Source organism: Ruegeria sp. CDSC025, assembly GCF_059610805.1.
In genome coordinates this window covers 170,479-218,836 of record NZ_JBXWOJ010000006.1, presented here as the reverse complement: position 1 = coordinate 218,836, position 48,358 = coordinate 170,479, and the positions used below count along the sequence as shown (strand labels likewise).

At 54.7% G+C, this 48,358-nt stretch carries 45 protein-coding genes, 1 tRNA gene and 3 pseudogenes (1 of these 49 cut by a window edge); 27 read left to right on the top strand and 22 right to left on the bottom strand.

Annotated features, from left to right (window positions below; genetic code table 11):
- Positions 1-2 precede the first annotated feature (2 nt).
- Positions 3-77: transfer RNA gene (locus AC2FH8_RS11435), tRNA-Glu, on the top strand.
- 5 nt (positions 78-82) lie between these two features.
- On the opposite strand, the gene AC2FH8_RS11430 is transcribed toward AC2FH8_RS11435, so the two are convergent.
- The 7 genes from AC2FH8_RS11430 to AC2FH8_RS11400 are packed head-to-tail and all read right to left on the bottom strand — an operon-like array spanning position 83 to position 7,469.
- A complete protein-coding gene (locus AC2FH8_RS11430) occupies positions 83-1,924 on the bottom strand; it encodes a V-type ATP synthase subunit A (RefSeq protein ID WP_496689808.1) in 1,842 nt (613 codons plus the stop codon).
- Positions 1,921-2,613: a hypothetical protein gene (locus AC2FH8_RS11425; RefSeq protein WP_496689807.1), complete on the bottom strand. Its 693-nt coding sequence runs from the start codon at positions 2,611-2,613 to the stop codon at positions 1,921-1,923. Before AC2FH8_RS11425 ends, AC2FH8_RS11430 begins: the two co-directional genes overlap by 4 nt.
- A 1-nt stretch (position 2,614) precedes the next feature.
- Positions 2,615-3,292: a hypothetical protein gene (locus AC2FH8_RS11420; RefSeq protein WP_496689806.1), complete on the bottom strand. Its 678-nt coding sequence runs from the start codon at positions 3,290-3,292 to the stop codon at positions 2,615-2,617.
- Positions 3,292-3,735, bottom strand: coding sequence for an ATP synthase subunit C (locus AC2FH8_RS11415; protein ID WP_496689805.1), 444 nt, complete (start codon positions 3,733-3,735; stop codon positions 3,292-3,294). Before AC2FH8_RS11415 ends, AC2FH8_RS11420 begins: the two co-directional genes overlap by 1 nt.
- Positions 3,732-5,528, bottom strand: a complete 1,797-nt coding sequence (locus AC2FH8_RS11410) for a V-type ATP synthase subunit I (protein ID WP_496689804.1) — start codon at positions 5,526-5,528, stop codon at positions 3,732-3,734. Before AC2FH8_RS11410 ends, AC2FH8_RS11415 begins: the two co-directional genes overlap by 4 nt.
- Positions 5,525-6,130, bottom strand: coding sequence for a V-type ATP synthase subunit D (locus AC2FH8_RS11405; protein ID WP_496689803.1), 606 nt, complete (start codon positions 6,128-6,130; stop codon positions 5,525-5,527). Before AC2FH8_RS11405 ends, AC2FH8_RS11410 begins: the two co-directional genes overlap by 4 nt.
- On the bottom strand, positions 6,108-7,469 hold the full coding sequence (locus AC2FH8_RS11400; protein WP_496689802.1) for a V-type ATP synthase subunit B: 1,362 nt from the start codon (positions 7,467-7,469) through the stop codon (positions 6,108-6,110). Before AC2FH8_RS11400 ends, AC2FH8_RS11405 begins: the two co-directional genes overlap by 23 nt.
- Positions 7,470-7,788: 319 nt before the next feature.
- On the opposite strand from AC2FH8_RS11400, the gene AC2FH8_RS11395 reads away from it, so the two are divergent.
- The 8 genes from AC2FH8_RS11395 to AC2FH8_RS11360 all read left to right on the top strand — a co-directional run bounded on the left by AC2FH8_RS11395 (position 7,789) and on the right by AC2FH8_RS11360 (position 15,330).
- Entirely contained in the window at positions 7,789-9,528 is a 1,740-nt protein-coding gene (locus AC2FH8_RS11395) for an ABC transporter substrate-binding protein (RefSeq protein ID WP_271946219.1), read from the top strand.
- 62 nt (positions 9,529-9,590) lie between these two features.
- A complete protein-coding gene (locus AC2FH8_RS11390; protein ID WP_142634705.1) occupies positions 9,591-10,640 on the top strand; it encodes an ABC transporter ATP-binding protein in 1,050 nt (349 codons plus the stop codon).
- A gap of 1 nt (position 10,641) precedes the next feature.
- Entirely contained in the window at positions 10,642-11,718 is a 1,077-nt protein-coding gene (locus tag AC2FH8_RS11385; protein WP_271946215.1) for an ABC transporter ATP-binding protein, read from the top strand.
- Positions 11,715-12,578 carry a carbohydrate ABC transporter permease gene (locus AC2FH8_RS11380; protein ID WP_142634709.1) on the top strand — a complete coding sequence of 288 codons (864 nt, stop codon included), beginning with the start codon at positions 11,715-11,717 and terminating at the stop codon, positions 12,576-12,578. Before AC2FH8_RS11385 ends, AC2FH8_RS11380 begins: the two co-directional genes overlap by 4 nt.
- The gene (locus AC2FH8_RS11375) at positions 12,575-13,372 is read left to right on the top strand and encodes a carbohydrate ABC transporter permease (protein WP_142634711.1); all 798 of its coding nucleotides are present in this window, start codon (positions 12,575-12,577) and stop codon (positions 13,370-13,372) included. Before AC2FH8_RS11380 ends, AC2FH8_RS11375 begins: the two co-directional genes overlap by 4 nt.
- An 8-nt stretch (positions 13,373-13,380) precedes the next feature.
- Positions 13,381-13,785, top strand: coding sequence for a DUF2160 domain-containing protein (locus AC2FH8_RS11370; RefSeq protein WP_281994827.1), 405 nt, complete (start codon positions 13,381-13,383; stop codon positions 13,783-13,785).
- 65 nt (positions 13,786-13,850) lie between these two features.
- Positions 13,851-14,246 carry a BlaI/MecI/CopY family transcriptional regulator gene (locus AC2FH8_RS11365; RefSeq protein ID WP_142634715.1) on the top strand — a complete coding sequence of 132 codons (396 nt, stop codon included), beginning with the start codon at positions 13,851-13,853 and terminating at the stop codon, positions 14,244-14,246.
- Positions 14,233-15,330, top strand: coding sequence for a M56 family metallopeptidase (locus AC2FH8_RS11360; protein ID WP_281994828.1), 1,098 nt, complete (start codon positions 14,233-14,235; stop codon positions 15,328-15,330). The genes AC2FH8_RS11365 and AC2FH8_RS11360 overlap by 14 nt, the downstream gene beginning before the upstream one ends.
- Before the next feature lie 217 nt (positions 15,331-15,547).
- Here AC2FH8_RS11360 and AC2FH8_RS11355 read toward each other — a convergent pair.
- From AC2FH8_RS11355 to AC2FH8_RS11335, 5 genes and pseudogenes are all read right to left on the bottom strand, one after another.
- A pseudogene (locus AC2FH8_RS11355) lies at positions 15,548-16,093 on the bottom strand (DDE-type integrase/transposase/recombinase).
- A 105-nt stretch (positions 16,094-16,198) separates the two neighbouring features.
- Positions 16,199-17,248: a hypothetical protein gene (locus AC2FH8_RS11350; protein WP_496689801.1), complete on the bottom strand. Its 1,050-nt coding sequence runs from the start codon at positions 17,246-17,248 to the stop codon at positions 16,199-16,201.
- Between the two features lie 22 nt (positions 17,249-17,270).
- On the bottom strand, positions 17,271-17,582 hold the full coding sequence (locus AC2FH8_RS11345; protein ID WP_496689800.1) for a MocE family 2Fe-2S type ferredoxin: 312 nt from the start codon (positions 17,580-17,582) through the stop codon (positions 17,271-17,273).
- On the bottom strand, positions 17,582-18,742 hold the full coding sequence (locus tag AC2FH8_RS11340) for a fatty acid desaturase family protein (protein WP_496689799.1): 1,161 nt from the start codon (positions 18,740-18,742) through the stop codon (positions 17,582-17,584). Before AC2FH8_RS11340 ends, AC2FH8_RS11345 begins: the two co-directional genes overlap by 1 nt.
- A gap of 78 nt (positions 18,743-18,820) precedes the next feature.
- Positions 18,821-19,849: a LacI family DNA-binding transcriptional regulator gene (locus tag AC2FH8_RS11335; RefSeq protein WP_496689798.1), complete on the bottom strand. Its 1,029-nt coding sequence runs from the start codon at positions 19,847-19,849 to the stop codon at positions 18,821-18,823.
- Positions 19,850-20,026: 177 nt separating this feature from the next.
- On the opposite strand from AC2FH8_RS11335, the gene AC2FH8_RS11330 reads away from it, so the two are divergent.
- From AC2FH8_RS11330 to AC2FH8_RS11290, 9 genes are all read left to right on the top strand, one after another.
- Positions 20,027-20,755, top strand: a complete 729-nt coding sequence (locus AC2FH8_RS11330) for an SDR family NAD(P)-dependent oxidoreductase (protein WP_496689797.1) — start codon at positions 20,027-20,029, stop codon at positions 20,753-20,755.
- Positions 20,756-20,767: 12 nt separating this feature from the next.
- Complete coding sequence (locus tag AC2FH8_RS11325; RefSeq protein ID WP_496689796.1) at positions 20,768-21,922, top strand: Gfo/Idh/MocA family protein; 1,155 nt, start codon at positions 20,768-20,770, stop codon at positions 21,920-21,922.
- Positions 21,923-21,932: 10 nt separating this feature from the next.
- A complete protein-coding gene (locus tag AC2FH8_RS11320; protein WP_496689795.1) occupies positions 21,933-22,847 on the top strand; it encodes a sugar phosphate isomerase/epimerase family protein in 915 nt (304 codons plus the stop codon).
- 45 nt (positions 22,848-22,892) lie between these two features.
- Positions 22,893-23,930: an ABC transporter substrate-binding protein gene (locus tag AC2FH8_RS11315; protein ID WP_142634734.1), complete on the top strand. Its 1,038-nt coding sequence runs from the start codon at positions 22,893-22,895 to the stop codon at positions 23,928-23,930.
- Between the two features lie 73 nt (positions 23,931-24,003).
- Entirely contained in the window at positions 24,004-25,488 is a 1,485-nt protein-coding gene (locus AC2FH8_RS11310; RefSeq protein ID WP_496689794.1) for a sugar ABC transporter ATP-binding protein, read from the top strand.
- Entirely contained in the window at positions 25,485-26,423 is a 939-nt protein-coding gene (locus tag AC2FH8_RS11305; protein ID WP_496689793.1) for an ABC transporter permease, read from the top strand. Before AC2FH8_RS11310 ends, AC2FH8_RS11305 begins: the two co-directional genes overlap by 4 nt.
- Positions 26,423-27,430, top strand: coding sequence for an ABC transporter permease (locus AC2FH8_RS11300; RefSeq protein WP_496689792.1), 1,008 nt, complete (start codon positions 26,423-26,425; stop codon positions 27,428-27,430). Before AC2FH8_RS11305 ends, AC2FH8_RS11300 begins: the two co-directional genes overlap by 1 nt.
- 12 nt (positions 27,431-27,442) lie before the next feature.
- Positions 27,443-28,519 (top strand): Gfo/Idh/MocA family protein, encoded by a 1,077-nt coding sequence (locus AC2FH8_RS11295; protein WP_496689791.1) that lies wholly within the window; start codon positions 27,443-27,445, stop codon positions 28,517-28,519.
- On the top strand, positions 28,516-29,637 hold the full coding sequence (locus AC2FH8_RS11290) for a Gfo/Idh/MocA family protein (protein WP_496689790.1): 1,122 nt from the start codon (positions 28,516-28,518) through the stop codon (positions 29,635-29,637). The genes AC2FH8_RS11295 and AC2FH8_RS11290 overlap by 4 nt, the downstream gene beginning before the upstream one ends.
- Here the strand turns inward: AC2FH8_RS11290 and AC2FH8_RS11285 are convergent.
- From AC2FH8_RS11285 to AC2FH8_RS11270, 4 genes and pseudogenes are all read right to left on the bottom strand, one after another.
- Positions 29,628-29,932, bottom strand: a pseudogene (locus AC2FH8_RS11285) (transposase); the annotation flags it as partial. The gene AC2FH8_RS11290 and the pseudogene AC2FH8_RS11285 sit on opposite strands and share 10 nt — an antisense overlap.
- A 1,067-nt stretch (positions 29,933-30,999) precedes the next feature.
- A pseudogene (locus AC2FH8_RS11280) lies at positions 31,000-31,707 on the bottom strand (IS6 family transposase).
- Positions 31,708-31,775: 68 nt separating this feature from the next.
- Positions 31,776-32,585, bottom strand: coding sequence for a phytanoyl-CoA dioxygenase family protein (locus AC2FH8_RS11275; protein ID WP_246097144.1), 810 nt, complete (start codon positions 32,583-32,585; stop codon positions 31,776-31,778).
- A 4-nt stretch (positions 32,586-32,589) separates the two neighbouring features.
- Positions 32,590-33,648: an L-idonate 5-dehydrogenase gene (locus AC2FH8_RS11270; protein ID WP_496689789.1), complete on the bottom strand. Its 1,059-nt coding sequence runs from the start codon at positions 33,646-33,648 to the stop codon at positions 32,590-32,592.
- A 69-nt stretch (positions 33,649-33,717) separates the two neighbouring features.
- Here AC2FH8_RS11270 and AC2FH8_RS11265 point away from each other — a divergent pair, with 69 nt between their 5' ends.
- Positions 33,718-34,485 (top strand): SDR family oxidoreductase, encoded by a 768-nt coding sequence (locus AC2FH8_RS11265; RefSeq protein WP_496689788.1) that lies wholly within the window; start codon positions 33,718-33,720, stop codon positions 34,483-34,485.
- 47 nt (positions 34,486-34,532) lie between these two features.
- Here the strand turns inward: AC2FH8_RS11265 and AC2FH8_RS11260 are convergent, their stop codons facing one another.
- The 5 genes from AC2FH8_RS11260 to AC2FH8_RS11240 are packed head-to-tail and all read right to left on the bottom strand — an operon-like array spanning position 34,533 to position 39,467.
- A complete protein-coding gene (locus tag AC2FH8_RS11260) occupies positions 34,533-35,123 on the bottom strand; it encodes a LysE family translocator (RefSeq protein ID WP_271946164.1) in 591 nt (196 codons plus the stop codon).
- A gap of 16 nt (positions 35,124-35,139) precedes the next feature.
- Positions 35,140-36,063, bottom strand: coding sequence for a 2-hydroxyacid dehydrogenase (locus AC2FH8_RS11255; protein WP_281994834.1), 924 nt, complete (start codon positions 36,061-36,063; stop codon positions 35,140-35,142).
- On the bottom strand, positions 36,056-36,904 hold the full coding sequence (locus AC2FH8_RS11250; protein WP_496689787.1) for a fumarylacetoacetate hydrolase family protein: 849 nt from the start codon (positions 36,902-36,904) through the stop codon (positions 36,056-36,058). Before AC2FH8_RS11250 ends, AC2FH8_RS11255 begins: the two co-directional genes overlap by 8 nt.
- 11 nt (positions 36,905-36,915) lie before the next feature.
- Positions 36,916-38,712, bottom strand: a complete 1,797-nt coding sequence (locus AC2FH8_RS11245) for an IlvD/Edd family dehydratase (RefSeq protein WP_496689786.1) — start codon at positions 38,710-38,712, stop codon at positions 36,916-36,918.
- Positions 38,709-39,467, bottom strand: coding sequence for an SDR family oxidoreductase (locus AC2FH8_RS11240; protein ID WP_142634760.1), 759 nt, complete (start codon positions 39,465-39,467; stop codon positions 38,709-38,711). Before AC2FH8_RS11240 ends, AC2FH8_RS11245 begins: the two co-directional genes overlap by 4 nt.
- Positions 39,468-39,657: 190 nt before the next feature.
- Here AC2FH8_RS11240 and AC2FH8_RS11235 point away from each other — a divergent pair, with 190 nt between their 5' ends.
- Complete coding sequence (locus tag AC2FH8_RS11235; RefSeq protein WP_496689785.1) at positions 39,658-40,542, top strand: NAD(P)-dependent oxidoreductase; 885 nt, start codon at positions 39,658-39,660, stop codon at positions 40,540-40,542.
- A gap of 29 nt (positions 40,543-40,571) precedes the next feature.
- On the top strand, positions 40,572-41,507 hold the full coding sequence (denD, locus tag AC2FH8_RS11230) for a D-erythronate dehydrogenase (protein WP_496689784.1): 936 nt from the start codon (positions 40,572-40,574) through the stop codon (positions 41,505-41,507).
- Here denD and AC2FH8_RS11225 read toward each other — a convergent pair.
- Positions 41,504-42,154, bottom strand: a complete 651-nt coding sequence (locus AC2FH8_RS11225) for a GntR family transcriptional regulator (protein ID WP_142634766.1) — start codon at positions 42,152-42,154, stop codon at positions 41,504-41,506. The two genes, denD and AC2FH8_RS11225, sit on opposite strands and share 4 nt — an antisense overlap.
- Before the next feature lie 198 nt (positions 42,155-42,352).
- Between AC2FH8_RS11225 and AC2FH8_RS11220 the strand changes: the two genes are divergently transcribed.
- The 6 genes from AC2FH8_RS11220 to AC2FH8_RS11195 form a co-directional block, all read left to right on the top strand.
- Positions 42,353-43,366 carry a TRAP transporter substrate-binding protein gene (locus tag AC2FH8_RS11220; protein WP_142635164.1) on the top strand — a complete coding sequence of 338 codons (1,014 nt, stop codon included), beginning with the start codon at positions 42,353-42,355 and terminating at the stop codon, positions 43,364-43,366.
- 79 nt (positions 43,367-43,445) lie between these two features.
- Positions 43,446-44,615: a mandelate racemase/muconate lactonizing enzyme family protein gene (locus tag AC2FH8_RS11215; RefSeq protein WP_142634768.1), complete on the top strand. Its 1,170-nt coding sequence runs from the start codon at positions 43,446-43,448 to the stop codon at positions 44,613-44,615.
- 16 nt (positions 44,616-44,631) lie between these two features.
- Positions 44,632-45,474, top strand: coding sequence for a TRAP transporter small permease subunit (locus AC2FH8_RS11210; RefSeq protein WP_246097147.1), 843 nt, complete (start codon positions 44,632-44,634; stop codon positions 45,472-45,474).
- Positions 45,474-47,096 carry a TRAP transporter large permease gene (locus AC2FH8_RS11205; protein WP_142634770.1) on the top strand — a complete coding sequence of 541 codons (1,623 nt, stop codon included), beginning with the start codon at positions 45,474-45,476 and terminating at the stop codon, positions 47,094-47,096. Before AC2FH8_RS11210 ends, AC2FH8_RS11205 begins: the two co-directional genes overlap by 1 nt.
- A gap of 10 nt (positions 47,097-47,106) precedes the next feature.
- Positions 47,107-48,057 carry a phytanoyl-CoA dioxygenase family protein gene (locus tag AC2FH8_RS11200; RefSeq protein WP_282021400.1) on the top strand — a complete coding sequence of 317 codons (951 nt, stop codon included), beginning with the start codon at positions 47,107-47,109 and terminating at the stop codon, positions 48,055-48,057.
- A gap of 24 nt (positions 48,058-48,081) precedes the next feature.
- Positions 48,082-48,358 carry the 5' end (the start) of a UxaA family hydrolase gene (locus tag AC2FH8_RS11195; RefSeq protein WP_496689783.1) on the top strand. It continues 1,226 nt past the right edge of the window, so the window shows 277 of its 1,503 coding nt (coding positions 1-277); it begins with the start codon at positions 48,082-48,084; its stop codon lies off the right edge, out of view.

The window sequence follows — 48,358 nt, the reverse complement described above, 5'->3', positions numbered from 1 at the left end:
GTGGCCCGTTCGTCTATCGGTTAGGACGCCAGGTTTTCAACCTGGAAAGAGGGGTTCGATTCCCCTACGGGCTACCATTTCTTCACACACCGAACTTTTCCTGACACAGGGCCTGCACCTGTCCCCAGACAGATTTGAATTCCGGCGTGTTTTCGGCGGCATAGTGGAAGTTCTTCATCAATCCCGTAAGCTGAGTGAAGACCTGGCGTACCTCGGCCTTGTCGGCGAACTGCGCGGTGGATTGAGTGACGCCATAGACCAGTTTGAACGTCATCTTCTGACGCTCTAGCGGAACCGACGCATCCACCGGGTCAAAGGCATCCTGCTGCAGATAGACCATGTCGACAAACAGCGCCTTTTGCTGAGTCACAAAATCCTCGATCGTGACCCCTTCCTCGCCGGTCACCTGCATCATCTGGTCAACCTGTTCGCCCCTTTCGATCAATGCCAGCAAGTCGCGCACTTTGGCCGTCCATCCGGCTTCGGCGTTGGTGTCGTACCAGTCCGAGAGCTGTTCCAGATAACGCGACCAGCTGAGCATCGGATCGACTGCGGGATAGAACCGCTTGTAGGCGCGTTCGGACGACAGGCCGAGGAAACACTTCACCGTGGACAGCGTCGATTGCGTGACCGGTTCATCAAAGTTCCCACCTGCCGGTGACACGGTCCCGATCAGGGTCAGGCTGCCGGTGTCCCCATCATTGGTCTTCATCGCTCCGGCGCGTTCGTACAACCCCTTGATCGAGCTTTCGAGATAGGCGGGAAAGCCCTCTTCCCCCGGAATTTCTTCGAGCTTGCCGGAGGTCTCGCGCATGGCCTGAGCCCAGCGGCTGGTACTGTCCGCAATCAGCAGCACGTCGTACCCCATCTGGCGGTAATATTCGCCCAGGGTGATCCCGGTGAATATAGACGCCTCGCGCGCGGCTACGGGCATCGAGGAGGTGTTGCAGATGATGATCGTCCGGTCCATCAGACTGCCGCCAGTGGTCGGGTCGGTCATCTTCGGGAATTCCGCAATCGTCTCGACAACCTCACCCGCGCGTTCACCACAGGCCACCACGATCACGATGTCCACCTTGGCGTTGCGTGCAATCAGGTTCTGCAGCACCGTCTTGCCTGCGCCGAACGGACCGGGAATACAGGCCGTCCCACCGCGGGCTATCGGAAAGAACGTGTCGATCAGGCGCTGAGAGGTCAGGACAGGTTCGGTTGGATAGAGCCGCTCGGACAAGGTGCGTTTCAGAACGTTTTCCGGCAAAGCCCGCCGTACCGGCCATTTCTGCGACAGGGTCAGCGTGTGCTCACCCCCCTGTGCATCTTCAAGCCGCGCCACGATATCATGGATCATGGCCGCACCCTTCTGAACCCAAATGACTTTGTAGTCCCCAACCCAATTAAAGGGCAGCATGATCTTATGGGTGAAATGCCCCTCGGGCACCGCCCCGATGCTGTCGCCTGCTGTGACCGTGTCGCCCACCTTGACCGATGGGGTAAACGACCACTTTGCCTGAGTGTCCAGGGGCGCAACGTCCGCCCCACGCGGCAGAAAGGTTCCGAATTCTGCCGCCACCTTGGCCAAAGGCGACTGCAAGCCGTCAAACACCTGCCCCAACAGCCCAGGACCAAGTTCGACCGAGAGCAGCTGCCCCGATTGTTCGACCGGGTCGCCCACGGCGACGCCATCAGTGCTTTCGTAAACCTGCACATCGGCAGTGTCGCCCCGCACCCGTAACACTTCGGCTTTCAGACGTTCCTGACGTCCACCGGGGCCGGGCCGCGTGGGCAGAATGAAAACGACCTCATTCTTGACCAGCTGTCCGGGATGGCCTGTGGCATCAGGGTTCGCCTGAATTTGTACCAGCCCTTCCTGTACCGAGACGACGCGGGCAGTAGAGGTCTGCGTGGCGGAGGTTGGGGCTGTCATGCGCTTACTCCCTCAAAATCCAAGTCGATCGCACTTGCCATGGCGTGTTGCGCCAGTTTCTCAAAGCGCGTTGCCGCGTCACGCGCATTGCTTTGCGCCCAGCGATCAAAAATATTCCAGATCAGAACATAAATCGCCACGGCTTCGAAATCGAACAGATGGCGCGCGGCGTAGCGTTTCAGTTGCATATGGCTGACCGACAAAAGCAACCGTTCAAGCCCCAGGGGGTCATCGACATCCAGCAAGTGTTTGGCTTCTTTGATCCAGGGCATTGGGGTTTCCAGCCGAAAGGCAGGGTCGCCCCAGTTGGCTGGAATGTGTCGGCTCCAGCGTCCAATGCCATAGACGCCACTAGGTGCAGCACCCCCCTGTTTGCGCAGGCGCAGCGCGGCAACCGCAGTCCTCAAATCCATCCGTTCCATGAACAGCTTGCGCAAGGTCGGTTGTGGAATGTGCCGGAGCGCTTCTTTGCATCGCTCAATGGTCTGTGCATCCGAGACGTTCATATCATAGTTGTTCCAGTTCAGAGCGTGTTCCATTACCTCCAGAACCCGCGCATCCGCTGGTGTCAGCACCCGCAATCGCCGGTCCAGCCTGAGCCGCGACAGCGGAGGTTGTTTGGCAATGAACAACCGTTCCGAGCCCGGCAGGCTGCTGATCAGCGCGATATAGGCGTCAGGGTCCGACATGTTACCGGATCACACCTTCCAAAACGGCACGAAAGCGCGGCTGCAAATGTTCCATCAACAACGAGGCGACGGCCTTATCGGTCAGATCCAGAACAACCCCCTGTTCATCAGCCCGGATGCGGATGCCATTCTGGGTGTCATCCGCGCTGTGCAGCTCAACCTGTTCCTTCAGCATTTCAGCCGTCAGTCCCAGAACGTAACGCGTCAGCTTTCCCGACTGAATATCATCGGCGTTCTGTTTGATGTCATCCTGAGTGGCGACCCTGGGAGGCAGTATGACCTGCGCGGACCCTTCCAGTCTGGCGTCTGACGCGGCGCGACCGACGACTTCAAGGATCATTTGTTTCAGCAGTTCAGGATCAGTCATTTCTTGGGTGACCAGCCGTTCAACATCCTTGCGGAATCGATCTGTCAGACCGGCCTTCATTGTAAGCACCGCATCACGCATCGCTGTGTTCAGCGCCTCTTCTCCGGCTGTGCGATAATTATCCGCTTCGGCACGGGCCTTTTTCCGATACTCATCTACGTCGCGCTTGGCATCGGCAAGAATTTTGGCCGCCTCGGCTTTGGCTTCAGCGCGCAGATTGTCTGCATCGGCCTGACCGGCAGCCACACCATCGCTGCGCAGCTTGTCGATCAGCGCATCCACCCCATGCGAAATCATCCCGTCCTGTGCCATCAGCTAATCCCCGCGCTGATGACCAAAGCAAAGACAAAGGCAAATACGCCAAAGCCCTCGATGATTGCAGCCGGCGCAAGTGCCAGGCCAAAAATCTCGGGCTTTTCCTTGGTTGCGTTGATCGCTGCAGCACAGGCCCTTCCCTGCCAGATGCCGCAATACATCAGGGCGACGCCTGACAGGATACCGATCCCGAACAGCCCGCCTGCATTTTCAGGCGTCACATCGCGGTTCAGCGTGAACATGATGACGATGCCGTAGATCACCATCGTCGATGGAAAGGCCGACACGCCGATAAACCGGCCATACCCGCCTTCGGTTTCCGTCATCGCTCCGATACTGGCCTGTCCAGCAATGGAACAGCCAATCGCGCTTGCTGCGGCGCCCAGCGCCATGGGGGCATAGATTCCCAACCAGCCCAATGTAAGTACAAGCTCATTCATTCCTGAACCTCCTTGCGGGCGAACGGGCGAAAGACGATGCCTTCATCCGGCAGACCCCATTTAAAGAATTCGATGTAATTGAGACGTAATCCGTGAACGACGCCGCTCATCATGGCGAGCGCGAAATTGAGGATGTGCCCGGCGATCAGGATCAACACTCCGAACAGAAGGCCCAGCCCTTTCAGGGACTGCATCACCGAGACCGCCAGATCGTTGAACGTGATCGCCAGCGAAGCCGAGGCCAGCCCCAGCGCAAACAGGCGCATATAGCTAAGCACATCGCCAAAGGCCCCCATCGCCCCGGCCAACCCCTGCACGCCCTCTATCAGGCGCCACAGCCAGTCAGAGGGTTTGGCAATCTCGCGCTCGCTAGTGAACAGAAGGATCGCCAAGGCCCCAGCGATCATGATCGCGGCCCCCGGTGCAGTTGGTCCGCCTTTCATATAGCTCAGCCACAGTATAAACCCGCCGATCAACACCGCGATCCAGCCAAGATTGGCAACGGAACTGCGCCGCCCCCAAGACGCGCGTGCTGCAAGCGCATTCGCCATTATCAGGTGCAGAACGCCGACCACGATTGAAATCATCATCATCGAGTCGAAATTGTTCAGGTCCAACAGCTTGAGTTTCCCCCAGATCGTGCCCGAGGTCGGGGAAGCGCCAAAATAGCTTCCAACCAAAATCCCGTACAGGACCGTCGCGCCCGAGATGATCAGACCATAAAGCCGCCACGATCTTTTCGCCGGTGTATTGTCGAGACGTTTCCAGAAGGCCAACAGCCCCAGCAGGATAACCAGGCCATAGCCGGCATCCGCAACGATCATCGCAAAGAAGATCGCGAACGAGACGGACACGATTATGCTGGGGTCCCATTCTCGGTACCCAGGAACCTGATAGAACAGGGCAAGGTCTACCGCTGCACTGCGATTTTCCGGCTGCTCAAGCAGCGTCGGAGGCATCTCGTTCGGGGCCGGGTCTTCGATCAAAACAGCGGCGTTCTGCGAATTGGCCATGTCCAGGACAGCCTCGACCTGATCGCTGGGTACCCAACCCTGCAAGGCAAACACTTTGCCTTCGTCGCGGACCTTTTGCGTGGCATGGGCCAGTTCGGCTGCGCTTTCGGCGGCGGCAAGATTACGCCGCATCAACGTCAGAAAACGGGTCTGCCCGATACGCTCGGCTTCCAGCGCCTCAATGGCGATTTCGGCCTCTTCCAGCTGAGCTTCAAGCTCGTGAATGGGCAACGAACCCGTATGGGTGCGCGGCACTGGAAGGATGTCGTCTTCGGGATCTTCCGGGGCGATCAGAACGGCGTATAGAAACCGGTGATCCTCTTGCAGGATGGCCCAGGGCAACTGAAGCTCCGCCAGTGCCTCACGGTGCTTTAGCGGCAGTTGATAGAACCAAAGCCGGTTGCCTGCCAACACATCACTCGGCGGAAAATCCAGATCTCCCCACGGGCGCACCTGAGCGATCCGGTGGGCCAAAAAATCCCGGTGGTCGGTCATATCCCGTATGCGCTGCATCAAGTCCAGGACTTCACCGACGAACTGGTCCATATCAAAACCAGAATCGCGCCGAACCTGACGGCGCGTTTCCGACGATTCTTTCAAGAACCGCAATGCTTTATACGCATCTCGGGCTCCACGCTCGTTGATCCGCTCTGGCTCTGCCGGCGGCGGTGCCAAAGGTAAAACATGCATGCATCCCAATGTCTGCAGCGCGCCCAGAGTGTCCCCCTTGTTCGCGGCGCGGCCGACCAAAGACAGTTTTTTCAGCCTTGCAACACTCATGCCGCTACCTCCTTCGCATGTTTGCGTTTGGAGATTTTCGAGCGCACAACGGATTGCATCTGTTCATCGCTCAGATAGATGCGGATTTTCTTGATGTTGGCCCTGGCGCGCGGGATCAACACCTTCTCGAACAGATTGACGCGCTGGGTGATCGTGGCGACTGATTTGTCAAAAATCCTGACCCTTTCTTCGGCCACTTTCACGCGCAATCGGGCTTCGATCATGTCATGCAACAAACGCGCCACTGCATCCACCCAATGTGGCTTGGCCAAAAGGGAATACGGACGTACCGCGACCTCGATTCGGTCCAGATCGGGCATGGTAACGCCAACCACGTTGACCTTCTTCAGTCGGTAATCCTTTAGTTCGACCAACCCTTCCAGGTCGACACCTTGTTGCGCCAGCATGGGCAGCTTTTCCCCGACCTGCTGTGCCAAGCGCGTCACCTCCTCCTGCAGGTGCTGCACATTTTTACGTGCCTTGGCCCGTTCAGCCATCAGTTGCTGACGCTTCAGGTCCAGAGACGGCAAGAACCGCTCATAGCTTTTCAGCTGCGTCTGCTCGCGTGCAAGCGACGATTTATTCAGCTGCAACCGCGCCATGTGCATCCTTTGGGAAGTATTTGTCGATCAGATCCTGCTTCATCAGCAACTGCTCGGGGGCAAAGCATTCAGCTAGTGTCTTCCATGCCAGATCTAACGCATCCTCCAGCGGAATCGAGACGTTGATGTCCATAAAGCGTTTTCGGAACAAAGCGCCGAATTTCAGCAACTGGTTGTCATAATCCGATAGGTCAAACGCCATGGCCTGTTTCTGCGCGGCATCTCGGCTTTCGGAATAGAACCGGATCATCGTGTTCATGATCTGGCCGTGGTCTTCGCGCGTGGTCTTGCCGATTACATTCTGCTTGAGGCGCGACAAACTGCCGAACGGGTCGATCACCCCGGAATGCAGGTAAAACTGGCCTTCAGTGATATATCCGGTGTTGTCCGGCACCGGATGCGTCACGTCATTCCCGGGCATGGTTGTGACAGTCAGCACAGTAACCGATCCACCTTTGGCATAGTCGCAAGCTTTCTCATACCGTCGTGCCAGTTGCGAGTAGAGATCGCCCATATATCCACGCTGCGATGGGACGCGTTCCTGGCTGATCCCAACCTCTTTCATCGCATCGGCATAGGCGGTCATATCCGTCAGCAGGACCAGAACACGCTTGCCCTCTTCCACAGCGAATTTCTCGGCAACGGCCAGCGCCATATCCGGCACCAACAGGCGTTCTACCAACGGGTCCATGGCCTGATTGACGAACATCACGGTCCGCGAGAACACGCCCGCATCCTCGAACGAGGTTCTGAACGTGTGGAAGTCGTCAAAAATCAGCCCTAGCCCGCCAAACACAACAATATCCGCATCCGCCTGAATGCCGATGCGGCTGAGAAACGCGTTGAACGGCTCGCCGGATACCGAAAATATTGGGATCTTCTGGCTTTCGACCAGCGTATTGAACACGTCGATCATCGGCACATCCGTGCGAATCATCTTGTTGGGAACCGACCGCTCAACCGGATTCACCGTCGGTCCCCCAATGTCGATGCGCGGTTCGGCAGACAAGTCCGGACCGCCGTCAATCGCCTCGCCTGCGCCGTCAAACACCCGGCCCAGAATATTGGCCGAATACGGGGTTTGCATCGGATGACCAAGGAACGTTGCTGTCGCCTCGGTCGAAATCCCCTTGGTACCCGAGAACACTTGCAAGGTTATCACATCGCGGTCGATGAAGATGACTTGCGCCAGCGTTCTGTGCCCATCGACCGTTTCGATCACGGCCAGATCGTTGAAACGCACCGTCGCGTCAGCGGACCCGTCACTCGGAACTTTTATCTTTAGCGTATCCCCCACGATCTCGAGAACGCGGGTAAATTTCAGAAGACTTCGGGACATTGCTGATCCTCTTAGCCTGAAAACTTGATTGAACTCAAATCGTGCAGCAAACGGTCACAAAGGTCTGCTTTTCAAATGGACCCACATCACAGCGTCTGCCGAAAAACCACGCGCGCGACCCTGCATTCAAGGGGTCTGCGAACTGAAATTAATGGGCAAATGGTGCTTTAAAACATGATATAAATCAATTCATTTTCAGAAATTTATCCCTGCCATCACCTCAATTACTAAAAATTTAGTTTGACACGCAGGAGGCAAATCGCTGATGCTGATCGTCATCCGGTCTGCGCCGGATCACATTATCTTTGGGAGGAAACAGATGCGGAGACATCTACTTTCCGCAGTGGCGGCGGCTGCCGTCATTGCGGGGCACGGTCCCGTTTGGGCCGACGAAGCCGCAGCACAACGCTGGATCGACGACGAATTCCAGCCATCAACCCTGTCGAAAGACGAACAGATGGCTGAGATGCAATGGTTCATCGAAGCTGCACAGCCTTACAATGGCATGGAAATCAACGTCCTGTCCGAAGGCATCCCTACGCACTCTTACGAATCTGAGGTTCTGACCAAGGCGTTCGAAGAAATTACCGGCATCAAGGTCAATCACCAGATTCTGGGTGAAGGCGAAGTAGTTCAAGCCGTTCAAACCCAGCTGCAAACAGGTCGGAACCTGTATGACGGCTACGTGAACGACAGTGACCTGATCGGCACCCACTCGCGTCTGCAGTTGGCGTATCCGCTGACCGACATGATGGGTGGCGACTGGGCGGGCACGACCTCTCCGACGCTGGATCTGGATGACTTCATGGGCATTCAGTTCACCACCGGTCCGGATGGCAAGCTGTATCAGCTGCCTGATCAGCAGTTTGCGAACCTCTACTGGTTCCGCAAGGACTGGTTCGACGATGAGGCAAACAAAGCCGCGTTCAAAGAGAAGTACGGCTATGATCTGGGCGTTCCGGTCAACTGGTCCGCTTACGAAGACATCGCCGATTTCTTTACCAACGATGTGAAAGAAGTCGACGGTACCGCGATCTATGGCCACATGGATTACGGCAAGCGCGCACCTGACCTGGGTTGGCGTATGACCGACGCGTGGCTGTCGATGGCTGGTGCTGGCGACAAGGGTGAGCCGAACGGTATCCCCGTTGACGAATGGGGCATCCGTATGGAAGCGGGCACCTGTAACCCTGTTGGCGCTTCTGTGTCGCGCGGCGGTGCTGCGAACGGTCCAGCTGCGGTCTATGCGATCCGCAAATGGGACGAATGGCTGCGCAACTATGCACCTCCAGGTGCCGCGTCTTATGACTTCTACCAGTCGCTGCCGGCGCTTAGTCAAGGCAACGTGGCCCAGCAAATCTTCTGGTACACCGCCTTTACCGCCGACATGGTGAAGCCGAAGTCCGAAGGCAACAACACCGTCGACGACGAAGGCACACCGCTTTGGCGGATGGCGCCGAGCCCGCATGGCCCCTATTGGGAAGATGGTCAGAAGGTTGGGTATCAGGACGTGGGATCCTGGACCTTCCTGAAGTCGACCCCTGCGGATCGTGCTCAGGCGGCTTGGCTGTATGCCCAGTTCGTGACATCCAAGACGGTCGACGTGAAGAAGTCCCATGTGGGTCTGACTTTCATTCGCGACAGCTCGGTCAACCACGAGTCGTTCACCGAACGCGCGCCCAAGCTGGGTGGTTTGGTCGAGTTCTATCGCTCACCTGACCGCGTGGCATGGTCGCCGACCGGCATCAACGTGCCGGATTATCCAAAGCTGGCCCAGATCTGGTGGCAGCAGATCGGTGACGTGAACTCGGGTGCCTTCACTCCGCAAGAAGCGATGGATCGTCTGGCCGAAGAGATGGACATCACAATGGGCCGGATGCAGGCCGCGGATGAAAGCGCCGGTGTCTACGGCGGTTGTGGTCCGCGCTTGAACGAGCCGCAGGATGCGTCCTTCTGGCTGGAAAAGCCGGGTTCGCCAAAAGCCAAGCTGGAGAACGAAAAGCCGCAAGGCCAGACCGTCAACTATGACGAACTGGTTCAGCGCTGGCAGTCCCAGTAAGCGTAAACTCGTAGGCCGGGCTCAGACCCGGCCTACCCCCAAATACCCCCAGAGAACACCAGATGATCGAACTTCAAGACGCGACCAAACGAGTCGGCAACGTCATCCATATCAAACCCACGAATCTGACGCTGCAAACAGGCCATTTCAATGTGTTACTGGGTGCCACCGGTTCCGGGAAAACATCACTGATCAAGATGATGGCCGGACTGGATCCGATCGCCGCAGGCAAGGTCCTGATGGACGGGCAGGACGTGACCCGGCTGAATACGCAGAAGCGTAAGATCAGTCTGGTGCACCAGTTTTTCGTCAATTACCCCCATATGAGCGTTTTCGACAACATTGCCTCGCCCCTGCGCGTAGCAGGCATGGCGAAAAGCGAAATCGAAGGCCGCGTGGAAGAGGCCGCTGATCTGCTGCAGCTGCGCCCGATGCTGCAGCGCCGCCCGCACGAGCTGTCGGGTGGACAACAACAACGCACCGCTTTGGCCCGCGCGATTGCCAAGGAAAGCCGGGCCGTGTTCCTTGATGAACCCCTTGCCAATCTGGACTACAAACTGCGCGAAGAGCTACGCGAGCAACTTCCTGATCTTTTTGCCGGACGCGGGGCCGTTGTGGTCTATGCGACTTCAGAACCGGAAGAAGCATTGCTGCTCGGTGGTCATACCGCTCTGATGGCAGACGGCCGGGTCACCCAATTTGGGCCAACCGCTGATATCTACCGCAATCCGGAAAACATCGCTGCCGCACGTGTGTTCTCGGATCCGCCCATCAACGTCGCGCATATCACCGTCTCGGGTGCGCAGGCGCAACTTGCAGGGGGCGGTGGATGGGCCGTCACCGGCATCGCAGACGGTGAATACACAGTTGCGGTACGCCCGCATCGCGTGACGCCATTCCGCACATCGGACGCAGATGTAGAACTGACCGGGCGTGTGATCGTGACCGAGCTATCCGGATCTGACTCCAGTGCGCATTTCCAACATGGGAACGACGCATGGGTTTCATTGGCGGCGGGCGTACATCCCTATCAGGTTGGCGAAGACCATAGTTTCTATATGAATCCGGCCCATTGCCGGTATTTCGGCCAAGACGGCAAAAGGGTGGCCTGACATGGCACAGATCAAGCTTTCAAACCTTCGACACAGCTATATGCCATCGCCGCAAGGCCCCGAGGATTATGCGCTGAAGGAAATCGACGTCACTTGGCGCGATGGTGGGGCCTATGCGCTGCTGGGGCCATCAGGCTGCGGCAAGTCTACGCTGCTGAACATCATCTCGGGCCTGCTGACACCCTCCGAGGGGCAGATCCTGTTTGATGACCGCGACGTGACCGCCCTGCCCCCTGATCAGCGCAACATTGCGCAGGTTTTTCAGTTTCCAGTGATCTACGACACGATGACCGTAGGCGAGAACCTAGCCTTTCCTCTGAAAAACCGGGGCGTTGACGCGGCAACCATCAAGCGGCGTGTTGATGAGATTGCCGAAATGCTGGATGTCGCGGATATGCTGGGCACCAAAGCCTCTGGCCTGAGCCCGGACAACAAGCAAAAAATCTCGATGGGGCGCGGACTAGTGCGCGATGACGTGAATGCGGTGATGTTTGATGAGCCGCTGACCGTGATCGACCCGCATCTGAAATGGAAACTGCGGTCCAAGTTGAAAGAGCTGCACCAGCGCGTAAAAGCCACAATGATCTACGTCACCCACGACCAGACCGAGGCGTTGACTTTTGCTGATGAAGTCGTGGTCATGCAGGATGGTGAAGTGGTTCAGATTGGTACGCCGGTTGAACTGTTCGAGCGGCCTCAGCATACATTCGTTGGTCACTTTATCGGCTCGCCCGGCATGAATGTCTTGCCCTGCGAGACCAAGGGCGATCGCGCTATTTTCGAAGGGCATGAGGTGGTCTTGGAAGGTCCGACCCATGGTGAAGGTGGTCGCACCGATCTAGGAATACGCCCGGAATATGTAGGCTTCGGCCAATCCGGCATACCGGCACATGTCACCAAAGTAGCCGATATCGGGCGCCATTACGTGGTCAGTGCCATGGTTGGGAACACACCGATCAAGGCCGTCACCGAACACAATGCGCCCGAACAAGGCTCGATGGTCTTTCTGCAATTCAAACCCGAGCAGTCCCGCGTCTATCGCGACGGCTGGATCGCAACGCAGGAGCGGGCCCAATGAGAACAATAAACCAAAGAGCATGGTTCTTTGTCCTGCCGGTTCTGGCACTGGTTGCGTTCAACGCGCTGGTGCCAATGATGACGGTAGTCAACTACTCGGTGCAGGAGACCTTCGGCAATAACCAGTTCTTCTGGGAAGGGCTGGGATGGTTCGAACAGATCCTGCGCTCCGACCGTTTTCAGGCCGCACTTGGGCGACAGTTCCTGTTTACCTTCATGATCCTGATCATCGAGGTGCCCTTGGGCATCATCGTCGCGCTATCCATGCCGCGTAAAGGCTTTTGGGTGCCGGTCTGTCTGGTTCTGATGGCCCTGCCGATGCTGATACCGTGGAATGTGGTGGGCTCGATGTGGAACATCTTTACGCTGCCCAAGATCGGCCTGCTTGGATACTTCCTAAATGACGTTTTGGGCATCAACTATGACATGACCCAACAGCCTCTGTCGGCCTGGATCACTGTCATCATCATGGATGTCTGGCACTGGACTTCGCTGGTGGTTCTACTGTGCTATGCGGGCCTGGTTTCGATCCCGGACGCCTATTATCAGGCGGCCAAGATCGACGGTGCAAGCCCGTGGTCAGTGTTCCGGTATATCCAGTTACCCAAGATGAAGACGGTTCTGACAATCGCCATCCTGCTGCGGTTCATGGACAGTTTCAATATCTACACCGAACCCTTCGTTTTGACTGGCGGGGGTCCCGGAAACTCGACCACCTTACTGTCGATCGATCTTGTAAAGATCGCACTGGGACAGTTCGACCTTGGCCCTGCGGCTGCGATGAGCTTGATCTATTTCGCCATCACACTGCTGGTCTCATGGGTCTTCTACACTCTGATGACAAAGGATGACGCCGAATGAAAAAGCGCTCCCTCATCCCGATCCTCTATATCGCGTTCCTGATGTTGCCGATCTATTGGCTAGTGGCGATGTCCTTCAAGACCACGAACGAGATCCTGTCGGGCTTTTCTCTGTTCCCGCAGACCTTTACGCTGGAAAATTACATCACGATCTTCACAGACCCGACGTGGTATTGGGGCTACATCAACTCGATCACCTATGTGACGCTGAACACGGTACTTTCCGTCTGTGTAGCCCTGCCAGCGGCCTATGCGTTCTCACGCTATCGGTTCCTAGGGGACAAGCAGTTGTTCTTCTGGCTGCTGACCAACCGGATGGCACCGGCTGCTGTGTTCGCCTTGCCGTTCTTTCAGCTCTATTCGTCAATTCAGTTGTTTGACACCTATCTGGCGGTGGCGCTGGCGCATACGCTGTTCAACGTGCCGCTAGCGGTGTGGATTTTGGAAGGGTTCATGCGTGGCATCCCCAAAGAGTTGGACGAAACCGCTTATGTGGACGGGTATTCCTTCCCGCGCTTTTTCGTCACGATATTCCTGCCAAATATCAAAGCGGGCGTAGGCGTCGCGGCATTCTTCTGCTTCATGTTCTCATGGGTCGAAATGCTGTTGGCCAAGACTCTGACAGCGGTCGAGGCCAAACCCATCGCTGCCGTAATGACCCGAACCGCGTCCAGCGCCGGGTACGAATTGGGCCTGCTGGCCGCCGCCGGGACGCTGACCATCATCCCCGGCGCCATCGTCATCTGGTTTGTCCGCAACTACATCGCGCGTGGTTTCGCGATGGGGCGTGTATGAGGTTCGATATGCGTAAACTGCTTTTGATCCCCTTTCTGATCCCGGGTTCGGCCTTGGCGCAAGCACAGGCCGGGTGGGGAAGTGTAGGTCAGCCCGAAGAAAAAGAGTTTTCCTGGACTGCGCCCTTGTGGCCGGATTTCTGGATGGCGTGGACACCGGCGACCCTGGCCGTATTTGTCGGCATCTTTTCAGCCATTGCGCTGATCGGTCTGCTGGAAGGGTTCAAATTCCGCGACGGGATTGAACGGCGCGGCGTTCTGGGCTTGACCACCACATTGGGCGACCGGCTGTTCATCACATTGCTTGGGGCAGCTTACATTTTTCTGGCCTGGTTAGGGCTAGTCGGGCAACCGGTCTGGACACCGCTGTTCCTGTCCGTCGGCTGGGGCGTTTTCGTGTTCTGGAAAGTTTAAGCTTTGCGAAACCATCAAAGGATGCTTGTCTGTCAGGCACAGGTAAAATGACGGCACTGGGATCAATGCGAAAGAAAAAGACGACAAACCTGCTGACCGAGGTCGAACTGGAGTTCATGAACGAACTCTGGGCTCTGGGTCAGGGCTCGGTGCGTGATGTACTGGACCGGCTGCCACCAGATCGGAACCTGGCCTATACGTCAGGGGCCACAATCCTTCGCATTCTTGACGAAAAAGGCTTTGTAGAAAGTCGCAAAAACGGCAAGACCCTGAGTTATACGCCGCTTCTGGAAAAGGATAGGTATCAGGCGCGCTCACTGCAGAACCTGTCACGAACCTTGTTCGATGACACACCAGCCACGTTGGTTGCACGGTTGGTAGATGACGCCGGTCTGAGCGAGGCAGATCTTGAGGATATTCGGGCACTGGTAGAGAGGAGACTGCAAAATGACAGCGGTTAAACCGGTTCTCGACGCATTTCTCGAACTGAATCTGGTTCTTGCCCTAGCAGCGATTGTATGGATCGCGGCAAGATACGTGGTTTCAATGACGCAGATGCGACACGGGTTTGTTGCACAGCTGCGCGCATTGAAAATTCTGTGTCTTTGCGTACTGCTCAGCCCCCTTTTGGCAATCGGGGCTGGTTTGGTCATGGCGATGTATTCCGTTGAAGGCGGGGTCGCCATTGGGGATCTTGCCGTTGCCGCCTATCTGCGTGGCGATATCGCCATGCCCGCCACCCAGTTCGAGGCCCTGCTCAATACCCGGCAAAGGTGGATCGAACAGACCCTTGCAGGAGAAAACCCGATTATATCGGCAATCTTGGTGGTAATGGCGCTCTATTCTGCGGTCTGCATCCTGCGCATTATCCGTGACGGTTTGGCAATCCGAGGCATTGTTCGCTCCAGCTATCTGTGGCGAAGCTCGGAAAAGGTCGATATCCGCCTGTCCGACCGGGTCACAGTCCCCTTCGCCGTTCGCGGTTTGTGGCGCAGGCATGTGGTATTGCCCAGCCATCTGCTCAACACCCCCAGCGATATGCGGTTTGCCCTTGCACACGAGCTGCAACATGTAAGGGCTGCCGATGTTGAATGGGAACTGGGGTTCGAGCTTTTGCGGCCGTTCCTGTTCTGGAACCCGGCATATCTGATTCTCAAGTTTCAATTCGATCGGCTGCGCGAGCTGGCCTGTGATCAATCCGTCGTTTCGCGCCGTGAAATCAACGCGGTCGAATACACGTCCTGCCTGCTGAACTATTGCTCCAATTCAGTAATGCGCGGCAGCCCGCGTGTATTGAACGTAGCATTGGTTAAAGGGGGCAAGGCCAAACGCGTCTTGCGTCAACGTGTGATTGCCCTGGCAGATGCCCCTGCAATCCAACCCACAATGCCCCCTCTGTTCTTTGCCTTAAGCGTGGCTTTTGCTGTGATATTGGCGTTAGGCGCTGCGTCATTGCAGCCTGTAGACGACTGGAGCCATGACAGGTTGATGCTGTCGACCGTTGTGAACCTTGAACGGTTGGAAGCCCGCAATCAGGGCAACTGACCCTTATTCGTGGGAAATAATTTCGAAGGATCTGCAGCGCGACGCACATTCTTGCAGCGAAGCCAATCCGCGTTTGCAGAAGAAAGAAATCGCAGGTTGCTTGGTGAAACAGGCTGAGTGGCGGTGCTGTCAGGCAAATTCGAACCAGTCTCAGTCTACCTCAGAAAGCTGAAAATTAGGCGAAACTAAATTGGCTCCACGCCGAAAGAGCGGCGGTTCAACTGAGTTTGAACTTGTCGCGTGAGTAAAGCTGCCGTTCATGATTGAAATGACTATGGACGGAAGTGTCGTCTGCGGCAAACTTTTGCAAACACCGCCTTTGCCGGAGGCAGAGCATCGCACGTTCTTTTCGCCGACGGAAGATGTGAATACTCAGCAAGATTGTTCTTCCTACGGCCAGTTTCTTGTCCTAACGCATTCCCTATGACTTTCATCGCCGCGTCGTAAGAGTGCAACTTGTCAGTGACGACGAAACCCTGACTGGCCCCATCGTTTCATCGCTTTCTTCAAGTGTAAAAGGGCCGCAACACGATCCCGGCGCTTCGTGACATAGATTTCCAGCACCTCGCCTTCATTGTCGGATTCCCGCCACGGGTGATATTGCTTGCCGTTGATCTTCAATAATAACCTTATTTAGATGCCGCTACCAGTTCGCGAAACATCGCATCCGATTTATGCGTTTTCGGCTAATTTCTGCGGCACAGATAGGGCCAAACCTATTCAACCAGAATCGAACGAACACGATCACTGCTAGACGAATGATCTCAGGGTTGGTTTTGAAGCAGCAAAAAAGTGAGCGTTTTTGTCATCAAGCGAAGCTACGAAACTGCCCTGCCTGTCTCAAGCCAATTTCCCCTGCACCACCCGTTCAAATGTTCAGGGCTTGCGGATCGAATGGCACAAGAATCTCCTGATTTTCTGTACCTCGGATCAAAAGTTGGTTTCCCAGAGTTTCAACTGCAATCACCCTGGCTCCACTACGCCAACGAAGCGCCCCGATGACATGTGTAACCTCAACTTGGCGATCGGGGTTTAGATGAATGACGCCGTGATCGTTCGGGAAACTGTTTTCGACATTTCCCAGGATGGGCGAAGCGGCACCCTCCTCAACCCCAAGGCAGGCGAAGTGGCGGCTCGACCAAGGAGCATAATATCGACCACCGTTCGAATGCCACAACATCGTCATCGGCAAAGCCTGAGCCGATTTTAGCGACAGGAACATGTCGCCCTCCACCGGGCGAGTTACCGCGGTCCAACCCAATTTCTCTTCAGGCGAATCCAATCCAACAACAAAATCTTCACTCTGTGGAGACCATGGGTAGTTTGACAGATTCACTTCGCGGTCTTTCCCAGGAAAAGACGCCAACGTTTGGCTTTCAGCCGGATATCTAAGCGCTGAATAGCCTAAGGCCGGATCAACTTCCTGTTCAACCTTAGGCGTTCTCCAACACTGCTTTCGAGAGGTATGAATGATCCCACCATTGGGCAAGGATACATTTGCGTGATTTGCAACCGGCATCGCGCCGTCGCCACCAATGAAAGTGTGACGCTGGTAGACGAATGGATGCTCAGGATGCAGTGTAATCTCTTTTTGCAGCCTAGCTCCATAGACCGTTCTGTCGAGCTCAGCGCGCAAATAGCTGTCGGTCTTTTCTTCTAGTTTCCAACGAGAGTTAGCTGGCCACCCATGCAGCGGCGATGTCCCCTCAGTTGACCCGAATGGGGCGCAGAAGAAATCACCGCCGAGTTTTTCCAAATGAGGTGCTATACCTTCGGGCATAACTTCGTCTGTGCCGACCCAAGGTGCGCGATGTAGTGGTGAAATCTCAGCGTCACCGTCGTACACACTGAAACTCTCGATCAACCCCAACTGCAAATCGAATGAAAGCCGGATGCCTGTTGCGGACAGCGCGATCACAAACCACTCCTAGCCCAAAAAGTCATTCCACCAATACCATGACGCGACCATTTCCTACTCTGGTTTCGTAGGTGCGAAGATCTTTGCATACGGGTGCCCTCAAAGCTTTGCCAGTGCGATAGTCGAATAGCCCATTATGCTTGGGGCACTCTATCTCATTGTCCATCACCAGACCGTCCGATAAGTGCACTTGTTCGTGTGTACAGAGGCCGTCGGTGCAATAGAACTCATTGTCCAAACTGCGAACAATCACGTAGGTTCTACCGTCGTGGTCCCAACGAATGAGATCTTCTTCCTCAACATCGTCTACGGCGCATGCGTCAACCCAAGGCATTACGTTCCTCCTCGATCACCGATTTCTAACCCCGTGTTTCTCTCCGGAACTCCCAAGTGAAAATGTTCCCGATATGGGCGGGCCGTCGGCGGGAGAGACTTTCGTATGGCGTAACTCGGGTCAACACGCTGCTTCATGACGGAACCCATCATTTCTTTGTAGCCGTCCCAAATCGAAGTATTCGGCGGCGGCAGATCATCCTTGATCAGATCATGAAGCGCTGGAAGAGAGTAATACGGAACCATCGGGAACATGTGATGCTCAATATGGTAATTCATGTTCCAGTAAACCCAACGGCTTATCGGGTTCATATAAAGTGTACGTGAATTTAAACGGTGATCAAGAACGTTCTCCGCAAGCCCTCCATGCTGAAGCAACCCCGTCATTACAAAATGCCAACACCCATAGACCCGAGGACCTCCGATCAAGAGTATGGGGATCAGGGATTTCCATGCGGCCCCGGAGACAAGCAAAACAAATGAAATCAACAAAACAGCGGCGTAGATCGCAATGTGAATCCGCGCCCAAAGGACCGCTTTGGGCCATTGGCTTTCCGGAATGTAATCCTGCTCTTCTTGCGACAAGTTCCCCATGGCATTTCGCATTAGAACTTTGAGTGAAGTCCAGGTCTCAAAAATCCCTACAAATGCAAGCGCCTTCAGGATCAGGCTGATCGGGTGCATCCACGCTATTTCCGGATCGCGGCCAACAATGAGTGTATCGGTGTGATGCCGCGCATGGCTCCAGCGCCAATTGACCGGGTTTCGCATAATCTGGAAGGACGCGATGTGGTACACGACGTCGTTCATCCATCGGGTTCGAAAGGCTGTTCCGTGTCCGCATTCGTGCCAACGGCTGTCGCAGGCCGAACCATACACGACACCGTAAGCAAACCAGAATGGCACGCAAAGCCAGCTGCCCCAGAAGTACAGCCCGCCAGCCGCAAATACAAAGTGCAAAGCGATCCAGATCACTGTGTCACGAATGGCCGGCGCATCCCTGCGCTTCATAAGCGATTTCAGCTTCTTACGAGGAACATCGCTGTGGTACCACTCTGCGGCCGAAAGACCGTTTTCTATCGCTTGACGCGTATTCACACCAGTCAGGGAATAATCCCGAACAGTGAGTTCAGAGCCAATGGGTGTGGTCGACTTACTCATTTCCCCTGTCTCCATCGCTCACAGCGCGTCCCGCGCGTCTTCGTTGACTATAGCAAAGGCGCCAAAATTTTGACTTCGCTAATTGGGCGGCGCGGAGCTCGCCCGCGTTACAAGCTCTACGGGAAGCGCTGATTTCATTGGAAGCGCTTTGCCAGTGTTCGCCAACTGGCCCAGCAAAACCTCTGCCGCACGGCGTCCCAGTTGGTGTCGGTCCTGTCGGATTGTTGTCAGAGCCGGAACATAAGATCCTGACATTTCGATATCATCGAAACCAACAACCGAAATGTCACCGGGCACCTTCAAACCACCCGCGACCAGCCCAGAAATCAACCCAAAGGCAACCATATCCGCGGCGCAGAACACCGCCGTTGGGCGCTTATCCATCGCAAGTATTCGTCTGGCGGCCTCATGTCCGGATTCCAGCGAAAAGTCGCCCCTGATAATCCACTCGGGCCGCGCTGGAAGCCCCAAGCGTGTCCGTTCTTCGACCACACCCTTACGCCGAGCGGTCGTCAGAACATTCCCGTCGGGACCGGTAACATGCGCGATTTTTTTGTGGCCCAAATCATGCAGGTGCCTGATCGCCAATCGCGCACCTTCGGCGTTGTCGCTGGAAATCACCGGAAAGGCCTCGCCTTCCACCCATTCACACAAAAATACTATGCGGTCGCCCGCGCCGTATGTGACGCATTGCTGAAGTGCGGTCGAAGGAATGCCACCATCCAAAGAGATTGCGCCATCTATCCGGCCGTCTCGAAAGTACCCAGCAAGAGTTTCTTCCTGAAGCGGATTGCTTTCGGTGTCGGTGATCAGAACTGCATAGTCCGACCCGGCGAACCCCTCACTGATACCGGCAAGTATGCCCGAATAGAAAGGTTTGCCGAGGTTGGGAACAAGGATCAGTACGGCCCCCGCCCTTTTCATCCGCAGGTTTCGGGCTGCCTGATTAACGCGATATCCCGTCTCGCGAATAGCTTCCAAAACAGCAACACGTGTTGATTTTGACACCAGATCAGGATTGGACAGAACACGACTGACAGTGGCTGTCGACACCTGCGAAACACGTGCGACGTCCTGTATTGTGGCGGGTTTGGGTATCTTGCTCATTGCTTGGCAGTCGATTTCTGGCTTGACTCGAATCTCATGTGATGCCGATTATGTAATCGATTACACAATTTGGAAAGTAGGTATTTTCCAAAATGTAATCGATTGCAGTAACGATTTCGCCAAACGAGGGAAACTGATGGCATCCGATTTCAAACGCAACAAAAGCCGGGTTCTTTGATGGTTTCGAAGGTCACATTCGACTTTGCCGGGGCAAAGGTCCTGGTGATCGGTGCCAGCCGAGCCGGCATTGGTGCCGCTATTGCAAGAGAATTCCAGGACTCGGGTGCCACAGTGGAGATTACCGGTGTGGAACCGCAATGCGTCGAAGAGGACGCCGCCCGGTTTGACTACATTCAACTGGATGTAACCAACACCGAGGAAGTCTACAATTTTGCAGGTGAACGGGGCCATATTGACGTCTTGGTAAACTGTGCGGCGGTGACTCGACGCGGTGAAGAAATGGCACCTAAGTTCTTTTCCCACGTGCTGGACGTAAATCTGACCGGGTCTTTTCGCTGCGCCGAAGCGCTGCACCCTGCCCTTTCGGTCGCGAAAGGGCGCGTCATAAATGTGGCCTCCATGTATGCGCGCTTTGGTTCACCGCTCAACCCAGCCTATGGCGCGTCAAAAGCCGGCGTGGAACAACTAACAAAATCACTGGCGATTGCGTGGGCCAAAGACGGTATTCGGGTGAATGCGATCGCGCCCGGGTTCATCGTGACCGAGCAATCGGCGAAAGCCCGAAAAAACGCCAATTTCTCAACAGCTGTAGAAGCACGCACACCCTTGGCACGCTGGGGTCACCCAGAAGATATCGCTGGAACAGCCTTGTTTCTCGCATCCGATGCGGCAGCCTTTGTGACCGGTGCCTGCGTGATCGTGGACGGAGGGTATTCGGTTGTTTGACAGGAGCGCACGATGAGTGACTTCGCAAAAATCCGCGCTGCGGTGATCGGGACCGGCTTCATAGGAACAGTGCACGTTCAGGCGCTTCGGCGTCTGGGCGTGGACGTAAGAGGTGTTCTTGGGTCATCGCCAGAGCGCGGAAGGGAACGAGCGCGGGCAATGAACGTGGCCCGAGCTTATGACTCTCTGGAGGATCTTTTGGCGGATGAAAACATCGATATAGTGCACGTAACGACCCCTAACCACGCACACTATCCGCAAGTGAAATCGATCCTGGCTGCGGGCAAACACGTCATCTGCGAGAAACCACTTGCCATGACGTCCGTAGAAAGCGCCGAGATGGTCGACCTAGCCAAGGCTTCTGGCAAGGTTGCAGCGGTTTGTTACAACATTCGCTTTTATCCGCTGAACCAACAAGCCCACGGCATGGTAATGGCCGGGGATCTGGGTGATATCCGTTTTGTTACCGGGCACTACCATCAGGACTGGCTTGCCAAACCTAGCGACTGGAACTGGCGGCTAGAAAGCGAAATGGGCGGCGCGCTGCGATCAGTTGGTGACATCGGAACGCACTGGGTTGACCTGACCAGCTTCGTCACCGGGTTGAAGGCGACCTCTGTCTTTGCTGAGCTGACAACCTTCCTTCCGGAACGCCAGAAACCTCTTGGCCCGGTTGAGACATTTACCAGCGGAACCGGCGAAACCGAAACTGTGCATATCGACACCGACGATGCTGCGATGATCCTTATCCGATATGAGAACGGAGCGCGGGCCGTGATGAGCACATCCCAGGTGAACATGGGTCGAAAGAACTCGTTGCAATGGGACATCGCCGGAGCAAATGCCAGCGCGGCTTGGGACAGTGAAACTCCTGATCATCTGTTCATTGGGCATCGTGACGCGCCCAACCAGACCCTGATGCGTGACTTCACCTTGATGAACGGTCCGGGGATCGCAGCCGCCACCTTGCCGCCCGGGCATGTCGAAGGGTTCGCAGATTCATTCTTCAACTTTTTCCGGGCGGTCTATGCCGACGTCATCGCAGGCGGGCGGCAACAAGGCAGCACATGGGCCACATTTGAGGACGGCCACTACGAGATGCAGTTCTGCGATGCCGTCGTCAAGTCGGCGAGTGAGAGCCGCTGGGTCGATTTGAGCGAGATTTGAGGGCGATGACATGAAACTGGGCTTACTGACTGCACCATTCGAAAACCTTCATTTGACTGAGGTGGCGGCCTGGGCCGGTTCCAATGGGTTTTCGGCGATGGAGGTCGCCTGCTGGCCATCGTCAGGTGGCGAACAACGGCGCTATGCGGGAACCAGCCACATCAACGTAGATGGCCTTTCCGCGGATCAGGGCAATGAAATTGTCGGGCAACTCGGCGATCAGGGGGTCGAGATTACGGGTCTGGGGTACTATCCCAATCCGCTCCACGCCGATGAAGAGCATCGGGTTGAAGTTATTGGACATCTTAACAAAGTAATCACCGCCGCCGGTGTTATGGGCATCAAAGTTGTCAACACATTCGTCGGCGGAGATCGCACTCTGCATCTCGACGCGAACTGGGAGCGTGCCACCGAAATTTTCGATCCGATCGTGAAGCATGCACAAAACTCTGGTGTGCGTCTGTGCTTTGAGAACTGCCCGATGATCTTCAGCTATGACGAATGGCCCGGGGGTCACAACATTGCTTACTCGCCAAGAATCTGGCGGCGAATATTCGAGGAATGGGGCGATGCGGTTGGCATGAACTTCGATCCTTCACATCTGATCTGGCAGTTCATCGATCAGACACGGTTCATCAAGGAGTTCGGTTCTCACATGGCTCATGTCCATGCCAAGGACGTGATGGTTGATGAGGACGGGCTTTATGACAACGGTGTGATGTCTACCGGCATGGGATGGCAAATCCCACGGCTTTGCGGGCTGGGCGATGTGGATTGGTCCGGTTTCTTTTCCGGCCTGTACCGCGCCGGTTACGACGGTCCGATCATTATCGAACATGAAGACAGATTGTTCGAAGGGACTGACGAAAAGGTCAAGCGGGGTTTTCTGCTGGCCCGGGATGTCCTGTCACCATTCATCAAGTGAAGAAATTATCAAATTTGAAATGACTAAAACTGGGAGGAAACTAAAATGAAGAACCTACTTTATGGTGTTGCTGCTCTTGCAGTTTCAGCGTCTCTTTCAACTGTGGCGATGGCTGACGGGCACAAGCAATACACAATCGGAGTGTCCAACACCGTTCAAGGCAATGGCTGGCGCGAACAGATGATTTGCGCCATGCGTGCCCAAGCTCTGGTCGAAGCCGATGTGACAAACCTGATCGTCGCGCATCGCAACACTGATTCAGCCGGGCAACTGGAAGACATCAACAACCTCATCGAAGCGGGTGTAGACGCCATCGTGCTGAACCCATCCAACCCGGATGCTCTGAATTCGGCACTGGAAAAAGCAATGGCGCAAGATATCGTCATTGTTGCCGTGGATGCCGGTGTTTCGGCTGAAGGCGCCTACATTCTTTCGAACAATCAAGAAGAATACGCCTATCTTGGCGCCAAGTGGTTATTTGAACAGCTCGGTGGCAAAGGTGACGTTGTCTATATGCGAGGCATTGCTGGCGTCTCAGCCGATACTGACCGCGACAACGGCTTTAAACGCGCGTTGGCAGAACACCCCGATATCAATGTGGTGCATGAAGTTTTCACCGGCTGGCAGCAAGACCAGGGTAAGCAACAGATCTTTGATTACCTGGCCACCGGCATCCCGTTTGACGGTGTCTGGACCAGCGGCATCGACAACGTAATCGTCGATGCGTTCACCGAATCCGGGGCACCTTTGGTGCCGATCGTCGGCGCAGACAACGCGGGCTTTGTTCAATACTTGACCGAGGTTGAGGGATTGAACGGCGCGGCAGTGACAAATCCTGGCTCAGTCGGCGGCGCAGGCATTGCTCTGGCTGTCGACATTCTTAACGGCAAGGCACCTGAGAACAAAACCGTTCTTGTAGATCCTGTGCTTTGGGAGAATGCGACGGACGCAGGCCGTGAAACGATCACAGCGGCTCAGAATCCTAACCTTGACCCAGAGTGGCCCGTATCAGTGACCGTTCCCGGCTGGACCGACTACACGATGGAACAAATCATCGACTGTAAGGGACCCGGCGAAGGTTGATCCGAATTGACTGGCCTTCCGCCTTTAGCTGGGCGGAAGGCAAAACCAACCCACTCGGCATTCAAGGACTTCCATGAGCAGCACACCACTTCTCGACGCGTCTGACGTGGCCAAAAGTTTTGGCGCCGTACGGGCGTTGACCAATGCGCACCTCACGGTTGCCGAAGGCGAGATCGTCGCCTTGATGGGCGCAAATGGTGCTGGCAAGTCCACTTTCGTCAAGATCATTACCGGTGCCCTTAAACCCGACGCTGGACAGGTATTGATCAGAGGCAAACATGCGTTTGTCGGAAGCCCCGCCGAGGCGCGCCGTTCCGGTTTGGTGCCGGTTTATCAAGAACCCTCACTCATACCTGATCTCGACGTATCCGACAATCTTCGGCTGACAGACACACCTGTTGATCAGTTTCAAAATTGGGTTACAGAACTTGGTATCGAAGGTCTGAAACTATCGGCAATGATTGGCGACCTGCCACTTGCTACACTGCGCATCCTTGATCTGGCGCGCGCGCTGGCTGTTGAACCAGATGTCCTCTTGCTGGACGAAATGACCGCGGCGCTGCCGACGGATCTGGTTGAACGCGTATTGAAGACCGTAAGGCGCAAAGCAAATGACGGGATGGGTGTGATCTATGTTTCTCACCGTTTCACCGAGATTTCGGAACTGTGCGATCGGGCCACTGTGTTGCGGGATGGCATGTCTGTCGGAGATCTCGACATTGAACCCGGCGTAGAAGAACGCGTGGTCGAATTGATGCTGGGTCAGAAGATTGACATTGGAACACGTCAGATCCTTCGAGCAAATAAACCACAGGCTAAGACACCGCGCCTGACCATTAAGTCACTGGCTTTTGAGCCCAGTTTTTCGGATGTTTCGTTCGACTTATTCCCCGGCGAGGTCCTAGGGGTGGTCGCGCTTGAGGGTCAGGGGCAGGATGAACTGTTTGAGGTTCTTGCGGGCTTTGATCGCCTGTCTTCAGGATCGATGGAAGTTGATGGAAAGCCCGTAAACTTCGCCCACCCCGCCGACGCCATTGCAGTCGGGATAACCTTCGTTCCGGGCGATCGTTCAGACGCTCTGCTGGCGCAAAGGTCAGTTAAAGAAAACATCGCTCTGCCATTTTCTGCCCGGCTCAAGAACTGGGGACCAATAAAACTGCGGCATGAGCGCGATCGGGTCGCTTATGCGGTCGAGAAACTGCAGATCGACACACGCGCGCAGGGCGAGGTGCAAAGGCTTTCAGGTGGCAACCAACAGAAAGTCACCATTGGTCGCTGGCTCGCGACAGGTGTCGAAACCCTGCTTCTATTCGATCCGACCCGTGGCATCGATGTGCGCACAAAACGCCAGATTTACCCGCTTGTCCGTGAGTTGGCAGATCAAGGAGCGGCGGTTCTATTCTACACGTCCGAGTTGGAAGAAATCCCACTTGCCTGTGACCGCGCGGTCGTAATCTTCAACGGTCGTGTGGTTGATGTGATTGATGCCGCTGACGCGGATGAACAAACACTGATGCGTGCGGCCTATGGCCTGACCGAGACGGAGGGCGCGGCGTGAGCGTGGCCATCCGAAAACACGCATGGGTCATGGGGTTAGCGATTCTTCTCATGGTCCTTTTGACCATCACGAAATTGATACAGCCGACTTTCGGTGCGTCAGGACTGGAGAGTATTGCCCGCGCCGCCCTGCCCTTTGCTTTCGCAACCGCTGGAATGGCCATCGTCGTAATCGTCGGCGGTATCGACCTGTCTGTTGCGTCCATGATGGCGGTCTGCGCCGTGACCGCTGCCGTTCTGATGGAACGCATGGCCGGTGTACCGGCTTTGTTTATCGTGTTTGGGGTCGGGTTTTTGATGGGGTTGATCAATGGTCTTTTGATCGTTGTAACGCGCGTGCCAGACATCGTTGTGACACTCAGCATGCTGTTTGTCTGGGAAGGCGTCGCGCTGTTGATCCTAGAGACACCGGGCGGCGCGACTGCAGATTGGCTGGAACAGGCAATACGCGGTCACTTTCTGTTCAACGGACTGCCCAAAGCACTGCTCATTATTGCCTTTGGCATCGCTGTTGTCTGGATGCCAATCCGGCGCTCCAAACTCGGGCTCTCGATTTACGCCACCGGATCAGACGAGCTTGCCGCCTTCCGCTCTGGCGTTTCAGTGGGAAGAACAAAGATAACGGCCTATGCGCTATGCGGGCTGTTTTGCGCCATGGGCGGTCTAAGCCTCGCTGCGCTGACCGGGATTGGAGAGCCGGTTCCGGGGCCATATCTTATGGCCTCGGTCGCGGCCGTAGTTCTGGGCGGTGTCGTGCTGGGCGGTGGCAAAGGCGGTCTGCTTGGGCCGATCATCGCGGTGTTCATTTTGCGGATCATTCGGACGATCCTGACATTGCTGGCCGTCGATCCAAACGTGACCACGATTATCGAAGGCACGATTATGGTTCTCGTCGTTATGCTGGGCACGGCGGCTTCACTAAAAGGAGCCCGCTGATGAGCATGGACACCATAGATCCACCGATGGTCCGCTTTGGCCGTTATCTGCGCGACAACCCGATCATCCCGCTATTGGTCTTCCTTGTCTTGATGATCGCTGTGCTCGAAGTATTGCGGCCAGGTATCGTTACCCCGGTCCGAGCAGGTCGGGATGGGCTGATTTCAACCTTTTGGGTTGGCAACCTGATCAAGTTCGCAATTCCATTGGCGATGCTTGCGGCTTGTCAGGTGCTGACAATGCTAACCGCAGGAATTGATCTCTCGGTCGGGGTAGTTGCCACCGTGTCAGCCTTCGTTTGCGCAACACTTAGTGCGATTTGGGGCGTGACACCTGCAGTATTGATCGCGCTGTCAGCTGGCCTAGTTGTGGGCGTTGTAAATGGCATCGGTGTGGGATTGGTCCGGGTCCATCCATTGATCATGACACTGGGATCGGGGTTAATCGCCACCGGATGTCTGCAGGTCTATCAACGCCTCGTTATCAATGCTGGCACCGAAATACCCGCCTTCCTTGCCTGGCTCGGAACCGGCCGCACCGCTGGAATGCCGAATGGCCTTTTTGTATTCATCCCGTTTGCGCTCTTTATCCTGTGGCTGATGCGCTATACAGGATTTGGTCGGCTGCTGTTCGCCCTAGGCTCCAATGAGCTGGCCGCTAAGCTGTCCGGGGTCCGAGCATGGCAGGTCTATCTGGGGCTCTACGTGCTTTCAAGTTTGATCGCTGCGCTGGCTGGCTTGCTCTATCTCGGCATGATCCGTCAAACTTCGCTGAGCCTTGCCAACCCCTTATTGTTACCCTCTGTCGCTGCGGCGGTGATTGGCGGCACATCAATCTTCGGAGGTCGTGGCAGTTTCGCAGGTGCGATTGTGGGCGCACTTATTCTGCGTGTGCTGGATACTATGCTAACATTGATGCAAATGCCGGAAGGTGCGCGCACGGCCCTGTTTGGGCTGATCATTCTTGCAGTTACCGCACTCTACGTCAGGATCACCGGCACGCGCTAAAGGGAGTTTCCAATGGCCAAATTCCGGATCGTCGGCATCAGTTTCGATCACATGCATATGGGTGACTTGCTTCGGATGGTGCACGATCATCCAGACGCTGAAATCGCCGGTATATTCGATCCTGATTGGGACAAGATGAAGGCAGCGGCAACGGCCTTCAGCGTTCCCGAAGATCGGATCTTTACCGACTTCGACACATGCATGGCTGCGGGACCCTACGACATGGCAATTCTTTGTGTGGCAACGGCTCAGCATGCGGAATATACCGAACGTCTGGCCTCTTACGACCTGCATGTTTTTGTCGAAAAGCCCTTTGCCGCATCTTCTGATGATGCGCGCCGCATGATGGCTGCAATGGATAGGACCGACAAGCAGTTGATCATCAACTGGCCTTTGCGATGGGTCGAAAGCCATGTGACGGCCAAACGGTTGATTGATGACGGGATGATCGGCGACCTGCACGAAGTGCATTTCTACGACGGAAATCGCGGACCTCTATACCATCTGGCCGACAAGGTCGAAGTCACCCCGGACGAGGTTGAGCGTCAGAAACCGAACTCATGGTGGTATAAGCGTGCATCGGGCGGTGGGTCGCTGTTGGATTACCTTGGCTACGGCGCGACGCTTGGAACCTGGTATATGGGGGGCGAGGAGCCGATCGAGGTGACATGCACAGTCGATGAGACACCGGGGATTGAGGTCGATCAACACGCCATTGCCGTTTGCCGTTATGAAACCGGGCTCTCAAAAATGGAAACGCGCTGGGGCACCTTCACCGACCCGTGGACAACGCAACCTCAACCAACTTGCGGATTCGTCTTTGTGGGCACAGACGGCACCATTTCATCGCCCGATTATGCCGATCACATAACGGTTCAAACCCGCACACGACCTGACCGGCACGAGATACCAGTGACTCCGCTACCGTTAGGTGAACGAAATGCGATTGAGTACGTCCTTGACTGCATATCCAGAGAAGTCCCGGTCAAAGGGCCACTGGATCCAGCACTTTGCCTGACAGCGCAACGGATCGTCGATACAGCGCTCCGCTCGGCATATGAAAAACGAACACTTCGATTACTCGCATGACCTCAGACAGTGCCAATACAGACCAGTACGCACTAAAATCTGCTCATCTGCACGAAATCGATGCGCCGGATCTGCAGTATCTTCCACCAATGCCTCGACGCTATGAACCCCGGATCGGGGTTATTGGTACGGGTGGGATTTCTGCAAGCCATCTTGATGCCTACCGAACAGCAGGCTGGGACGTCGCCGCAATCTGGAACCGTACGCGCTCAAAGGCTGAAGAGAAAGCTGCTGAATACTGCCCCTCTGCACGCATCGAAGATGACTGGGAGGCGCTTCTTGCCGATAGCGAGATCGACGTTGTCGATGTCACGCTGCACCCCGAACATCGTGTGCCAATCATCAGAGCTGCCCTGCAAGCAGGCAAACACGTGCTCAGCCAGAAGCCTTTTGTTACCGACCTCGATCTGGGTAATGACCTTGTGAAGCTGGCAGATGATCAAGGCGTTAAACTAGCGGTAAACCAGAACGGTCGTTGGGCCCCGCACCTGTCCTGGATGCGTGAGGCGGTTTCAGCCGGATTGATCGGTGATGTTCTGTCGGCCCATATCTCAATTCACTGGGATCACAGCTGGACTGCAGGTACCCCGTTTGACGAAATCGACCAGCTGATACTTTACGACTTTGGAATTCACTGGTTCGACTTTCTTGCGTCTCTTGTCGGAGATAGAGCGGAAAGCGTCTTTGCAGCTGCTACATCTGCACGCGGCCAGGCCAACAAAGTGCCTCTGATGTCGCAGGCTCTGGTTCGTTTGGACCAAGGCCAAGCAAGCCTGGTTTTTGACGGGGGCGTTCCCTTTGGGCCTCGCGATACAACATACGTTGCAGGTACGACCGGTAGCCTGACATCAGTTGGACCGGATCTGTCGACGCAATCTGTGACACTTGAGACAGCGCATGGCATTGCGCGGCCTGCACTCGAAGGACAATGGTTCAACGACGGGTTTCGTGGCGCCATGGGGGAGCTTCTTTGTTCAATTGAAGACGACCGAGAGCCCTCAACATCTGCAAGAACCAACCTAAAATCATTGGCCATCGTTCTCGCCGCGGTTGCTTCGTCTAAACGCAAAAGGGAGGTCGAGATAGGAAGCATTAGGCTCAGGACACATAGCGAATAGATGACCAAAGCGGCGAGAGCGATTTCTGAGAGGAAGACTTTGAGACACCTGTCGAACCGCGTCGCCAGTCCTTCAATCTGCCAAACATGATCTCAATCCGATTGCGACGTTTGTAGCGGCACTTGTCGTATCGGACAGTTGTCTTGCGCTGTTTGCGGCCTGGGATGCACGCGCGTATCCCTTTGTCTTTCAACGCTTCTCTGAACCAATCGGCATCATATCCGCGCTCACCCAGCTACCATTCGACATTTGGCGGGCTGCTGACCAATGCCCTCGCGCTAATGTAGTTGCTGACCTATCCGGCAGTGACAGACAGATCCCAGGGGCTTCATTCGCCATTGTGCTTGAACCAATAGCGCAAAGGGGCTCATCTGTCACAAACCGCATGCAACTATGTGTTCATGCCGCCCTTGGTGCGCCCGATCAGACATGTGCACCGCTCATTTGAGCGCGATGATTCACGCAGCCAAACGGAAATCAATGGGCCTAAATTGTTGTTGTCGCGTGATGTCTTCCACTGAAGCAGAATATACTCCAGCATAGTCCGCGCAGTCTCCAGACCGGTTGCTGAGCAAAAGATTGGTGATGTCCTCAGCCGCGTTCTGAGCATGAGCTTGAACGGAAGTAAACCCTGTAAGAAGCGCGCTGAATGTCAAAACACTCACTCGCATGGTTCGATCTCCTTAGGGTTTTCAGAAATCCAAAAAAAATGTTGCTCGATGGGAGTTGATGTCAGTCATCCTATCCTCAAAACGCGACGCGGTCCCCTCCATTCAAGTCCAGGATTTCTCTCGCTTCATCGGGAGTTGCGACCTGACTGCCTTTCTCTCACCGAAGATTCAGGCCACGATTCTCGACAGCACCTAGCCGCCCGAACTCACACTCAAGCGTCTGGTCAGCGTTACCCACGCAATTGATTGGGCCGAACAGGAATGTCGTTCGACTTTTGACACCTCAAGAACCGGCCTCCCAGATACAGGGTTCGCCCTCCTTGATCTGTGGGAACAATTCCCTGCTCCACCTTTTTGGGAATTTGCAGCATAGACCTCTGAAAAACATACATTTCTGAGAGGAGAAACTCTGGGTTCCAGACCCATCTCACGAAAATTCCCTGTAAATTGCCGGGTATCAGGGAAATCCCTCCCAAAGCGACCCCGCCAAAATGCGCCACTGAGACTGAGGCCTGAATTGCGTTCTGAGTGTACGGTTTGCTCCGTCTCTGATTGAAAGCGCATGCGCCAACTCGCGGGAATTGCGACTCAATTCCGGGTCAGAAAACACAACTGAAGTGAGACAGGTATGAGTGGCGGTGCTGCCAGACTAATTCGAACCAGTCTCAGTGTGCCGCGGGATCCGCAATTCTTATCCGGAACAAAGTTGACGCCACTCGCTAAGAGCGGCGGCGCGGGTCAGCTTGAAGGTGTCTCGGCTGGTGAGCGATCTTTCTTGGTTGAAGTGGTTTTAGACGGAAGAATGAACGGCAGCGAATTTCTGTAAACTTCGCATGCGCCTGAACCGTTGCGTCGCGCGTTCGCGTCGTCGAAACGGAAGATGCGAATTCTCGACGCGGTTGTTGAGCCACCTGCCCGTCTGTTGTTTTTTGAGCGCGCCCATTTCTCTGAGCGCAGCCTTGTAGGAAGCGAAGCGATCTGTGACGATCTCTTCGGCGCAACCGTGCCGCTTCATCAGTTTCCTGAGGAATTTCAGTGCTGCAGCTTTGTTTCGGCGCTTGGTGACAACGGCTTCCAGCACCTCGCCTTCATGATCTACGGCCCGCCAGAGGTAGTACCTTTTGCCATTCACCTTCACAAAAACTTCGTCCACGTGCCACTTCCATTTCGAAAATGCCCGCAGTTGCTGGACTCGCTTCCGCCTTATCTCAGCAGCAAACATCGGGCCGAACCTGTTCCACCAATACCGGACAGTTTCGTGGTTCACGTCGATACCTCGTTCATGCAGCAGATCTTCGACATTCCGAAGCGAGAGCGGAAATCGAATATACAGCATCACAGCAAGGCGGATGATATCGGGACTGGTCTTGAAGTTTTTAAAAGAGGCAGGTTTGGTCATGTGCAAAAACTACGCAACCGCCCTGCCCCGCTCAAGCAAAGTTCTTCTGACAAGACCTGCCAGGGGTGTCACTTCACTCCCGCGAAGAGTATTTGTTTCTTGCGATCTGCATCCCTTTGACACAAATCGAAATCGTTCTCATGCAAAAAACCCTGAGGGGAGGGCGCAACTAAAAAATGCCCATAATCATCTCGGCCTGCGACTAGCGCAACCAAAGTCTTCACGCCGTTTTGCTGTTTCATTGAGGGCTTTATGAAACGCAACGCCGCACCAATGCGTCTATCGTCTGTGTTATTGGGCCCTGATGCGTGAAAGAGATGCCCGTGATGCATGGATGCCTGCCCCGCACGCAATTCGGCAGCGACCGCATCTTTTTCCTTCACATCGACTGCGATTTCCTGCCCTCGTGACAACAGGTTGTTTTCGCTGAAGGTGTCCACGTGAGGCACGATACGGCTTTTATGGCTGCCAGGAACAAACCTCATACACCCGCTTTGCTCAGACGCTTCTGAAATCGCAACCCAACAGGTTACCTCTTCAGCATCATCCAAACCCCAATAGGTCAAGTCTTGGTGCCACGAGACTATCTTTGATGATCGCGCTTCTTTTACGAAAAGTGCTCCGCTCCAAACCATGAGGTCCGGCCCTAACACTGTTGAAGCAGCCTCAATCAGCTTCGGATGGCGAAGAAGTGCATCGAATGATGGTATTAGCCTGTCCGGATAAGAATATAGAAGCTTGAGTTTCTCCGGGTCGTCTCTGAGAATGCGCTCTGCTTTCTCAAAACCATCGCGCAGCGTTTGGACCTCGGAAGCTGTCAGGATATCCAGCGGCGCTACGAAACCGTCTCTTTCATAAGCCTTTGCAGTATCACGCATTCGTCTATCCATCGTCATTTTCCGGAAACGTTAACTGTACCTTCATTGATTGGCTTCGATCAGACGCGACCTCAAAGGCAGTGACAACCTCGCCAACTTCGAAGGAATGCGTCACCAACTGGTCGACGTTTATTAGTCCGCTTCTCATCATCTCGACCGCGACTGAGAACTCGGAATGGAAACGGAAAGACCCGCGAAGCACTATCTCTTTTGCAGTCAACGCTTGCATCGGCACTGTCATATCTCCACCCAGACCAAGCTGAACCAATGTTCCACCCGGTCGCAAGCATGCGACTCCAGAAGCCAGAGCAGATTGAGCCCCGGAACACTCCAGTTGGACATCAATCTGGCCCTTGTCCTTTTCAAACGTCTCCAGTTTTTGCGGATCGGCGTAAGTGTTGATGGCATCGTCTGCCCCGCATTCACGCGCCAAAGCGAGGGTCTGGTCCGAGATATCGGTCGCCACTATTCTGGCCGCCCCTGAACGACGTGCTGCCAAGATCGTGAGGCAGCCGATCGGACCGCATCCCGTGATAAGTACCGTTTTACCTAAGAGGCTCCCAGCTTGTTTAATCGCGTGCAAACAGACCGCCAGAGGTTCGGCCATAGCGGCCTGCGCGGGGCTCAACCCATCTGCCGGAACACATTGACCTGCTTTTGCCACGAGTTTGCTTTGAAAAGCGCCTTGGATATGCGGGAACGGCATCGCGCTGCCATAGAACTTCATATCAAGACAGTGGTTTTGCTGCCTGTTCAGACAATAAATGCAGGCTTGGCAAGGGCGGGATGGAGAAACTGCAACGAGTTGACCTGAGTGCACCCCCTGCACACTTGACCCAACTTTCACGATTTCCCCGGCGACTTCGTGTCCAAGTACCATCGGTTGACGCAACTTTATCGCACCGAAACCACCGTGGTTGTAGTAATGCAGGTCAGATCCGCAAATCCCACCCGCGCGCATGGCAATCAAGACTTCGTCTGGCCCCACATCGTGTACGTCTCGGTTTTCCAACCTCAGATCTTTTGCGGCATGGATAACAACAGCAACACTGGCCGAAGACATTGCACAGACTCCCTATACAGATTGCCAAAAGATACGGATAGTCGGTGCTGACAACCAAGGGGTTTTTGCATGACGCTTGAAATGTTCAACCTAAAGGGAACACGCGCACTAGTAACAGGCTCTAGCCAAGGCATTGGATTTGCGTTGGCCCGTGGCTTGGCTGCCGCCGGTGCTCAGGTCGTTTTGAACGGGCGCGACACCGCGAAGCTAGCGGCAGCAGCATCCGAGTTGAGGGAAACAGGCGCCTCGGTACGTAAACTTTCGTTCGATGTAACCGATCATGAAGGTGTCCGATCTGCCGTGGACAACTTTGAAGAGTACGCCGGCCCCATAGACATCCTGATAAACAACGCCGGAATGCAACACAGGACGGAGTTACAGGATTTCCCCGCTGAAGCGTTCGAGCGCCTACTACAGACAAATGTTGCGTCCGTCTTTCACGTCGGTCAGGCTGTGGCACGGCACATGATTGAAAGAAAGTCAGGCAAGATCATTAACATTGCTTCGGTTCAATCCGCATTAGCAAGACCGGGTATTGCGCCTTACACGGCGACAAAAGGCGCCGTGACCAACCTTACAAAGGGAATGGCAACTGATTGGGCTAAATATGGTCTAAACTGCAATGCCATTGCGCCAGGATATTTCGATACACCTTTGAACGCCGCATTGGTTGCTGACCCAGAGTTCAGTGCATGGCTTGAGAAACGCACCCCAGCCGGTCGCTGGGGCAATGTAGAAGAACTTGTCGGCGCCGCCATATTCCTTGCCTCCCCTGCATCCAGTTTCGTCAATGGACATACTCTCTACGTTGATGGCGGAATAACGGCGTCACTTTGATTTGTGTCTTTCAACCGTCTGCTAGGTACGACTGACGCAGGTTTCGTTTAAAGCGCCGACGCCAAAGCAATCACCACAACAACCATCAATGAAGCCGCCATCGCAAAGTTGATCCTTTGATGTGAACTCTCACTTAAATCAAGGCTGCCCAGCTTTGCGCCAGCACCCAGCCAGATCATGTGAACTGGCACCCAAATCATATTGAATACTACGATTTTTATGACGACCTCCCAAACGGGCGCATCGGGCATAAAGGCAAACCCTGAAAACAATGCAGTGCCGACCACGTAAGCCTTGGGATTAATGAACTGAAGTGTCAGCCCGTTCGCAAAACCAAGTGGCGAGACCGCGGGGGAAAACCCGACCTTTGAGCCAGCGCTTGCAATACGCCAGGCGAGAAATCCCAAATACCCGACAGAGGCAAATAGCAGCAAAGTTCTAAGTACCGGTATAGCCAAAGCTACTGCAGCGACTCCAGAAACAACCAACATCATGTTGATGAACCCGCCCAGCATCAAACCGGCCACAAAAGCGAGCCCAGCTCGAAAACCAAATGCTGATCCAATACCCGCAGTTGTCAAAACACCTGGGCCAGGCGTAATCAACAGAAAGAAAACCGCAACGGCAAATTCAAACACTGTTCAGATTGGCCTTTTACAGATCTCTGCATTCCGGCACAGCTGTGATCACCGATCCGTCCTTAAGGTGTTGCAGGAGATTGTCGACAGTTAGGTCACCCATAGCTGCACGCGTCTCAATAGTCGCGCTACCAGCGTGAGGGAGCAGAACGACATTGGACAGCTCGCGCAATGCTTTTGGAACACGCGGTTCGTCCTCGAAAACATCAAGCCCTGCCCACCCGAGCTCACCGTTTTGCAATGCATTAATGAGGGCAGTTTCGTCGACGATCGAACCTCGACTAACGTTTATCAGAGTGCCGCCTGCCCCCAACGCGTGCAGCACCTCAGCGTTGACCAACTTGTTGGTCGAAGGACCGCCGGGCGTGATGCATATGAGGACGTCCACATGTTCTGCCATTTCAACCAAATTGTCGAAATACGGGTACGGGACATCCTTTTGATTGCGGGTGTGATAAGAAATTTCGGGGGCCCACGGCTCCAACTTATCAACGATCGCCTGACCAATGCGACCAAGACCAAGAATGCCTATCTTTTGATTGTCCGCTGATCGCGTCAAAGGGGCATTACCTTCAACTTCCCACCGTCCGGACCGAACGTAATCATCGTCACGTATGAGCTCTCGATAACATGACAGAAACAGCAGAACGGCGGTGGTTGCGACTTCTTTGTTCAAAACATTGGGTGTGTGCGTAACAACAATCCCACGCTCAACCGCAGCATTTGCGTCGACAGCGTCGTAACCGACCCCATAGACACTGATCATCTTCAGGTTACTGAGTGATGTCATCAGGTCATGGGGAACACCATCATGTCCGTTCGTTACAATATGCGTAACACTTTCCGCGTTGAAATTGTCCAATTGATGAATGTCGAACGCTGCGGACAGGCGCTCTCGCATCCGTTCAGTGATCCCTCCGATTTGCAACAAGTCAGTCATCTTGACCAACCTTTTGCCGCTGAACACCAAGCCCATCGATGCGAAGCTCCATGACGTCGCCTTTTTTCAGATAAATTGGCTCCGGTTTGATCCCCATTCCAACACCGGGCGGTGTTCCAGTTGAAATTACGTCACCGGGGTGCAGTGTGAATAGTTGGCTAAGATGCTCTATGATCTCGGTAACGGAAAAGATCATCGTAGCAGTATTCCCGGTTTGCATGCGCTGACCGTTTACATCCAGTGACATTCCAAGGCTTTGAGGATCAGGCACCTCATCCCGGGTCACTAGCCACGGGCCGGTAGGGCCAAATGTGTCGCACGATTTTCCTTTGGTCCATTGACCGGTCAGTTGAGTTTGAAAATGCCTTTCCGACACGTCATTTACGATGCAATAGCCCGCAACATATTCGAGTGCGTCGGCCTTGGAAACGTATTTGGCTGTTTTGCCTATGACGACGCCCAGTTCGCATTCCCAGTCGGTGTGTGTAGATCCCCGCGGCATGACAACCTCGTCATATGCCCCAATGACCGCTGAGTTAGCCTTGAAAAAAAGGATCGGATGCTCGGGAATATCTGCGCCGGTTTCTGCAGCATGGTCCGAGTAGTTCAAACCGATGCAAAGAAATTTACCGATGTCGCCGACACACGGTGCGATACGAGGATCACCCTCCACAATTGGCAGGTTACTCGGATCTATTGAGCGCAGACTATCAAGAGTTCCGTCATCTAAAATCTCGCCGGTGATATCATTGATGTGAGCGGACAGATCCCGCAAATGCCCCTCAGAGTCGACCAGGGCAGGCTTTTCCGAGCCCTCGGCTCCGTAACGAACTAGTTTCATTTCTTTTCCTTTTAGTGATTGTCGCGTGGCATGAAGCCTCGCGCAATATCGCGGTAGTTTTCTGCACCTTTGAGCGTCATACCGCGATCCAACCGATCTACTTTTTCGCGAAATATTTCCTGCCACGGGGATTGGTTGGGCGGCATTGAATACCCACCTTTTGCCTCCAGATCGCGGGCGCGTTCATGCAGTTCTTCAAGCGAAACCAGCATATCTGCTGTGCCTTTACCTAGATCGATGCGCAGTCGGTCGCCAGTTCGCACCAAGGCCAACCCACCGCCCTCTGCTGCTTCGGGTGAAGCATTCAGGATAGACGGGCTTCCTGATGTGCCGGATTGCCGGCCATCACCGATGCAAGGAAGGGCTTCGATGCCTTGTTTCAACAAATATGCAGGTGGTCGCATGTTCACGACCTCTGCGGCACCTGGGTACCCTCTTGGTCCTGCTCCGCGCATAATCAGAATACAGTTTGCGTCTATTTTTTCTGCGGGATCATCGATCCGATGGTGAAAATCCTCGGGCCCATCAAACACAACCGCCCTGCCCTCGAATGCATTAGGATCATCCGGGTTCGACAGGTAGGTCTCTCGAAATGCCTGTGAGATCACAGATGTCTTCATAATCGCACTCTCGAACAAGTTGCCCGAGAGATTGATGAACCCCGCCTGTTGCTTAACCGGGCTACTGACAGGCTTGATTACGTCGCTATTCTGAGACCGGCGCGTCGAGCAGTTATTGCCCATCGTCTTACCGTTCACCGTTATCGCATCGGGATGCGGCAGCAATCCAGCATCAAGAAGCTCTCCGACAACGGCGGGAACACCCCCGGCCTGCTGGTAATCTTCGCCCAGATATTTGCCCGCAGGCTGCATGTTAACCAACAGAGGAACTTCGTGGCCAAGTTTCTGCCAGTCATCGTTGTTCAATGGAATACCAAGATGCCGGGCGATTGCATTCAGGTGAATCGGCGCGTTCGTCGATCCGCCAATCGCCGAGTTTATGACAATCGCATTCTCAAAAGCCTGACGTGTCATCACATCGCTGGGGCGTAAATCCTCCCAGACCATGTCCACAATGCGTTTACCCGTTTCATAACTGATTTGACCGCGCTCTCGATACGGGGCAGGTATGGCTGCTGATCCCGGCAATTGCATTCCCAAGGCTTCAGCAAGCGAATTCATGGTCGTTGCTGTTCCCATCGTATTGCAATAACCCACCGAAGGTGCCGCGGCGGCTGCGATCTCCATGAACTCATCGGTGTCGATTTCATCAGCCGCAAGGTCTTCGCGCGCTTTCCAAATAACCGTTCCTGATCCGGCGCGCTCACCTTTCCACCAGCCGTTGAGCATTGGGCCGACCGACAGCGCAATCGCTGGGATGTTGACGGTCGCAGCGGCCATAAGAAGAGCGGGCGTTGTCTTGTCGCAACCAATGTTCAGAACAACGCCATCAATCGGGTACCCGAATAGACTCTCAACGAGGGACAGATAAGCTAGATTGCGGTCGAGAGAGGCCGTTGGCCGTTTACCGGTCTCTTGTATCGGGTGGACTGGTATTTCGATGCACGTTCCCCCGGCGGCGATGATTCCGTCGCGAACGCGTTTGGACAACTCGATATGATGCCGGTTGCAGGGGCTCAAATCACTGCCGGTCTGAGCAATCCCAATGATCGGCTTGCCTGATTGCAGTTCTGCGCGGGTCAACCCGTAGTTCAGGTATCTCTCTAAATACAATGCCGTCATCTCAAGGTTCTCAGAGTTCATGAACCACTTGCGAGATCGCAGATCATTTTTTGATATTTTAGTCATTGGCCTGACCATCCCCCGTCAATTATGTGCGTGTGTCCCGTGGTGAATGCACTTTCATCGCTTGCCAGATAGACGACCAATGCGGCAATCTCTTCTGCCTTCGCCACACGCCCCATAGGCTGACGCGCCACAAATTGTGCAAGGGCTTCTTCTCTGCTGCCCAGTTGCTCTCCCAACGCATCTACGCGGTCACGCCAGCTGGGACTGTCGACTGTTCCCGGACAAATGCAATTGCACCGAATTCCTTGTGTTATGAAGTCAACGGCTACTGATTTAGTCAGCCCAACAACAGCAGCCTTTGTCGTTCCATATACACAACGATTTGGCGCACCGATTATGGAACCCAGTGCGGAAGACATATTGATTATCGAGCCTCCTCCGCGCTCTAGCATCCCCGGCAATACAGCCTTTGTCGTGCGCACCATTGAGCGCACATTAAGGTCCATGGCGAAGTCCCATTCTTCATCGGTCGCATCCAGAATCGTTCCGTGATGCACGAACCCGGCGCAGTTGAACAAAACGTCCGGCTTCGCTCGCGCGACCCCATGATGAATACTGTCATTATTCGTCACATCCATCTCGAAAATTTCGAGATTTTCGTGATTCTGATCGCGAATCAAATTTAAATTTCCAGGGTTAATATCCGTCGCATAGACTTTCGCACCCTCTCTTGCCATCGCAATTACGCTTGCAAGTCCGATCCCTTGCGCGGCGGCTGTGACCAGGACGTTTTTTCCCTTAAGTCTCTCTGACATATATATTTTCCGACCCTAAAAGTGGCGACTGGACAAGTGTTACTTCGTCCCACAGATCAACCGAGAAGCAGAGAAACCTTGGCGGATTTGCAACGACTTCTGGCATGTGGGCCCAGAGCCGTTAGCGTATGACAGAGATTTTGGTTTGGCCATAACCATGCGTGGCGCACCTTCGGAAGGACAGAGGATTATGAGCAAGCAGTTAAAAGTAGCTCTATTGGGAACCGGCCTGATGGGCGCTCCTATGGCGAGGAATATTTTGCGCGCCGAATTTCCGCTAACCGTATGGAACCGCAGCTTGAAAAAGGCAAAACCGTTGACGGCAGAAGGCGCGACATTGGCGGAAACTGCCCCGCTGGCGGTTTCGGGTGCAGACGTAATAGTAACCATGCTGTCGGATGGGTACGCGACCGGCGCGCTACTTTCTGACGAGGCTTTCCGCGAACAACTCAAACCGGGGATGATCTGGATTGATATGTCCAGCGCTAAACCCGAACACGCCAGAGAGCAATCCGCGCAATTATCCTCGATGGGGGTGCAGCATCTGGACGCCCCGGTTTCCGGTGGCACCAAAGGTGCCGAAGCTGGCACCCTTGCGATCATGGTCGGTGGTGATAAGGACGTTATGGAGCGCATGCGACCGGTTCTGACAGCAATAGGCCGGCCTGTGCATGTTGGCCCAAGTGGTTCCGGTCAATTGTGCAAATTGGCCAATCAAACAATTGTCGCTGTGACAATATCTGCTGTCGCCGAAGCGACACTACTGGCTCAGCAAGGCGGTGCAGACCCAACCGCGTTGAGGGCCGCGCTGAAGGGGGGCTTTGCGGATAGCATTATTTTGCAACAACATGGCGAACGCATGTCTGACGGAAATTTTGTACCCGGAGGTTTGTCTAAGTTTCAAATAAAGGATTTGGACAACACACTAGAGGAAGCGCGCAGCCTTCGCGTTGAGCTACCCAGCACCCAATCTGTGCGCGACCGTTTCGAATATTTGATAGACGAAATGGATGGGGCTGAGCTGGATCATTCGGCCTTGTATTTGGAACTTAAAAAACGGAACGGGATGCTGTGACGAGGATCCTTGTGTTAGGCGGTGGAGGAATGCTGGGCCAGAAACTGGCTCATAGAATTTCGACCCAAGAAACTTTTGGACCAGAAGCCCAAATCTCACTGTTCGATCTCTCGTTCCCGCTCGACAGTGCGCCAGGTAAGCAAATTGTGGGGAACTTGACTGCGCCAGGCATCGCCAAGTCTGTTGCAGCTCAGCGCCCGGTCGTCATATTCCACCTTGCAGCTATCGTTTCAGGCCAAGCTGAGAAAGACTTTGCGTTGGGCTGGGATGTCAACCTTATGGCGACCTGGGCACTGCTGAATGCACTCAGAGATGAACACGCGGCATCAGGAGGCGAGTACACGCCTCGTCTGGTTTTTGCCTCGTCCATAGCAGTTTTCGGAGCACCGTTCCCTGAAAAGATTGGCGATGAGTTCCTCTCGGCACCTTTGACCAGTTACGGAGCGCAGAAAGCAGCGTCTGAGTTGATGATCACGGATTTCAGCAGGAAAGGATACATCGACGGTATTTCCTTGCGCTTGCCCACTTTGTGTGTACGCCCGGGCAAGGCCAACGCTGCCGCTTCTTCCTTCTTTTCAGGTATAATCCGAGAGCCACTGAATGGGGATGAGGCTGTCTTACCAGTTGCCGTCACTGTTCGCCACTGGCACGCCAGCCCCCGCGCCGCTGCGACTTTTTTGACCCATGCAGCAACACTGGACACGCAGCTTTTGAATGACAGACGCGCATTAAACATGCCGGGCGTAAGTTGCACCGTCGCCGAACAAATCGAAGCGCTGCGCGATGTGGCCGGTCAAGATGCAGTTGGCCTCATCAGGCGAGAACCCGACGAGGCAATCGAACGAATAGTCAAGAATTGGCCGCGCGACTTTCAAACAGATCGCGCTCGGGAGTTGGGGTTCAAGGCGGAATCAAGCTTCGACGAAATCATTCAGGTGTATTTGGAAGACGATTTTCGGCTTTAGTCGCCCATCGTCTTTCCAGTTAGGTGGCGTTTCAGATGATCGTGAATCTTTTCTCGTGTTAACTGCTCATCCCCTGACAATGCTGCTTCAAGTATATCGGCATGGTGTCTTATGTTTTGAGAAATGAACTCAAAGTTCCGATCTGCCACCATCAATTGCTGTCTGAATTGCGCGTAAACTCGGCTATGCATTTGTTTTAAGGTTTCCGAGCCACAGGCAGAAATAAGCGTTTGGTGAAACTCCTTCTCCGAGGCAAACCATATCTCGATAAGGCCGCTCGGGTCGTCTGTGGAGTGTATGCGTTTTTCGATATGGCTAAGTTTGTGATGAGCGGCCGTCAATCTTGCTTCCCAATCCACTCCGCCATTGCGGATCGACATCGCAGTGCCTTCGGCCTCCAACAAAACACGGACGTGTGTCAATTCGATAAGCTTCTGCGGCGAACGCATCGGCACGCGGAAACCTTTTTGTTCCTGAAAGTCCACCAATCCAACAGCGGCCAAACGAAAAAGGACTTCCCGAACCGCACTCGCAGAACAGCCATACTCATTACGAAGTTCTTCGGCTCTCACCTTGGCTCCATGCTCAAATCCATTAGAGATTAGGCGCATTTTAAGGTCTTGATAAATATCGATTTCTTCTTTCATCCAGGTATGCGCCTTCAATTTTTGTCCAAGTAGCGTCGTAAGCAATTTTTCGAATTTATGCAATAATCTCGAAATTTTTAGAAATTTCAAATTTTTCTTGTTGCATTCGATTCGTCGGCTTAACGTCTATCTGCGTGACAGCAGCGGAGGCGACAAGATCTCCCACTAAGCGCAATGCTCAACGTCTGGGAGGACACCATGAAAATAGTCAAGACAGCGGCCGTGGCGGCCGTAGCCACGACAATGGCAGCCGGTTTCGCGATGGCTGAAACAACGAAACTTAGAATTCAAACCCATTTTTCGCCCGAAACTCTTTCTGGTCAGATGGCTGCAAAATTCGTTGAAGACATTCAGGAGATGTCGAACGGCGAAATCGAAGTTGAAATGTTCTATTCCTCTTCGGTGGTCAAATCAGTTGAAACCTTCGATGCCGCTGCTACGGGGATTTTGGACTGCGACATGACGGGCGGCGGCTATCAGACCGGTAAAAATCCGGCCTTCCAGTTTGCGGGCGACCTGCTCGGCGGGTATCAGAACCCATATCAGCAAATGGCTTGGCTTCTTCATGGCGGCGGAAGAGAAGCTGTGAATGATCTATACAACGGCTACGACATGGAGTTCATCGGATGGTGGATTCCCGGGCCGGAGTCGCTTTCTTCGACCAAGCCGATTGCAAAAGTGGACGACTTCAAAGATTGGAAATTCCGCTCCCCTCCAGGCCTTGCGACCAAAGTGTTCGCGGAACTTGGTGCTTCTCCGATCGTTATGGACTTCAACGAAATCTTTACGGCTTTGGAAACCGGTATCATTGATGGCGCGGATGCCGCGAACCTGACTAACAACGTGGGACTGGGTCTGTACGAGATCGCAGGTCACACAAACTATCCCGGTTTTCACTCGATGCCGGCAGATCACCTAGCCTGTCGCAAAGAAGTTTGGGAAGCTATGCCTGCGCACCACAAGAAGATCATGGAAGTCGCAATGGATAGCTTGGCTTTGCACAATGCCACAATCAATGAAGTGCAGAACGCTCAGACTGCAAAAGACCTGAAAGCAAAAGGTGTTCAGTTGTACGAATGGTCGCCTGAAGACCTGGCAGCGTATCGCGCGGCCGTTCAGGTCGGTTGGACTGAATTCGCGACGACCCCTGAGGCACAGGCGCTTTTGGAAAGCCACATCAACTTCCTGCGTGACCTGGGAGCAATGCAGTAGTCAGGCTTCGACCGAATTACGACGCACGGAGAGGCCGCACTAGCGGCCCCTCCGGATTGGCGCCGGGATCCAGAACTTCATGAAAATCAACAGAATAATAAGTCACATACTGCAGTACGACATGCCGGAAGTTTTGGGCTATTCGCAACAGTATTATGACAAGCGTACAACCCATCTGGTCGAGATTCAGACAGATGAAGGGGTAACCGGTTGGGGGGAGTGTTTTGGTCCCGGAAACGTAGCCATTGCCAACAAGTCTATCGTAGAAAAGGTAATCCAACCATTGGTCCTTGGCATGGACCCTTTGGACAAAGACGTGATCTGGCACAAGGTGTACAACCTTCTGCGAGACCATGGCCAAAGCGGAATGCCAATACAGGCTTTGTCCGGGGTGGACATCGCACTTTGGGATATCACCGGCAAAATCTCTGGCCTCCCCCTCCATAAGCTTGTCGGCGGCGCGCATCGCACAAGCGTTCCTTGCTACGGCTACGGCATGATGCTTCGGGATGAACCGATTTCTAGTCTGGCCAGCCGTTTTGAGGAGGAAGCCGCAAAGATCAAAGAAATGGGATTTACCGCCACCAAAATGAAAACGGGCTTTGGCCCGAAGCCTGATGTGAAGCTGTGCGAAGCAGTTCGACGCGGAGTTGGTGACGACTTTCCTTATATGGTCGATGCAAACCATGCTTATACGACTTCGGACGCATTTTTTGTCGGTCGGGCGTTGGAAGAACTGGACGTATATTGGTTCGAAGAACCTGTCGCGCCAGAAGACATTGACGGGTACCGCGAATTGCGCACTTCGCTGAAAGTCAACATCTCGGGCGGGGAGGCAGTTTTCAATCGCTGGGCTTGGCGCAATCTTCTTGAAAATCGCGGCATCGATATAGCGCAGCCAGAAGTATGCGCTTTGGGCGGTGTTTCAGAGTATCTCAGGATACTAGCACTATGCCACGCACATTTCACTCCGGTCGTAAATCACGTCTGGGGTAGCGCCATCGCTGTCGCAACTAATCTGCATTTACTGGCGGCCATGCCCCCAATTCCAGGCGGCTTGCATCCTTGGGAGCCTATGCTGGAGTTCGACACGACGGACAACAAGTTTCGGGACGATCTGCTGACCGTACCACTGGAAATTCAAAATCAGGTCAAGGCCAACAACGGCCGTGTCATGATCCCGACTGGCCCCGGACTGGGGGTCGAGCCGGATCGAGACTTTATCGATCACTACAGGATCGAAGGATAGGGACGAGGGTTACGCGATGCACAAGAATTCAGGCGGACCAATTGAATGGCTCATACCGTTGGCCTTCGTCGCGACTGCCAGTTGGCTTGTTTGGCATCTCCCGGCATTCCTATTGGATTGGCTGCCTTACACCTCTGAATCCCTCAAAAGCCAGGTAACGGAAATATATCTGCGCAGCGACGTCACGCCCGAATTACCTGGCGTGTTCGGGGGGTATGTCGACATCATCGACGTGGCCGCGCTCGTCCTTCTACCGTTTCTTGCAGTGTTTGGCACCAAGACCGTGCGCCCAGCGACAATGGAGTTCGAAGGCTCGACGGTTATGGATCGTTTCGCCCTGTTCATAGGCCGAGTTACCATGATGATGATCGCAATCATGACTGTCGTCATGCTCTACGAAGTCTTCATGCGTTATATCCTGGAAAAGCCGACCGAGTGGGCCAACGAAATGACACTCTGGTTCGCCAGCTTTGTGTTTTTGATGTCTGGCTACTACGCCATGCAACAACGCAGTCACATTCGAATATTCCTGCTGTACGACGCAGTTCCACGTTGGCTTCAGCGTGTTTTTGATACGGTTTCGACAATCCTGATCGTACTGTTTGCCTTCTTTCTGGTCTACGGCAGCTACAAACAGGTGTTCGTCAACAAGCTCTATAAATGGGAGCTTTATGGCTCCGCCTTCAATCCTCCGATCCCGGCGACGTTGCAGCCGATGGTGCTGATCGTGATTACGCTCGTCGCAATGCAAGCAATTTTGAACTTGATCGCGGATTGGAACAAAGAACCGGAAATCCACACAGATGAACCGGACGAAGACGAAATTGAAATGATCAAACGAGCGGTGGGACAAGACTGATGGATATTGGAACAATCTCACTCATCCTGATGGTCGCCCTGATCGTGCTTCTGGCGATCGGAATGCCCTTGGGTCTGGCCTCGGCTTCTCTTGCTGTTCTGGTTCTGGTCCTGAAGTTTGAACCGACACTGCTTTTGAACCCGTTTTCATTCGGCGACGGGGTTCTCACCGGTCGGCCAGGCACTGGGCCGCTCTATATCCTGGCGCAGAAGATATACGGGCTCTTAACGGACTACGTGCTCATATCAGTTCCATTGTTTATCTTCATGGCGTCGCTGCTAGAGCGGTCCGGGATCGCGCGGGACATGTATTCGTCGTTGAATGTCTGGCTGTCCAGAACACGCGGCGGCATCGCAATCGTGACCTCGATCATGGCGGTGATCATGGCGGCCATGTCCGGCATCATCGGCGGTGAGGTTGTCCTGCTGGGCCTTATCGCCCTGCCCCAGATGCTGCGCCTCGGCTACGATCAGAATCTCGCGATCGGCGTCATCTGCGCCTCGGGGTCGCTTGGCACTATGATCCCTCCCTCGATCGTTCTGATCATCTATGGGCTGATCACCGAAACCTCGATCAAGTCGCTGTTCACCGCGTCTTTCATTCCCGGCTTCATGTTGGCCTCGATGATCATCCTGTACATCATCATCCGCACGCAGTTGAATCCTCATCACGCTCCGCTGCCGGAGCCGGACCCGAATGACCCCGAACCGGCTGAAAAACGCAAACTGTTTGGGGCTTTCATGAGCATCGTCGTCGCCGGATTTTCCACCGTTCTGTTTATCCGGGCTGCGTTCTTCGAGCTTTCCGGATCAAACGCTGCCAGCCAGGGTGAACCAGCGCGGCTGGGGACAGCTGACTACCTGCCCTGGTTTGCCGGCATCACGATCGTCGCCCTACTGCTGATCTTCTTCGTCTTTGGCAGAGAGCGCGCCAAAATAGGGTGGGAAATGGGCAAAGGCCTCGTTGCACCGCTGGTCGTCATCGGCGTCGTTCTCGGCTCGATCTATGGCGGGATCACAGGCATCACCGAGGCAGCAGGCATGGGCGCCTTCGCCGTCCTGATCATCGCTATCCTGCGGGGCGAGGGATCGTTTGAGCTGGTTTGGGACAGCTTGATGCGGACGTTAAAATCCACAGGTACCATTATCTGGGTTACGATCGGGGCCGCCGCGCTGGCGGGTGCCTACACCATTGCTGGCGGGCCCCAATACGTGGCCGACCTGATCGTCGGCCAGGAGCTGCCGACCATGCTGGTCATTCTGGTGATGATGCTGATCTTGCTGTTCATGGGCGCATTCATGGATTGGGTCGGCATCGTTCTGTTGATCATTCCGGTCTTTCTACCGATCGTCCTGCGCCTTCCCATTGAGGAAATCGGGGTCTTTGGCCAGCTAGAGCCGAGTCATGTCGCCATCTGGTTCGGCGTCGTGTTCTGTATGAACATGCAGGTCAGCTTCCTCTCGCCACCTTTCGGACCGGCCGCGTTCTACCTGAAGTCGGTAGCCCCGCCGCATATCAGCCTGACGGATATCTTCCGCGGCTTCCTGCCATTCATCGGGATCCAGTTGCTGGCGCTTTCCGTTCTTCTGATCTGGCCGGGCATCATCGCGCTGCTGTTGTGAGGTTGCACCCATGCTGACACAAGATCAGATTGGCAAGTTCCGGACGGACGGATACCTCGTGGTCGAAGATGTTATTCCCGGCGATGTCCTGGATCGGGTACAGGCCGAATACTCGGATGTCCTGAACCGGCTCTATGACGGTTGGTACAACAAAGGGCTGGTCAAGAACGACCCGTCGAGAATGACCTTCTGGGACAAACTTCTGTCCGCCTATCAGGCCGGTTGCGACTATTTCCAGCCGCTGGACATCTCGTTGCCCGGCGATCGGATCATGGCGGACACACCGTTACATATTGGGCCCGCAGTGTTCGACTTGCTGACGGCCCAGCCCATGCTTGACGTTGTCGAGCAGTTGATCGGGCCAGAGTTGGTCAGCAATCCGATCCAGCACGTTCGGCTGAAGCCCCCTGCCCTTAAGCTGTGCAAGGACGAGGTGCGCGCGCATATCACCGCAACGGACTGGCATCAGGACCGGGCGGTTGCGTTGGAGGATGCGGACCAGACCGACATGGTCACGGTTTGGATTGCCGTCAACGATGCAACGGTTGAAAACGGCTGCTTGCAAGTGCTGCCAAAGGCACAAGACCAATCCATCCTGCCGCATTGCGCGCGGACACAGACAGGCATTGCCGACGGGTTCATTGACGAAGGCCGAGCCGTGCCCCTTCCTGTCAAGGCAGGCGGGATCATCCTGTTTCACCCTCTGACGCCACATGCTTCGCTGGTCAATGAAACGGACCGGTTCCGCTGGTCGTTCGACATCCGCTTCAGTGCGACAGGCCAACCCACCGGTCGAGATCATTTCCCCAGCTTCATCGCGAGGTCCAGATCGCACCCCGAAACCGAGCTGCGAGATTGGCGCGTCTGCAAGTCCAATTGGGAAGCGGCCAGAGCAAGGCTGTCCGGACAGCCGCATATAGATATTCACCGGTGGACATCGGACTCGCCGTTCTGCGCCTAGCTGCTGCCGCCAAGAAAGCTGATTATGACTTTTGTACGTTTAGATCGAACGGATAGCGTGGTGGTTGCAACTCGGCCGCTGGAGGCCGGTAGTATGGTCGAAGATGTCTCGACCAATGCGCGCATCCCTTCGGGACACAAGGTCGCCACGCGTATGCTTGCACCCGGTGATCCGGTCAGAAAATACGCCCAGATTATCGGTTACGCCACCCAACGGATCGAACCTGGCGACCATGTGCACACCCACAATATCGAGTTCCGTAATACCAGCGTGGACTACGAGTTTGCGACGGACCACCGGC

Excerpts from the sequence above, each read along its gene's own strand:
- AC2FH8_RS11430 (WP_496689808.1), bottom strand. The coding sequence starts at position 1,924 with ATGACAGCCCCAACCTCCGCCACGCAGACCTCTACTGCCCGCGTCGTC.
- AC2FH8_RS11425 (WP_496689807.1), bottom strand. The coding sequence starts at position 2,613 with ATGTCGGACCCTGACGCCTATATCGCGCTGATCAGCAGCCTGCCGGGC.
- AC2FH8_RS11420 (WP_496689806.1), bottom strand. The coding sequence starts at position 3,292 with ATGGCACAGGACGGGATGATTTCGCATGGGGTGGATGCGCTGATCGAC.
- AC2FH8_RS11415 (WP_496689805.1), bottom strand. The coding sequence starts at position 3,735 with ATGAATGAGCTTGTACTTACATTGGGCTGGTTGGGAATCTATGCCCCC.
- AC2FH8_RS11410 (WP_496689804.1), bottom strand. The coding sequence starts at position 5,528 with ATGAGTGTTGCAAGGCTGAAAAAACTGTCTTTGGTCGGCCGCGCCGCG.
- AC2FH8_RS11405 (WP_496689803.1), bottom strand. The coding sequence starts at position 6,130 with ATGGCGCGGTTGCAGCTGAATAAATCGTCGCTTGCACGCGAGCAGACG.
- AC2FH8_RS11400 (WP_496689802.1), bottom strand. The coding sequence starts at position 7,469 with ATGTCCCGAAGTCTTCTGAAATTTACCCGCGTTCTCGAGATCGTGGGG.
- AC2FH8_RS11395 (WP_271946219.1), top strand. The coding sequence starts at position 7,789 with ATGCGGAGACATCTACTTTCCGCAGTGGCGGCGGCTGCCGTCATTGCG.
- AC2FH8_RS11390 (WP_142634705.1), top strand. The coding sequence starts at position 9,591 with ATGATCGAACTTCAAGACGCGACCAAACGAGTCGGCAACGTCATCCAT.
- AC2FH8_RS11385 (WP_271946215.1), top strand. The coding sequence starts at position 10,642 with ATGGCACAGATCAAGCTTTCAAACCTTCGACACAGCTATATGCCATCG.
- AC2FH8_RS11380 (WP_142634709.1), top strand. The coding sequence starts at position 11,715 with ATGAGAACAATAAACCAAAGAGCATGGTTCTTTGTCCTGCCGGTTCTG.
- AC2FH8_RS11375 (WP_142634711.1), top strand. The coding sequence starts at position 12,575 with ATGAAAAAGCGCTCCCTCATCCCGATCCTCTATATCGCGTTCCTGATG.
- AC2FH8_RS11370 (WP_281994827.1), top strand. The coding sequence starts at position 13,381 with ATGCGTAAACTGCTTTTGATCCCCTTTCTGATCCCGGGTTCGGCCTTG.
- AC2FH8_RS11365 (WP_142634715.1), top strand. The coding sequence starts at position 13,851 with ATGCGAAAGAAAAAGACGACAAACCTGCTGACCGAGGTCGAACTGGAG.
- AC2FH8_RS11360 (WP_281994828.1), top strand. The coding sequence starts at position 14,233 with ATGACAGCGGTTAAACCGGTTCTCGACGCATTTCTCGAACTGAATCTG.
- AC2FH8_RS11345 (WP_496689800.1), bottom strand. The coding sequence starts at position 17,582 with ATGCCTTGGGTTGACGCATGCGCCGTAGACGATGTTGAGGAAGAAGAT.
- AC2FH8_RS11340 (WP_496689799.1), bottom strand. The coding sequence starts at position 18,742 with ATGAGTAAGTCGACCACACCCATTGGCTCTGAACTCACTGTTCGGGAT.
- AC2FH8_RS11335 (WP_496689798.1), bottom strand. The coding sequence starts at position 19,849 with ATGAGCAAGATACCCAAACCCGCCACAATACAGGACGTCGCACGTGTT.
- AC2FH8_RS11330 (WP_496689797.1), top strand. The coding sequence starts at position 20,027 with ATGGTTTCGAAGGTCACATTCGACTTTGCCGGGGCAAAGGTCCTGGTG.
- AC2FH8_RS11325 (WP_496689796.1), top strand. The coding sequence starts at position 20,768 with ATGAGTGACTTCGCAAAAATCCGCGCTGCGGTGATCGGGACCGGCTTC.
- AC2FH8_RS11320 (WP_496689795.1), top strand. The coding sequence starts at position 21,933 with ATGAAACTGGGCTTACTGACTGCACCATTCGAAAACCTTCATTTGACT.
- AC2FH8_RS11315 (WP_142634734.1), top strand. The coding sequence starts at position 22,893 with ATGAAGAACCTACTTTATGGTGTTGCTGCTCTTGCAGTTTCAGCGTCT.
- AC2FH8_RS11310 (WP_496689794.1), top strand. The coding sequence starts at position 24,004 with ATGAGCAGCACACCACTTCTCGACGCGTCTGACGTGGCCAAAAGTTTT.
- AC2FH8_RS11300 (WP_496689792.1), top strand. The coding sequence starts at position 26,423 with ATGAGCATGGACACCATAGATCCACCGATGGTCCGCTTTGGCCGTTAT.
- AC2FH8_RS11295 (WP_496689791.1), top strand. The coding sequence starts at position 27,443 with ATGGCCAAATTCCGGATCGTCGGCATCAGTTTCGATCACATGCATATG.
- AC2FH8_RS11290 (WP_496689790.1), top strand. The coding sequence starts at position 28,516 with ATGACCTCAGACAGTGCCAATACAGACCAGTACGCACTAAAATCTGCT.
- AC2FH8_RS11275 (WP_246097144.1), bottom strand. The coding sequence starts at position 32,585 with ATGCGTGATACTGCAAAGGCTTATGAAAGAGACGGTTTCGTAGCGCCG.
- AC2FH8_RS11270 (WP_496689789.1), bottom strand. The coding sequence starts at position 33,648 with ATGTCTTCGGCCAGTGTTGCTGTTGTTATCCATGCCGCAAAAGATCTG.
- AC2FH8_RS11265 (WP_496689788.1), top strand. The coding sequence starts at position 33,718 with ATGACGCTTGAAATGTTCAACCTAAAGGGAACACGCGCACTAGTAACA.
- AC2FH8_RS11255 (WP_281994834.1), bottom strand. The coding sequence starts at position 36,063 with ATGACTGACTTGTTGCAAATCGGAGGGATCACTGAACGGATGCGAGAG.
- AC2FH8_RS11250 (WP_496689787.1), bottom strand. The coding sequence starts at position 36,904 with ATGAAACTAGTTCGTTACGGAGCCGAGGGCTCGGAAAAGCCTGCCCTG.
- AC2FH8_RS11245 (WP_496689786.1), bottom strand. The coding sequence starts at position 38,712 with ATGACTAAAATATCAAAAAATGATCTGCGATCTCGCAAGTGGTTCATG.
- AC2FH8_RS11240 (WP_142634760.1), bottom strand. The coding sequence starts at position 39,467 with ATGTCAGAGAGACTTAAGGGAAAAAACGTCCTGGTCACAGCCGCCGCG.
- AC2FH8_RS11235 (WP_496689785.1), top strand. The coding sequence starts at position 39,658 with ATGAGCAAGCAGTTAAAAGTAGCTCTATTGGGAACCGGCCTGATGGGC.
- denD (WP_496689784.1), top strand. The coding sequence starts at position 40,572 with ATGCTGGGCCAGAAACTGGCTCATAGAATTTCGACCCAAGAAACTTTT.
- AC2FH8_RS11225 (WP_142634766.1), bottom strand. The coding sequence starts at position 42,154 with ATGAAAGAAGAAATCGATATTTATCAAGACCTTAAAATGCGCCTAATC.
- AC2FH8_RS11220 (WP_142635164.1), top strand. The coding sequence starts at position 42,353 with ATGAAAATAGTCAAGACAGCGGCCGTGGCGGCCGTAGCCACGACAATG.
- AC2FH8_RS11215 (WP_142634768.1), top strand. The coding sequence starts at position 43,446 with ATGAAAATCAACAGAATAATAAGTCACATACTGCAGTACGACATGCCG.
- AC2FH8_RS11210 (WP_246097147.1), top strand. The coding sequence starts at position 44,632 with ATGCACAAGAATTCAGGCGGACCAATTGAATGGCTCATACCGTTGGCC.
- AC2FH8_RS11205 (WP_142634770.1), top strand. The coding sequence starts at position 45,474 with ATGGATATTGGAACAATCTCACTCATCCTGATGGTCGCCCTGATCGTG.
- AC2FH8_RS11200 (WP_282021400.1), top strand. The coding sequence starts at position 47,107 with ATGCTGACACAAGATCAGATTGGCAAGTTCCGGACGGACGGATACCTC.